Source organism: Desulforhabdus sp. TSK (assembly GCF_022836495.1).
Classification (GTDB): Bacteria; Desulfobacterota; Syntrophobacteria; order Syntrophobacterales; family Syntrophobacteraceae; genus Desulforhabdus.
This window is the reverse complement of record NZ_BQXM01000002.1, coordinates 113,679-171,349: the sequence shown is the minus strand read 5'-3', so window position 1 is coordinate 171,349 and position 57,671 is coordinate 113,679. Positions and strand designations below refer to the sequence as shown.

Sequence of the window (57,671 nt, the reverse complement as noted above, 5' to 3'; positions counted from 1 at the left end):
CCGGCCTGCGCGGCGGCAGGTGGGCACGGCTCCGGCCCCTGTGCGGCCATGACGAGACGGCCATCGGGGATGGCGGTCCTGTCGACGGGATTGCACTCCTCGACCGCCTCCTCGTGAAAATGCCGGGAACAACCGTTGGGCCGGGCACGGCGAAAGATCTCCCCGTGTGCAACTGCGACCGGCTCTTTGCAGCCCTCTACCTGAAATACTTCGGGGAGCAGGTGGAAGGCACGGACACCTGCCGCCAATGCGGGGCATCCTTCGAGGTGGCTTTTTCCCTGCAGGATTTACTGGCCGGCCTGGGAAAGGAGGAAGGACCGCATGCTTCCGGACCCGACGAAGACGGCGTCTACACCCTTACAGACGGCCGGCGGTTTCGCCTGCCGACGACAGTCGACCAACTGAGCGTGCTGGGAATGGATGCCAGGGAGGGAGCGGCAGCCCTCCTGAGGCGGTGCGTGGTGGAAGGCGATCCGGCGATCCACCCGGAGCTCCTGCAGGCAGGCATGGATGAGGTCGGGCCGCTGCTGGACCTGGATCTGGACGCAGCCTGCCCCGATTGCGGGGCGTCGCAGCGCGTGCGGTTCGACATCCAATCCTACCTGCTGCGGATGCTGACCCATGAAAAGCGTTTTCTTGTCCGCGAGATCCACCTCATCGCCGTGGCCTACGGGTGGAGGTACGAAGAGATTCTCAGCCTCACCCGGGAAGATCGGCGAGCTTTTGTAGGGCTGATCCAGTCAGAGCGTGAAGGACGAAGGAGGCTGCGCCCATGAGTGACTATCTGACCCGCCTGGCCACGCGAAACCGCGAGAGGGAGGATCTGCATCCGCTCCGTCCCTTCGTGCGCAGCACTTCCCCCATCGCCGAGCATGATCAGCGCGTCGGCATGACGGACACGGATGACCTGGAACGGGTGGGGGCCCCGCTCGACTCGGCAGTGCATGAAGGTCCGAGCCGGGCAGAGGGGGAGGTCACGAGTAGGAACCTCCCGGACATCACGCCCGCAGGGGGCAAAGGTGGAGAGACGATTCAGCGAAAAATGGCTGCCCCGGGGCAGCAGGAAGGCAGCACCCTTTCGATGGGTCCATCCGTCTCACCTGCAGACTCATCTTCCCTGCCTCAGGGGATCATGGGATCCATCATCCCTGCCATGCCCCTCGAAGCACCCATGGGAAAGTCGTCGATTCCGGTTGGAGCCGTGGAGCATCCAAGCTCCGTCGGGCCGCCTGAAACCCGCCGGGGCGTGACGCTTGCCCCGCCAGTCGCAGCCTCTCCCCACGAATCGTTGCCCCCCCCGGGGCTGCACCCCCCTCTGTCGAGGGGACAAATCTCGAGCTCCCTGGAGATGGCCGAGACCGGCAGCGAAGCATCCATTGCCCCGCAAATTCCGCCCCGAGGACCGACCGGGAAAGAGGGTTTAGAGACCGACCTTCGGACGACCCTCCACCAGCAGGGCCGGACGGGGCCCATCGCGGTGCGCACGAGATCCCTGCATCGTCCGGCGGAAGGGGATTTGCCACGCCTGGAGCCGTCGGCTCGGGCCATGGCCGACCGCATGGGATTCTCGCTGCCGGATGCTCCTCCGGCCTCCCCCCCTGGGGAGGGGAGCCCGCGCATCGTCATTGGCCGCATCAACGTTGAAGTCGTGCCGCCTCCGGTGCAACAGGCGTCGAATGCACCGCGCCCCGGCCCGATGACAGCGGCATCCGCCTCCGTCATCGGGCCCCTCGGCGGCAGTGTCCGCCCCAACGTTCGTCTTAGCCTGAGGTACAGATAGCCATGGCGCTGATTAACCTCTTTAAGGTGACCAAAACGCTGACGGATTTGCTGACGCAGAACATCACACAGCACATCGATCCGTCCCTGGTCGGACTGCTGGACGTGACGGCCATTCCGCCGGAAAAGGTGGAAAATCCTCAGAACACGTTGAGTCTTCACCTGTACCACGTCGCCGAAGACCCCTATTACAAAAACGCTCTCGGCCCCGGCAGCGGTACGCCCAACGTCGCCCGCACACCCATGGCCCTCAGCCTGTACTACATTCTCACGGCGCACCACGTGACGGACTCGACCTTCGACGCCGAAACCCAACAGAAGCTGATGGGCTATGCCCTGAAAACGTTCCACGATTTTCCCGTCATTACGGATCGGACGAGCGTCAACGGAACGTCCATCCTCGATCCGGACCTGCGCGGCCGGGACAATACCCTCCAGGTCATCCTGCGGCCGGTCTCCCCTGAAGATGCCATCGCCTTCTGGAGCTCCGAAGAACAGGTCACGGCGCGACTCTCGGCCTACTACGAAGTGCGCGTCGTGCTCCTCGAGCCCGAAGAGCCCAGGACCATGCCCGGCATTGTGCTGAACCTCGGCGCATTCGTCGTTCAGATGGCCACACCGCACCTCGACGGAAGCCAAAGCCTCGTGCAGTTCACACTCCCCGCCCTAAACGGCGGCGCGACGCACCAGGTGGAAGCTTCCCCTGCGCGCGTGACCCTGAACAGCTCAGCCCTCCCTCCCGAAGCTCACAACCGCCTGTCGCTGCTCGGGGCCAACCTCACGGCAGGAAAAACGCGTGCACTATACCTGAAAAACGGCATTTGGAGTAAGCTGCCTGCTCCGGGACCCGTAGAGCAGACCGTCGTCGACCTCAGCCTGAACCCCACCTGGAGGGTCGAGCTCCAGGCGGATCGCGTCCAGGTGCAACTGGCGCCGACTCTGATCCACAGGAGAGAGGACGGAACCCTCGTTAACCTTGCCGTCCTGCCCGGGTTTTACAGCGCCTTCGTGCGCAGTGTGATGGAAGAAAAGATCATCAGCAACGAGCTCAAGCAGGTTGCCGCCTCCAGCAATGAGATCGGCTTTGCCGTGGCCCCGCGCATCACGGGTCACGGGGCGCCGGACCTCAACGGCAACATCCAGGTGAACGTCGGCCCCGAGCTCGATCTCCTGGACGCGAATCTCCCGCAGGATGCCATTCAGGTGATCGTTGGGAGTGAAGTCTACAGCCGCGCCGTGGCCGATCCTCCCACTCAGGCCGGTGAATTTTTCGTTGGCGGCAGCCCTGCCAACCTGATTCGCATCCGGCCTCATTTTGCAGTGACCGTGACCGAGCCGCAAGCCCACCCGTTTCGACTGGTCGTCAACGGCGCCGAGTCCGCGCCATTTTGGATCGAGCTGAGCCCATGAGCCCCGGGGTGAACCAGGCCAATCGATTTCATAGCGATCCTGCTGCCGAAGCGGCAGGCCGCATGAGCAGCACCTCCGCGGTGGAGCTGGTGTTGAAGCGGGTACGACTGCGGGCGCGCCGGCGGGCTGCATGGCTGGCCTATCTTCAGAACGGCGACGGGACGAGTGGAGAGGCGGTGTGGGGCGCCAGTCTCGAAGCGTGCCTTGACGATCGGGACACCATGGAGAGGGAAGCCGCCTGGTACGGCGGCACCGAGGCCCTGCAGCCCCTGAACGAAGAGCTGGCGCAGGTGGAATTGGCGCTGGCGGGCAGTGCGGGGGCCGGACTGCACCAGTTGGGCAGCCTGTTTCGCTTGAGTGAGTCCGAAATGGACCTGCTCCAGGCGTGCCTGGCCCTCGGCGTCGATCCTGCACTCGCGACGGTGTATGGCTATCTGCAGCACAGCCCGGCACGAGGCTACGCCACGGAATCGCTCGCCGCGCGTCTCTTCGGCCATGGGCGACGGTCCCTGTGGAACCCCGGCGGGCCGCTCGCTCTGTGGAAGCTCGTCGTCCCAGGCGAAGCCCCGCCGGGGGAGCCCTGTCCCCTGACCATGGACCCTCTCGTGACGGATTGGCTCCACGGAGAGCTGCGTATGGACCCGGCACTGGTGGGCCTGCTGCATTTTGTCGAACCGCGGCAACCCCTCGAGGGATGGCCCGTGGACGCGGCCGTACATTCCATTCAACGCGTCCTCGAGCATGGGTCTTCAGTTCGAGTCCTTCTCACAGGCGCCCCCTGGAGCGGCCGACGGACCTTTGCAGCAACCGTCGCCGCGCGCTTCCGGATCCAGACCCTGAGCATCGACACCAGTGAAGTGCAGGACGCCGACTGGCCTGACATGTACATGCGCGGCCAGCGCACGGCGGTGCTGGGGGGCACGGCCCTCGTCTGGCACGGGAGCCGGCTGGACCGTCCCTGGTCGGGGACAGTGGCTCCGGCGCCCATCCAGTTCGTGGCCTGCGACCTGGACCAGGTGGTCACACCCTGTGACCATGTCATCGACCACCACATGGAAATGCCGGCCTTGACGCTGGACGAACGGCGGGGGCTCTGGAGATCGGCACTCCCCGAATCCGCGGCATGGTCCGCCAACGAGCTCGAAAACCTCGTGACGCGCTATCGGCTCAATACGGGCGACATTTTGTCAGTGGGACGGCGCGCGCCGGCAAGCGCCAGGGAGGCTGCGGATTTTGCACGCGAGCTCACCCGGCAAAGGCTCGGTGAATTGGGACGGCTGCTCGACTGCCCCTTTACGTGGGAAGACCTGGTGGTACCGGACAGGTTGCGGGAAGGGCTGGAAGACTTCGCCTTTGAAGCGCGCGACCGCGTCGCCTTCTGGGAATCCCCCGGGGCACGGCGCTTGTTTCCGAGGGGAAGAGGACTCGTGGGCCTTTTCGGCGGCCCCCCGGGAACCGGCAAGACCATGGCCGCTCAGATCATCGCTGCTGACCTCGCACTGGATCTTTTTCGTGTCGACCTTGCCGGCGTGGTGAGCAAATACATCGGAGAAACGGCCAAGCACCTGAACCGGATCTTCACATGCGCCGCCCGGATGAACGCCGTGCTCCTCTTCGATGAGGCTGACGCCCTCTTTACCAGGCGTACCGAGGTGAAGGATTCCCACGACCGCTACGCCAACGCGGACACCAGCTACCTCCTGCAGCTCCTGGAAGAATACCGGGGCATCGTCATCCTCGCCAGCAACAAGAAACAAAACATCGACCCGGCCTTTACCCGCCGAGTGCGCTACGTTTTCGATTTCCCCCGCCCGGACATGGCCGAGCGGCGAAGGATCTGGCACCGAATCGTCGGGGAGTTGTGCGGCGCCGAGAGTCTGAAACGCCTGGAGGCAACCATCGAGGCCCTGGCGGGGACAGTCGAAACCTCGGGGGCTCAAATCAAGAACGCTGTGCTGGCATCCATCTTCGTTTCCCGCCGCAGCCGCGAGCCACTGGCCATGGAGCATCTCCTGCGGGGCATGGAGCGGGAGCTGGCCAAGGAAGGGCGATCCTTGGGACCCCGGGAGCGGGAGCGGCTGATGGGGCGGGGGTGAGGAGATCAATGGGGAGAGTCGAAAGGTTACGAGGTCAAAGTGTCCAAAGGGGATGATTTCGGATGGAATCGACACTGCATATTGGGCAATTGAATCTGCGCGTTCCCGGAAAGAGCGCCGACACGGGTCACAAGGTAGCAGACGGCGTTGCTGAGAAGCTGGTCCAGAAAGTCCCTCCCGGTATGCGATGCCAAGTCGGTGCATTGAGTGTTCGCGTGCAGGTGGCCGCCAGCGCGAGTGAGGTGGAGATGAGCGACGCCATTTCGGAAGCGATTGTGAAGGCAATACACAGCGGCAGTGAGGCTGCGAGCGGCAGGCAACGCTGAATGGAGTGTTGGGCGGAGAGGGGTCATGGGCTTTTTACTGACGGCAAGTGCCAAACATGCAGGGTCGATTACATCGATGCCTCTGCCCAAAGGGAAATCTGCTTGTGGGCAGCATGCCGCTGGTGCTCGACTTGAGCCCAAGAGGTTCGCATTGCGGCTGCATGCCGCTCAATTGCCGATGGAATATCCGGTCCAGCCCAAGCTCAGAATCGGTGAACCGAAGGACAAGTTCGAACAGGAGGCAGACCGGATAGCCGATAGGGTCATGACGATGCCTGAAGCGCTGCCACATCGAATCGTTCGTAGCACTCTCGGGAGTGAAACCACCACGCATTTGGTTCAGCGTGAACCTGGAGACGGCCACAACCCAAACGATAAGACTCCTCCGAAGGAAGAATACAATAAGGCAGAACTGGAATTCCATAGCGCCTTACATTTCAATCGTACCTTTTCAGGGTTTAACCCCACAAGCGAGCCCAAGGAGGGTGAATATTCCATAATTTGGTGGAGCGTATGGAATACCGGCTGGAAAACCGCTCCAGAACATACAAACAGATTAACGATCTACAATGCGGACCTTTGCTCGGGATGCAGGTATGAGAAGGACGAGATCTTCCGCAGCGAAATTAGAGCTCCGTCCATCGTTGCCAGCAACCAACCGGGTAAATCTGACTATGAAAATGCGGTTCTGATCGGGATGCCTTTATCAGCTGGGCATTACGAAGCTTATGTTGAGCTCGATGTTCACAACGAAGTGGAAGAAATCAACGAGGATAATAATACCGCCTTCATGGTCTTTGTTGTCAGAGCCGGCGGTCAAGCTGGATCGGCTGTCGAGGAAGCAGAGGGAACTATCCAAAAAAAGCAGGATGCGGGTCCCACTCCAGACGTTGAGCCGAACCTGGAGTCGCCGATCGGTTTGCTCAGAGGTGGAGGCCGGCCTCTTCCACTGCCCCTCCGTGACTTTTTTGAGCCACGCCTTGGCTACGACCTCAGCCAGGTGCGCATCCATTCAGACGCCTGTGCCGCCGAAGAAGCGAGAAGTTTGCGGGCGAAAGCCTTCACTACCGGTGGAGACATTGTCTTCGGCGAAGGCGAATACGCACCGGAAAAGCCGGCGGGACGGCGACTCCTGGCCCATGAACTGACCCATGTGATTCAGCAAACAGGAAGTAGCCATCCGGTCGTTCAACGTAAACCCGACGATACGTGTCCTAAACTGATTTCCTTCACTGCGAGCGGAAAAGACCCTGCTTTGACCGATAAGTGCCGGGGTGGCAAATGTCGTTTTGGATTGGGGTGTTGCGAGACGAAACGAGGCGAATGTGGGAGCGGCGATGCGTCGGGTATGGTTTTCAAGGCGGTCGTGAAGGCTGGAAAGAATTGCAAAGGGCAACTCGCATTCATGCAGAATCTCCTTTCAAGCGACCGAAAAGTCACCATGAGCGATGGCACCGGGGAGTGCTTGAAAATCAATAAACCCCACAGAGACGGCGGGATCCCATGGAAAGGGTGTGAGGTCTCGGTCGACGTTCCGGGAGAATTCACCATAATATCCGATGATTGCCCCCATCGGATGCTGACCGATAATCCCACCGAAGTCAGCATAACCGACTCGTTCAAAACGTTTCTCCTATGGAAGGCCGAGGGAGAAAAAGACCGGCACCCCATTGCGAATTTGACTTGGGGTTGGAGTGGAAAGATCACCAAAGCAAAGGGCAAGGAGTGCGGCTCTCAATATAAGATTGTCTCCGCTTCGCATACCGACGGCGAGGGGAATGCATCGATGGACAAACCGGTAACGACTCCGGAAGTAAAGGATGTGAAGCCGGGTCCCTGCAAGTGAATATTGAGAAGGGCGGCTTGTGCAATGGCCTCTGTCGCTGACGCCATTCTGACTGTACTTATGAAGCGACGCAGGCCGAAACACTGAAAATTTGCCAGCAGTGGAGTACTTTTATGGCCTTCACACTAATGTCAAAATCTCGGAATAAGGCACCTGCTTCGAAGGCTCAATCGCCTAAACGAAGATCCGTGGGTAGACAATGGGCTGGTGACTTTCAGCAGGGATTTGAAGGAACTCTCTCCTGCCCCTATGCTACAGCGCTTCCGAACGCGTCGTCTGTGCAAGCCAAGCTGAAAATCGGCGAGCCGAACGACAGATTCGAACGAGAAGCTGACCGGGTCGCCGATGAAGTGGTGCGTATGCCGGAGAGTAGGTCTGTGAAAACCGGCTTTCCTAGGATTCCAGGCTCAGAAGCACGGATGGCCGGTGGTTCCTCATTAGTACAAAAGACGTGTTCGAAGTGCAAGGAGGACTTGCAGGCACAGCCGAAGAGTGAGAAGGAAGAAGAGGAATTACTCCAAAGAAAACCGGCGGCGGACTCTCCACAGCAGTTCACATCAAAGGTCGAATCCAATATCCAGGCCGGCAGGAATGGAGGCCAGCCTTTGTCCAAATCCACACGGGCCTTCTTCGAGCCACGTTTTGGTCAGCACTTTGATCAGGTCCGAATACACACGGATTCGAGAGCGGCGGAATCGGCTCGATCGATCAACGCAAGAGCTTTCACGACTGGGCAACACATCATATTCGATGAAGGCCAGTATGCACCCCAGACGGCAACGGGCAGGAAACTCCTAGCTCACGAATTGACTCACACAGTTCAACAAACGAGCCCGGGGGGAGTGTCGTCCGCAAAGGTACAGCGCACCATTGGAGACGGTCATGACTTGGTGGCTGCGCGGTTCTCGGGGGTGGTCGAGTTGGAAGCTGCCTTCGATGATGAGCGGTTAGTTCGAATACCAAACCGGGGCAATTACGTGAGGCTCATCCAGCAATCGCTGCTGGATATGGGATACACGCTGCCGGAAGCCGGGGCCGACGGTATCTTCGGTCCTGAGACCAAAGCTGCGGTAGAACGATTCCAGACGGATGCCGGTGCGGTTTTGATCGACGGCATCGTCGGACCGGAAACCATGGGTCTCCTCGACCAGCGCGATGTGACCAACCTGACGGGGCTTGGCCCCCCGGCTGTTACAGGTCCCGTCCCCAGCCCTCGTCCCACGGTTGGCGGCGGTTGCGCCCAACATTTTTCAGGTGTCACATTCACTCTGGCAAACCAGGTAGCTGCGGGGGTAGCCCCTGCAGCACGCATTGCAATTGACCACATAGGCGGTAGAGATGCTCTGGTGCTGGAAGGCACCGTCCCTGCGAACTACCATCCGGATGTTACGATCAATGCTCCCAGTAACGCCCGGGCTGCTGAATTCGAGGTTGGACTGATTCAGAATGCCCTGGCACTTAGAAGAGATTTTACCTTCAATACCGGCGCCACGATCCGAAACACGATTCCCACCCCGATCAAGGATGGAGCGCCGCTGTCCAGTGGTCTGTACCATCCTATCTTTGCTGAAAACGGCGGCGGACATCCTGGGATTCTGGAGCAGTTTACAGCCACCGGCGCCACCATAAACCTCAACTTACCTGATACACCAAGTGATTTCGCATTTGTGAATTTACTGGATAACGCCCAATGTGGGGCCCCACTGGCCGCCGCGACCATGACAAGAGGAGCCATCACAGACGAATTTCGAACCTGGGTCGCGGTTCGGCATAGGCCGAGCGGTTGTGTGCGGGCACTCCATCATATCGATTGGAACCTTGACTGGTCGGCTACAGTGAATGGTGCGGTAGCGCCCCCAACTCGTGCTGTGACCAGTAATGCCATCAATGTCACCGTAACAAATGGGAATGGCAGTCCCAGCTTTATCCAGGGAGGCCAAGTACCGGCTGACTTTTTTGCCGCACATACAGACAGGGTATGCAGTTGATGTTCATATTCCTTCCTGGAAATGGCATTTCAAAATCGATCCTATTGCTGGAACTGGAAGAGACAAACGATGCCAGCGGGGATGCGTTTTCCCTAATCAAGGACCATGAAGTGCGAGGAATGATTGCAGACTGATCCAACACAAACCGATCTCGATATCTCTCGCCTATTGCAGTATAGCGGACCGAGCTTTCGGCAGCAGGATCCCATTATGGAGGGTGTCGGTTTGTTGGATTATCGCAACACAGATGATAACGAACGGAAGATTTGCATTCTACTCTCTTCTCAGAGCATTCCGTTTCATATTGAACGTCCAAAATTTGGATGGTCAGGATCCAAGATCCGCATGATCGTTACTGTACCCTGGAACCAATGTACACGAGCAGAGTCCATCTTGGCTGCCGCTGCCAAGGCATCCGTACTTGAAGCAGTCAAGGGGGCTGAGGGTCTATCTTCTACCTGAATAATCCCTTGGCTGAGTTCGGAGGAATCTCAGCGGAAGGCTTTGGCCTTCACAATCACAACGGAGAGCATCTCATACCGACTCTTTTAACGAGCGAAGGCACAGCATATAGCACTGCAAGGGGAAATCACCATGCCTGACACCGGACTAAAACGCAGCCCCAAATTTCAAAAAGGCGCCCTCGTCCAGTTGGTGAAGGACATTGTGGGGGTGGTGCCCAATGTCATTCCTTTCCAGTACAACCCGGAAAAGCTGTCGCACTCCCTCACACCCTGGAACCCGTTTGAGGTCGATCAGAGACAGCGTGGCTCGCAGGCCCCCACGGTGCAGCCGTTCGACCCCAAGGAGAGCTTCAACCTGACACTGGAGCTCGACGCAACGGATGACCTGGAGGACGGCAACCCCGTGACAGTGGCCACCGGCATTGCCGATCGGCTGGCGGCCCTCAAGAAGCTCACACTGCCGACGCAGGGGCCGATCGGCGACCTGGTGGCCAGCGCACGGGCGCTGGCGGGCAAGGCCAGTGAACAAGCTATGCGGCCGACGGTGCCAGTGGTACTGTTCGTCTGGGGTCCAAGCCGCATCCTCCCGGTGCGAGTCACCAGCTTTTCAGTCGACGAGACGCTGTTCTCGCCCACACTGCATCCCATACAGGCTACTGTCACCCTCGGACTCGAGGTGCTGACACCGGACGCATTCAAATGCCAGAGCGAGCTCACCGCCGATCTTGCCATCGCCGCATACAATTTCACCAAACTTCAGGAAGATGCGCTGGCGGTGGCTCATATTGCCAAGAACGTGGATGCGATTCGGGGGTTGTTACCCTTTTAAACTTTTGGGCCTTTCAACCAGGAGTTTCAGATCCATGGCCATCTTCGATGCAAAAAGCCGTTATCCCAGGAACGCTTCCATCTATGAGGCAACGGATCGCCGCGGCCGCAAGGTTGCGGCCCTAACGGCAGCTAACAAGCCGGTTCAGACGCTGCTGGGGGAGCACCTGCGCCGGGAAGGCCAGCGACTGGACCACCTGGCCAATTTCTATCTGAGGGACCCCAACGGATTCTGGCGCCTCGCCGAACTGAACGATGCGATGCTCCCGGATGCACTGGCAGAGACCGATACTCTGAAAATCCCAACGGTCCTGTGATTCGAACATCTTCGAACTCTCTGACTTTTCGACCTTTAAACTTTTAGACCCTATGTTCCAGCAACCCTGTATCACTTGGACTCTTTGACTTTTCGACTCTTTGACTTTGCAACATTTTGACTTTTCGACCCTTGAACCTTCGGACTTGTGACCATGGGCTTTGGCGCAATCCTCGCCTCGGGCGAGAACAACAATCTGCTCAGTGACAGCGTTCTCGGCTGCATTACGGAAGTCAGAGTAGAGCAGTCCCTGGATGATCCCACTCGCTTCGCCATTCGATTCCAGGAGGATCTCAGCGACGGTCAGCCGCGGATCAGGAGGACTCCTGAGCTGCAGTGCCAGCAGGTGATCACCGTCGCCGTGCAGGTGGGAGACACCATAAAATGCCTCGTGCGCGGTCCCATCACCAATGTCAGGTCTTCCGTCACCCTGGGCGGGCCCGGGTCCTGGTACGAAGTGCGCGGCCAGGACCGGCGCGTCGAAATGGACCGCCAGGCGGTCCGCCGCGCCTGGACCGGCCGCGCTTCCGAAGCCGCGACAACGATATTGTCCCCACGGTTCGATGAGGTAGACGTCGATGAAACACGGATCGTTTACGGGGGCCAGCAGGTGCGGGGACAGCCGTCGACATCGACACTCAATCAGCGCGCCACGGATGCCGCGTTCATCCGCCAGATCGCGCGGCAGAACAACCTGCATTTCTGGATCGAGTACGAATGCCGGCCCAACGGATTGAACCCCGGCGGCCAGTCTTTGAGGGTGCTGGAAAAGGCTAACCTGAAGGCCTCTCCGCCGCGACCGAGGGATGCTCCGGCCGGACCCGTACCTCTGGATCAGATTGCTCTTGTACCCAACGTTTCCGTGACCCTCCGCGTCAATGTGGAAAAGGAGCAATGCCAGAACGTGACCGCATTCGAACTGACGACAGACCCGGAGCGGCCCAACCAGTTTTCCGGCTCCGCCGTCGACGACCGCGATCTCAGTGAACCCGATACTTCGGTCACCGACCCTCAACCTCCCATTCGAAGGGGCGGCCATAGATTCGGCGGATGCCAGGAGCCGCGTGACGTCTCCATCACGACGGCGGGCAACCAGGACGAGCTCAATGCCAGGGCCGAATCGGCCCTGACGGAGTCGGGCTGGTTTGTAGAAGCGACAGCCAGTACCACGGCCTATATGCTGGGCGGCGTCCTCCTGCCGCACGATGTGGTCGAAGTGGAGGGGCTCGGACCGGTGGACAGCGGCCCGTATCAGGTCAAGACGGTCACTCACGTGATCAATGCCTCGGACCACTTCATGGACATGGAACTGCGGCGCAACGCCGTCGGAGAGGGCTAAACCATGGAAGAGCAACGCGGCGCTCTGACGGACATGATGGATGTCATGGAAGGCCGCTTTTTCGGCAAGTACCGCGGCATCGTCTCGGACAACGACGACCCCACGGGACGGGGAAGGCTCCTGGTGCGGGTCCCCACGGTCATGGGGGCTGAGGCTGTCTGGGCTATGCCGTGCGTGCCCTACGCGGGAAACAACATGGGCCTTTACACCATGCCGGAGCCGGGCACGGGTGTGTGGGTGGAGTTCGAAGCCGGCGACCCCTCCTACCCCATCTGGGTGGGCTGCTTTTGGGGCGACGGCGAAGCACCCAAAACCGAGCGAGGCGCCGACGCGGCCCCGCCCCTCAAGATCCTGCGCAGCCGCCAGGGGCTCCTGGTGACACTGGATGACCAGGGACAGGTGATCACCCTGAGCGATAAAGACGGGAACAACCTGATCACTTTGGATGTTCAACAGGGCAAGGTGACGGTAAAGGGGACTGCCAAAGTCGTCATCGAAGCCCCCCGGATCGAGCTGGTTGAAAACGCCACTCACCCGTTGGTCTTTGGTGATCTGCTGCTCCAATATCTCAACCAGCTGGTGCAGCTGTACCAGGTGCACACCCACCCCGGGGAAACGGTCCTCGGCATTCCCGTCACCCCGGCGCCGCCCGTGCCGCCCTTCGTGCCGGCGACCCCGAGCCTCATTTCCACCCGGGTCAAAACGGGCTGATCAGGAGGAAACCGCATATGGCTTTGAAACCCGGCACCATCGAAGACGTCGCCGGAAGTATGGCCGAGGAAATGGAGCAGGTTTTCCGCGAGACCCTGCCATCCGTGGTTCCCGGCGCGGACCCGGGGAGGGGCGAGGCGGAACGCCGACTCCTCTTCGTTGCCGTTGCACAAGGCGTAGTGAGGCATCTGGCGGCGAATCCCGATGCATTCAAAGTGGGGGTCTCTCTCACCGAAGGAACGGGAGAGGTCACTGAGATCCAGGCAAGTTGATCCTTTGATCTTTCGACTTTGCCACTCTTCGGCTTTGCACCCCCTGGAGGTGTCCCATGTCAACCACGATCACCGCTGTCCGCTTTCCTTTCGCGATCGACGACCGTCTGGGACGTCTCGCGCAGGAAAATGACTATGAGCAGTACATTCGGCAGCTCATTCGCCAGGTGTTGTTTACGGCTCAGGGGGAACGGATCAATCGTCCCGACTTCGGGGCTGGTGTGAAGCGGCTCGTGTTTGCACCCAACAGCCCGGCGACGGCGTCCCTTGCCCAGACCTTGATTTACCAGGCACTCACCACATGGCTGGGAACGCTCATCCGCACCGACGACGTGCGCGCCGAAGCCAATGAAGAGAAGCTGAACATCACCATCGCTTACACGATTCTGGCGAAGCAGGAACGCCGGTTTCTCAACGTGGAGGTCACCATCTGATGGCCAGTGAAGACAGGTTGACCGCCTTACTGGAGCAGACTGTCAAGCGTGTCACGGGGATCGACTTTGTGCAGGTCGTAGACCCCGCCGACCAGACGGTGCTGCATGTGTATTTCCTCCTGAACCCTGACGAACTGGACGATCCCATCGTCAGCACGGGACTCCTCCCCGTGGATGTCACGACAGAGTCGGTGCGCATTGTCAGCACTTCCGGCGGGGAACAGTTCGCCGAAGTGCCTGTGGTACGCGCCACCTACCGGCAGGTGAGCCTGGACGGCGAGGCGCGGACGGTGCTCGAAGTGCAGACAGCCCACCCGGGAGACTTCTCCATTTACAGGCTGACCCTCATCGATGAACCCAAGCGACGCATCGACCACTTTTTCAATGGGGTCACCTTCAGCTTCAAGCAGGGATGCCCCAGTGATCTCGACTGTGAGCCCTCGGAAGCACTCTGTCCTCCGGAGGACTTCGTCGACTTTCCCGTCGATTACCTGGCCCGAGATTTCACCAGTTTTCGCAACGCCCTGCTGGACTATGCCGCTCAACGCTATCCCCAATGGACCGAGCGCATCGAGGCCGACGCCGGTGTCATGCTGGCGGAAATCATGGCGGCGCTGGGGGACGAGCTGTCTTACATCCAGGACCGCTACGCCCGTGAAGCCTACCTGGAAACAGCGGGTCAGCGGCGGTCGCTCCGCCTGCATACGCGTTTGGTGGACTATCATGTCCATGACGGGCGGAGCGCCTCCACGCAGCTGGACCTGACGGTCAAACAGGCTGTCGGCGGGGTTTTTGTGCCTGCCGGCGGCCGAGTCTGGGCTCCCGGCCAGGGCATTCCGCCCATCCCCTTTGAACTGGGCGAGGGGCTCGCAGACACGACGGCCGACGGAGGCGCTCCCCGAACATTCTGGGTGCACGCCGCATGGAATGAAATGCCCGTCCACATTCCCGACATCAGCCGACCCTGCCTGCCGGTGGGCTCCACGGAGCTTTTTTTGCTCGGGCACTTTCCCAACGTGAGCCAGGTACCGACCGGCGAAGATCCTCTGAAGTTCTGGCTGGGCAAACGCCTGCTCATAAAGAGTGATCCCAAAGACCCTTCGGTGCCTGCACGACGTCACATGCTCCCGATCGTTAATCTAGAGCACCTCACCGATCCATTGTTTCTGGATGAAAACGGGGACCCCATCGCCATCACCCGCCTCCGATGGGATGACGCCCAGGCGCTCCCCTACGAGGTGTGCCTCGAAAACGCGGTGGTGCACGGCAACCTGGTGGAAGCCACGGCCGGAGAAACCATCACGGAATTCTTCAGCATTCGCGGCAACGCGAACATCCCCCCGAACAGGACCGTGGCGAAGGCCGTCGAGCGCCAGGGCCCTCTCGATGCCATGACGGGCCGGCGCAGTGTCACGTTCCTCCACTCTCTCGCTCGAACAGAAAGCGACGGCATGGGGCGGCTGGGGGAGATTCCCGACACACGCCCCGAAATCGAGGTACAGGAAGTGAACCCCGCCGACCTTCAGCCCCTCGGTACACCCCAGGTCTGGGAATGGCAGCACACCCTGCTCGACGCGCGGGGCTTCGATGATGCCTTCACCCTCGATGACGGAGCATGGCGCCGCGTGATCGGATTTCGTCGCATAGGTGAAGTCATTGAGCACAGGGACTATGCAAGCGGGTCCGGATTTACGATTCGCTTTGGCGACGGTGAGTTTGGGAAGACCCCGCCGGACGAAACGGTTTTTCGGGTGCGCTATCGCACCGGGCCGGGCTCGAGAGCCAACCTGGCAGCCGACACCGTCGTGTATCTCAGAAACCCTCTGGACGCGGCGCAAGCCGACCTGGCAGCCCTGCTGGACGGGGTCACCAATCCACTGCCCATTACAAACGGTGTGGATCCGGAGGATCCCGAGGTCGTCAAGCAGGTGGCTCCTGAAGCCTTCCGAGCCGTCACATTCCGTGCCGTTCGCTCGGAGGACTACGCCGAGATGGCCGAGCGACTCCCGTGGGTGGAGCGGGCCAACACTCGCTTTCGATGGACCGGAAGCTGGCTCAGCACCTTTGTGACGCCCGACCCGCAGGGATCCTTCGAGCTCAGCCCGGAGAGGCGAACTGAGCTGGAAAACCAGATGGAATGCGTGCGCCAGGCCGGTCGTGAAGTCTACGTGCGCAACCCGCGCTATGTGAACGTCGACCTGGAAATCACCCTCTGCGTCGAACCGTCCGCCTACCCCGGGCAGGTGCAGGAGCGCGTTTTGGAAGCATTGGTGGGGCGCAAAGGCGTGCTGCCCATCAAGGGATTCTTCGATCCGGACCATTTCACCTTCGGCACGCCCCTGCGCCGAGCGGCGCTGGAAGCGGCCATCCAGGAAGTTCCCGGCGTGCGCGGAGTTGTGGGCATGCGCATCCGGGCACGGGGGATCACCGATTGGCGTGACTTCAATGAGCTGATTTTCCCGGTTCAACACGACCAGGTGATCCGCCTGCAAAACGATCCCCTGTTCCCGGAGCGCGGATCAGTGCGCATCCTCACGGGGATCGAGGGGTAAAAGGCAAAAGGTCAAAGAGTCGAAGAGTCAAAAGATCTTGAGCAGGTCCATGTGGCTCCTTCGACATATGGACTCTTAACCTCCTGGATTATGACTTTGAGACCTTGGGCTTTGGACTTTTCGACGCTTCGACTTTTAGACTTTTCACTTTTCGACGCTTTCTCTCCAACCAGAGGATTTGTCCCATGAGCCTATGTTGCCCTTGTGACACATTGGAGCATCCGAAGAAGCCCGACATTCCGGCGGGTCTGGTTGCATTGCCCCGGCAGCCGGCCGGGTTTCCCGAATATCGACTGGCCATGCTCCGGGATATTCCCACCCATGCCCCCCTGGCGGGATGGCGGGCGCGAACGGGGGAAGACCTGGGGATCATGCTCCTGGAAATGTGGGCCTATGTCCTGGATGTCCTCGGCTTCTACGACGAACGCATCGCCAACGAAAGCTACCTGCGCACCGCGCAGCTACGCCCGTCCCTTCGCAAGCTCACGGAGCTCATCGGATATCTCCCCCGTCCCGCCCTGAGTGCGTCCGTCCGGTTGGCGGCCATTGCCGACGGCGTCAAGGCTGTCAAGCTTCCTCCGCGGACGGGCTTCCGCTCCGGCGCCTTCGACGGCGAGCCCCCCCAGGTTTTCGAGACCGAAGCCGAGTACACGATCCATCCCCTCACAAACCAGTGGCCCCTCGGTCCCGTGCGGGAACCGTTGCTCGGAAGCGAGCTGCTCCTTGAGGCCGGGGCTGAGGCTCCCGCCAAAGGTCAAATGGTGCTGTTCCGCTGGACCAGCGGGAGCGGCACCACACTTCAAGGGGGACGGGTCACAAACCTTCGCACGGTGACGGCCCTGGATGGCGCAAACTACATCAAGATGGAGGTGGAACCGGCTCCGAATGTGGACGCGACCATCGAACTGGCCGCTGTTTCGATCCTTTCTCCTTCATCGAGTGCCCATCCCAACCTGTTCACGGCAAGTCCGCTTTCGGGTCGGACGGGGATCATTCTCGATGCATTCTACCCCGGGCTCGCGGTGGGGGATCCTGTCCTCATCCAGCGGGACAATACACTGCATGCCACCTTTTTGACGGATGTCACACGAGTGGATGTGGTCGTCGGCGGCACCAACGGCGCTTCGGACAGCGCCCCTGCGCCGACCCTGCCGGTCAGCCGCATCACCATCGGCCCTGCCATGCCCGACGGCTGGGAGGACCACCCCGAACGTCTCGTCATCCATTTTGGGATGATGGAGAGCGGAAAACCGACTCGACCCGCCAAAACCCATTTGAACGCAGCAGACTTCGCAACACCCGGTATGCGCATCCAAGGGCTTGCTGAGCCGTTCCCTGATTCGGTCACCGAGCCAAGCGAGCTCCTGCTGTTGGATGCGGTCGACAATGGCGTTCCGGTCCAGGGCTCGGTCCCCATAGACGCAAACGGTGCAGGGAGTGTCCTGCTGGCCGCCGATACCAAACCTTTCACGCCGGAACTGCGCACACCGGTGACTGTTTTCGGCAACATTGTCAGAGCGACGCGGGGAGAAAGTGTCTACAACGAGGTCCTTGGCAGCGGGAATGCCGCTCAGGAGTTTCAGGCGTTTGCTCTTGCCAACAAGCCTCTCACCTACTTCAACGATCCTTCCGCCGCCGATGGCCGCCGCAATACCCTGGAAATTCGCGTCAACGGAATCCTCTGGAAGGAGGTGAGGAGCTTTTTCGGGACCGGCCCTCACGATGCCGTTTACATCGTCCGCCAGAACGATGCCCAGGAGAGTGCCGTCACGTTCGGCAATGGAATTACGGGAATGCGGCTTCCCTCGGGCATCGACAACGTCACGGCAACCTACCGGTTCGGCGCCGGGGCTGCCAAGCCCCCTGCCGGGGGAATCAGCCAGCTTGCCAAGCCTGTCCAGGGGTTGCGGCGCGTTGTGAACCCGGTGGCAGCCGGGGGCGGTGCCGACGCCGACCAACCCAGGGACATCGCCAGGAATGCACCCACCAGCGCCCTCACATTGGGCCGCGCCATATCCCTGGCGGACTTCGAGGCCCTGGCACGGGAATTCGGCGGAGTCATCAATGCCGGCGCCGAGTGGGCCTGGGACGAGGCCAGCCAGGGGGCAAAGGTGAAAGTCTGGTTCATTTCCAATGGCGGCGACATCGGCCCTGAGCTCAAGGCCTATCTCATCGGTCAGGCCGACCCGAACACCCCCCTTGTGACGGAAGAAGCCAAGGAGCAGCTGGATGCCCAGGGGCAGTCGTCCCAACTGGTCTTGGACCTGGAAATCGACGGACGGTACAATACGGACAGGGTGAGCGAACAGGTCAAACAGGTGCTGACCAATTCTGAAACCGGCATTCTGGCCCTTGAAAACATCTCCATCGGTAGCCCCATTTTCTGCAGCAGGATTTTCGAGGCGGCCCTGAGCGTCGAGGGCGTCCTGTCGGTGCGCGCCATCTCCGTGGACGGACAAACCGCAACTTCAACCATCAGCGTAAACGAAGGCTCTTATCGCAACTTTCTCGCCACTCTCGTGATCAACGCCACCCATGCTGAATCGCTTCAGCCAGCGGCTAACAGCTAACGCCTAACCGCACAAGGCGAAAAACCATGGCAACCGAAACCGACAGCAACGCATTGGCCCCTGCTCAGGACGAATTCGAGCGCTACTACACCGAGAAGATCTGGGACTGGATCCCGGCGGTCTTCAAGGAAGAGGACGGTCTGGCGGCAAGGCCCGACGTCCTGCGCTCCATCGTGGAGATCCTCGCGCGCCAGGCTGCGGTGGCTCGCCGCAGCATCGACCGGCTGTGGGAGGACCAGTTCATCGAGTTTTGTGACGACTGGGCCATACCCTACATCGGCGACCTGGTGGGCACCCGCCTGGTGCATGAGCTCAATCGCCGGGGCCGGCGCGTGGACGTGGCGCGCACGATCTTTTACCGAAGGCGCAAGGGAACGCCCCTCGTCATGGAATTGCTCATCCGGGACATCACCGGCTGGTCCGGTGTGGTCGTCGAGAGCTTCAAGCAACTGGCACGCGCGCGCCACGGACTCGACCCCGAGCCCGACGCCTTTGCCGGCCTCGTCACACAAGCTCCCCCCGGAGGCTGGGCCAGGCTCCCCAGCGCCCATGGGGCCGAGCTCGTGGACGGACCCTTCGATGAATTTGCCCACACGCCGGATTTCCGCCAACCTCGCGGTAAGTTAGGTCGTTATAATATCCCGAAGTTGAACTTTCACCTGTACCGCCTCTTACCGTTTGAGGTCAACTTCGCGACGGCGGCAAATTTTGGCGACAACCGGTTTACCTTTGATCCCTCGGGCCGCGATGTTCCGCTCTTCAGCCCCGACCAGCGGACCGACCCCGAGCGATGCCATGCCGTGCGTGAATGGGAGCTCCCCGCACCCATCCCCTGCCGACTGCTGGGAGCGGCAAGCTACGTCATCACCGATGCCCTCCTCGACGACCTGATGGAGGGTGGACTCCCGCAGGATGCCGCGGAGGAGCTTTCGCGCTACCTGGGCGTGGTGTTTCGGGACGAGGTACGGCTGAGAGTAACTCTTGAAAGCCTGACCCATTCCGCGGCAATCCTTGTGATGTTTGACAGGATACTCGCCGGGGCTATCACCGAGGATTCGCCCAAAGCCCATCTCATCCCCAGCACCATCCAGTCCGACCCCAGGGCCGTTGCCGTCGCCGTGGGTGCGGACAGGGACTCGATCCCTGTGGAGCACCAGAGGATTGCCGCCGGTAATCTCGAAGACTGGGGAACGAGCCTCGGGACGCTGCCGCCTGAAAAGACGCTGGTGATCGACCCCGAAAGAGGCAGATTCTGGTTTCCCTCGGATCCGGGCGGTCAGGTCTGGGTGCCTGCATATCACTATGGCTTCTCGGGAAATATTGGCGCGGGGCCCTATGACAAGCGGGATGCCCTCGTCAGTGGGACTGTAACGGATCTTCCCGACGGCGACCCGGGCGACCCCGGTCCGGTGGCTATGAGCCTCCCTGTCCCGCCCCTCACGGGAGTGTTTCAACTCGGGAACAGCAAGACCTACCGGCCGGACGGCGATATCAACGGCATCGACAAGCTGACCCTGCAGGCCGCCAATTTCGAGCGCCCTTACGTCGAGCGGCTCACACCCGCCGGCACGGAGTGGGTGTTCCGCGCCGAGCCCAAAGCGGCCGTACCGCCGGGCGAATCCGAGCCTGAAGAGAACCTGCGGCATCTGGCATTGACGGGCTTGTGGGTGGGCATCGAAGAAGATGGGGCCGCTCCGGGCCCCGAGCCCTGCCCCCCGATTGCCGCCGCACTGGTGCTCGAGGGCGTGTTCGACCGGGTCGTCATCAGTCATTGCACGCTGGATCCCGGAGGGGAGAAGGCCCGCACGGATCCCGGTCAGTGCCGGGCGATTCCGTATGTGCGGCTGCTTGTACGCGGCAATGTGGAGGAGCTCGTGATCGAGTCCTCCATTGTCGGCCCCATCCTTGAGGACGAGGCTGCGGGGAATCCCGGCGCGATTCAGAAGCTCTTCGTGCACGATTCCATCGTGCAAAGCATCGATGCCGCATGCCCTGCCATCGAAACCGACCTGGGCGAAGTCGAACTGGAGCGAGCGACCGTATTCGGAGACGTGGAAGTCAACCGGTTGTTTGCAAGCGAAGCCCTCATCCAGGGCGTAGTGAAGGTCACGGACAACCAGCACGGATGCTTCCGATTCAGCGCGACTCATGACGCTCCGGACAAGCGGTTGCCGCGGCAGTTTGAATCCCATCTCTTCGAACCGGGAATTCCGAATCACTGCTTCGTTTCACGACGCTTTGGGGATCCCGGGTATGGGCAGCTCAGCGAAACCGCTCCGGCAGAACTGGTTCGCGGAGCCGAAAATCGCTCGGAGATCGGAGCGTTCAACAGCCTGCTGAATCCGATCAAGTTGGACGATCTCAAGGCGAAGGTGAACGAGTTCATGCCTTTCGGGCTGATCGCGCAATACATCAACGAAACCTAAGGACAACGACTATGTCAGCAAAAGACATCTCCAGGTTCCTGTTTCAGCCACAGAAGCGGTATTCCAGTGTTCGGATGCAGCAGGGGCGCGTGATTCTGGATTCGGATTGGAATGAGTCCGAACGGATAGACGACGAGGAAGCGCGTCGCATCCAGGCGGAAGTCATCTGTTCCAGGGGGACGCCCAACGAAGGCTTTCTCGTGACCGGCATGACGGAAGCAACGGTAACCGAGCCGCCCGGGCCGGGGGAGGAATTCCCGACGACCAAGGCAACATACGACTTTGACTGGGGAGACGGAAGCTTTTATCTCTGCGGCCTGCGATTCGAAACGGATTCAACCTTTGCCGAGCGTTTCCTGAAGCAGGCGGACTGGCTGCAGCTGGATGCCGATCTCCAAGACCTCCCCTCTCGGCCGCAAGTAGCCGACCTGACCAATCCCAACGGGGTCAGCCGGGAACGGTATGACTTGGTCTACCTGCGCGCCTGGGAGCAGTGCGTTACGGCGGTTGAGGACAGCGAACTGCGCGAGCGGGCGCTGGGAGGCCCGGACACTTCGGTGCGCATACGGCGTACACGGCGCGTGGAGGTGCTTCCGGACACCCCGGAAGACTGCACCGAAGCCTTTGAAGCCCTCAAAATCCAGCTGACGGCAAACGGAGCCGGGACCTTCGACGAGGCGGGCTGTGAGCTGCTGTCCAGTGCAAGGCTCACGGTCACCTTTACAACGGACGGCAACAACAACCTGTGCAGGCCGAAAGTCGTATCCGGCTACCTGGGGGCGGAAAACCAGACGATTCGCGTCCAGCTCACGGCCCCTGAGCGCTTCATCTGGGGTTATGACAACGCCGCCCCCTTCTACCGGGTGCAGGTGCTGCCACAGGAGGGCTTTCTCGTCAAAATCAAGTTCCTGACCCTGCCCCGCGATCAGGTTGCCCAGCCCCTCAAGGGCCAGGCCGTGGAAATCCTCCCCTGGGAGGCGCTGCTGCCTAACCAGGAGAAAGTGGCCGAGCTCCGGGGGCATCTTGCCACCGTCGCCACCAGCTACGATCCGGACGACCAGACGCTCACCATCGCCACCCCTGTTCCCCAGGAATGGGTGAACTGGCTGGATGACCCGGCTCACGCCGATTATTTGAGCGACCGCGACCCGGAAGACAGGAAGAAGTATTTCTACCTTCGGCTCTGGACGGGCGGTTCAGGCGAATCGGCCCAACCGGACCATGGGTTCACACCCGGCTCTCCCGTCCAGCTCGCCGGCACCGGCTTGAACGTCACTTTTTCGACTCCGGGCCTGCCGGGAGACTACTGGATCATCGCCGCCCGCCCCAATACCCCCGATGAAGTGGTCCCGTGGGAGCTCAAGAAAGAAGCACCTCCCGCAGGCACGCGCTTTTTCTTTGCACCCCTGGCCCTGGTCCGATGGTCCGTGACGGGTACGGCGCCGAATGAGGCCGTGACCTCGAGCGTCCACGACTGCCGCCACAGGTTCCGGTCGCTCTGCGAGATGAGCGGATGCTGCACGATCATCGTAGGGGACGGCCACGAAAGCTTCGGGGACGTCAACTCGATCCAGCAGGCCATCCAGATGCTGCCGCCATCCGGGGGCGAAATCTGTATCCTGCCGGGCACCTACCAGGAGCGCGTGGTTCTGGAGCACTGCAAGGACATCACGATCCGCGGGTGCGGGTCGAGAACACGACTTCTGGAGCCGGAAGAGCCGACCGATCCGGTCATCGAAATGCGCGACTGCCAGAACATCGCCATACGCTCCCTGTCTGTTGTTGCCGCCTCGGTGCCCGGCATCCTGTTGCAGGGCGACCCCAAGCTTCCCGTCGAGCACATCGTCCTGGAGGAGCTTGAGCTCACCTGCCGTGACCGCAGTGCGGTCATCGGGCGCGGGGGCCGATTCATTTCGCTTCTGAACAACCGGGTGAACGTGATGCAGCTGGCTGAAGCCCTCGGCGATGATGCGACCGTGGGCCGCCAGGCTGCAATCTTCCTGACGGGAGAGGATTTGCTCATCGAAGAGAACCGCATCGTGGCGAGTCCTGGTAACGGGCGCATGCGGACACCGTTCGGAGGACTCCACATCGGCGGCGGTTCGAACCGGGTCGAGGTTCGCCGCAATCTCATCGAGGGAGGAAACGGGAACGGCATTACCCTGGGCAGCTTTCGCTTCGTTCCGGCCCGGCAGGTGGATGATTTCACGAATTTTATGGGGATCGACGCGAACCCCCTGTTCGGACTCACCCTCATCCTGGGGGAAAACGGCTGCATCCACGTCGACCCCAATCCACCGCCTCCCACAGGGGACGATGGAGAGCCCTTGGTTCCCGTGGCGGATGAAGGCCTCAGAGAGGTGCGCATCATCGACAACGACATCTCCCGCATGGGAGCCAGCGGCATCAGCGTCGCACGTTTCTTCGACCTTGCCGCTCAACCCGATTTCATCACGGTCGACCGCCTGACCATCGAGGAGAATCGCATCCGCGACTGCATGCGCCTGGAGCTGGTGGAGATCCCTCCCACGCTGCGGGAGTATTCGGGCTACGGAGGGATCGCCCTCGCCGACGGAGAGTACCTCGTCCTTCGCAGCAACAGCATCGAGGGAAACGGCTCGGAGCAGCTGAGCCCCATTTGCGGAGTGTTCATCCTGCATGGCGAAGGCATCGCTCTCGACGGCAATCGCATTCTCCACAATGGGCGTCCGGCCGATCCCGAAGTTTCCTCACTGCCGGGCCAGAGGGGTGGGGTGATCATCGGCCTGGCACGACCCCGCACCGTGCCGGTGGCTCCCTTCGGCAGCAGATTCAGTGGGTCCCGCCAGGACGGGGTTCCCGCCGTCCGCGTCCATGACAACATCGTGGTGTCTCCCGAGGGGCGGGCGCTCAAAATGTTCGTCGTCGGTCCCGTGTCTGTCGAAGGCAATCAGCTGACGGCCCACGGCAGCAACTCCCTGAAGCGGACACCGCTTCCCGGCGCCTCGTCGGGAGCGACCGGCTTTGACGTGACCAATGCCGCCAAAGTACCTTACTCCGTCCGATCGAGGACGACAAACCCTCTCGCCGCATTCCTCGACATCCTGGGCGGAGCGGTGGTTTCCATCGTCAACCTGGGGGTTTCCAACGAAATCTATCTGCAGCTCATCGGATTGAGCGGCCTGGGCCTGGTGGACCGGTTTTCCGATCCCACCGGGAAGGACGACGACGCACGGCTCTTCGCCAACGGCAACATCCTGTTCAACGACAACCAGGTGGTGCTCGACGCCTTCGGGCCCGTTGTGACCCTGAACCTCTGCTCTGTCCTGCTCTTGTCGCTGGATGATATCTCCATGAACGGCAACCAGTGCGACTGCGATCTCGCTCTGGACCTGGTGGGCACCAACGCCCTCGTCATGGGATGGTCCATACGAGTCGCCGACAATCGGTTCAAGGAAGGATTTTTCAATGCGTTTCTCTCCGCTTTCACCATTGGATTGATGAATTCCACGACCGATAACCAGGGAACACATTGCTTTGTGCGGGTAGGTGTTCCGATCCTGAGCGTCCTCGAGCCCAACCGCTCGCTGGTGGAGTATTTCAACAAGAGCGCCTGCGGACCTTTCGCGTCGGCCCACGCAAAGCTGATGCAAAGAACCGGCATGAAAGAATTGGAAAACCAATGACCTTCGAGAGAACTGAATCGATCCTCAGCATCAGGGAGAACACCTACCGTGGAAAAAAATCGTTGCATCAACGATGAGGAATTTGCACAGCAGGCGATCGATGTGCCTGCCGCGGCGGACCGGGTTCGTCTGGTCGCCCTGGATCATGCCGCGATGCTGGCTTTTGCCAAGGAGAGGAGTCTGCGCCGCGAGCTGGCCATCCAGAAGGCACGGCTGGGGAATGATGCGCCGCAGGTCAAGGACCTGGCGGAGCGGGTGAGGCTGCAGCAGGTCCTGCGGGTTCAGACCGCGGCGGAAATAGAGCGCGGGGAAACTGTCGCTCCGGAACGGCAGAGCGGCATCTTTATTCTGCACGGCCGCGTCGTAGACCGGCAGCACCTTGGTCAGGCGGGGCTCACGGTGAGTGCCGTTGATCGCTCCGGTCGGCCTCAGACCTACACATGCACCGACGCGCGGGGCTATTTCAAGATGGAAATAGCCGTTAAGGAGGCAGCGCCCCAGAGTGAGCTGTTTTTGCTCGTCTCCAAGGACGGAGCGGTGCTGTATCGGGGAACGGAAGCTCACTCCGTCGTGTCGGAAGGCATCGTCTACCGTGAGATCGTCCTGGGTGGAGAGGCGCCCGAGCAGCCCTGTCCACCGCCTCCGGAACCCCAGCCCGATAGAGTCAGGGTGCCTGACGTGGTGGGGCGGACCGAAGCCCAGGCCCAGGAGCTCATCAAAGCTGCCAAGCTCGGTATCGGTGAGCGAACGACAAGACCGGCCCCGAACCAGGTGGGGCTCGTACTTGCCCAGAGTCCCAAAGGCGGTGCACAAGTCCCCATCGGGACGGCCATCGATCTCACCATCGGCGTGGCCAGGATGGTAACGGTCCCCAATGTGATCGGCCTCAAAGTGGAGGCCGCCCGGGAAACGATTGCAAGAGCTGGGCTTGCGTTCGGGGTGGCCAGGGAGCGGGAGTCGGATCGACCGGGCTTGGTCCTGGAGCAGGACCGCGAAGGCAATAAAGAGGTGCCGGCCGGTACCCTCGTGAACGTTGTGGTGGGCAGGGCGAGGTGAGCTCCAGGAACATCCTCCTTCGGTCGGGAATAGAACGAGATATCATTATAAATCTCTAGAAAAAGGACGAGGTTGAATGGACCATGTGAATGGCGCATACAGGCTCCTGGTGGGCGGGGAATGGATCACGGACGATCAGACCATGCCGGTGATGGACAAATATTCCGGGGAGGTCATGGGCACCGTTCCCGTGGCCTCCCGGGAGACCGTGGACAAGGCGATGGATGCCGCCTGTGCGGCGTTCCCGGGCTACTCCGCGTTGCCCGCTCACGCCAGGTCGCGAATTCTGGAAAAGGCCGCCCGCCTCATGGAGCGCCATGCCGAGGAAATCGCCACCCTCATTTGCAGGGAAGTGGGAAAACCCTGGAAATACCCCATGGGAGAGGTCTCGCGAGGAATCGAGACCATGCGGTTCGCCGCCGAAGAGGCCAAGAGAATTCACGGCGAAACCATTCCCCTGGACGCCAGCCCCACGGGAGAAGGGCGAATTGGCTTTTACCTCCGAAAACCCGTGGGAGTCGTGGCAGCCATCACTCCCTTCAATTTCCCCCTGAACCTGGTCGTGCACAAAGTGGGGCCCGCCCTGGCCGCCGGCAACACGCTTGTGCTGAAACCGGCTTCCATGACCCCTCTCACAGCCCTGCGCCTTGGGGAAATCCTCCAGGAGGCAGAGCTCCCCCCAGGTGTTTTCAATGTCGTTGCAGGGTCGGGCGGCACCGTCGGCGACTGGCTCGTGACTCATCCCAGAACGGCCAAGGTTTCCTTCACGGGCAGCCCCCCGGTGGGGGAAGCTATCCTCCGGAAGGCGGGCCTCAAGAAGGTGACCCTGGAGCTGGGAAACAATTCGGGGACCATCATCGAGCCCGATGCAAACCTGGACGACGCCATTCCCCGCTGTGTCGTGAGTGCCTTTGCCAATTCAGGGCAGGTCTGCATCTCCCTGCAGCGTCTCTACGTGCACAAAGATATTGCGGCAGAATTTTCCCGGCGATTGGTGGAAGCCACGGAATGGCTGAAGGTGGGGAACCCCCTGGAAAAAGACTGTGACGTGGGTCCCATGATCGACGAAGGGGAGGCCGTCCGGGCGGAATCCTGGGTACAGGAGGCCGTCGCCCAAGGGGCCAAAGTGCTCGTGGGCAACCGGCGTGAAGGCCGCATCTTCTACCCCACGGTGCTCACTCACGTGAACCCTTCCATGAAGGTCATGTGCAACGAAGCCTTCGCGCCCGTCGTATCCATTTACGAATACGACAGCTTCGAAGACGCCGTGCGCATGGTGGACGAATCCCTCTATGGCCTGCAGGCGGGCATTTATACCAGGGACATCGCCAAAGCCTTCTACGCAGCCGAGCACATCGATGCCGGCGGCATCATGATCAACGACACGTCCCTCTTCCGAGTGGACCACATGCCTTACGGCGGCAACAAGATGAGCGGGCTCGGGCGGGAGGGGGTCCGATTCGCCATCGAAGAAATGACCAACATCAGGATGGTCGTCATCAAGCCGTGACCGGCGCACTCTTGGACCCATCATCGGCCCCTCGCCGCCGCCCTGGTATCCCGGATTCACAGGGGCCCCCCACTTGGCAAAGGCCGCAGGCATTGACGGCAAGGCCGTAATGCTTTTCGACGTAAGATCTCGACACCCGCCGGATGGATGGCCCCTTCCAACCAATTGCTACCTGCCATATCCCTTCCCCATGCGTCCTCTCCATTCTGTCTGGAGAAAAACCGGTACGTAGTTTCGCCGAACCCTTTCAACCTGTTTTTCATTGCTGATCATGTCCCTTGCAGGTATCATAATTTTAAGTATTTTCAAGAGGCTTGCTGCCAGTACATGGCAAGAGTCTCTTCCCAAGCCCAACCCCCCGGAAAGGTTTCCATGTACTGGTGGCTGATCGATATCCTGGTGGTATTCTTCCTCGTGGTCCTCAACGGCATATTTTCCATGGCGGAAATTGCCATTGTCTCGGCACGGAAGGCCAGGCTGGAACGTTGGGCGGAAGAAGAATTGAGGGCGATCCTCGAGGAGGCGGCCGAAGCAGGGGTCATCGAAGAAGGCGAGCAGGACATGGTGGAGCGCGTTTTCCGACTCGGCGATCGGCCTGTGGGAGTCCTGATGACGCCGCGACGAAAGATCGTGTGGCTCGATGTCAACGATTCCCCTAAGAAGATCCAGCATAAGATCCTGGAGCACTCCTTTTCCTATTTTCCCGTCTGCCAAGGCAGACTGGCCAACATCATCGGCATAGCCCGCACCCGGGATTTGCTCGTCCGCAGTCTCAAAGGACAGCCGTTGAATCTGAAGGAATGTGCCGAGCCTCCCCTATTCGTCTTCGAGGGAATGCCTGTCGTCAGGACCATGGAGCTCATGAAGGAGTCGAGCCGGAACACTGCCATCGTGGTCGATGAATATGGAGGGATCGAAGGCCTGGTTACAGTTGACGATATCATGAAATCGGTTTTCGGCGAAATTCCCTCCGGGCGAGACTCGCGAGAGGGGCGGATCATCCAGCGCCACGAGGGATCCTGGCTTGTGGATGGAATGATTCCCCTCGACGAGTTGAAAGATTTCCTCGACATCAAGTCCCTGCCGGGAGAAAAGGCTGGGCATTTCCAGACGCTGGGAGGCTTCATGATGTCGTCTCTCAAGCGGATCCCCACGACCGGAGACCATTTCCAATGCTGCGGAGTCAGCTTCGAAGTGGTGGACATGGATGGACACAGAGTCGATAAGGTCCTGATCGAGCGCTCCGAGCCGAACGGTTCGAAGGAGGGCGGGATTTAGACCGTTGCTCCCTGACGCAACCTTCCATATGTGATCTGATATTGCACTTGAGGTGAGATCACCTGAAAGGACCGTCAATATTCACCATATCGGGGCAAAAGTGCCTGACAGTCAATGGTTACCCCAACAGAAATCTTCGCTTATTCTGCTGGTGAAATATATAAGATTTTATATAATAATAAAATGAAGGTGAAGCCGCTAAAATTTATAGGATCAAGCTTGGATGATCTACGGAATTTCCCAGACGAAGCCCGCCGAGCAGCGGGTTTTGAACTTCGTGCGCTTCAAAACGGGCTTGACCCAAGTGACTGGAAGCCAATACAGGCCGTAGGTCCTGGAGCAAGAGAGATTCGTATCCATGAATTGGGTGAGTGGCGTGTCATCTATGTCGCTAAGTTGCACGATGCAGTCTACGTGCTTCATTCATTTCAGAAGACGAGCAGGAAAACGAGCAGACAAGATATCGAGTTGGCCCGCCAAAGATACAAACAGATTGGAGAGTAATCTATGGATGAGGAAATTTTTAGCTCTTCCGGGAATGTTTTTACGGATCTGGGGTTTTCACCGGATGAAGCCGCAATCCTTCAAATGCGTGCCGATCTTATGGCTGATCTTCGGAAGTTCATCAAGGCAAAAGAGCTCACTCAGGCCAAAGCAGCGGAAATCCTCGGTGTGAGCCAATCCAGAGTTTCCGACCTTATAAGAGGAAAATGGGAGAAATTTAGCCTCGAGATGCTCATTACTCTTGCCACAAGAGCCGGAATGCGGATCAGCCTCAGGACAGCAGCATGACCGATGGAAGAATAGAGACGCCCTTAACTTATTAATTTCACAAAGTGGTGGGGTGCCGCTCAGCCGCAGTGTTGCGCAAAGTATCAAACCAGATGGGAGGATTGGGATGCTATTGGAATACATACAGGCTGCGCTTCGCCGAGCGAAGTACGAGATTTTGCCAGACGACGGCAGCTACTATGGAGAGATCCCTGAGTGCGCCGGCGTCTACGCGAATGCAGAGACACTGGAAGAGTGCCGGGAAGAACTCCGGGAGGTGCTCGAAGAATGGGTTCTTTTTCGGGTTTACAAGAATCTCCCATTGCCGACAATTGATGGGATTGAGCTTCTTGTCAAGGAAGTCGCCTGATGCCACCCTTCGGGCCAATCAAGAGAAAAGATCTGGTCAGATATTTCGCGCAGTTGGGATTTGAGGGTCCTTACTCGGGTGGAAAACATCAGTTCATGGTCAAGGGCGACATCACCCTACGCATACCCAATCCCCATCATACCGACATCGGCAGGGAGCTCCTGCTCAGGATTCTACACCAAGCAGGAATCAGCAGGGATGCTTGGGAGAAACTATAGGCAGACCCTGCCCAACCCCTTCACGAATCTGAGGCTTCATGAAATCATCAAAGGGCCTCCGAAAGAAGCGTATTGGGGATATCGCCGCACCCTGACCTTTCGGGATAGTCTCATGAGTCATTTTCTGCACAACAAAAAGCGTTTTTTTCAAATCTTTTTTGTCGGCGGTCTTCTTCTCCTGTCCTGTCACTGTGCCCAAACGGGGCGCAAGGTCATTTCTTCGGGCCAGGAGGAAATTTCCGTCCAGTTCCAATACAGAAGCTCCGAGGCAAAAACGGTCTGCATTGCCGGCAGCTTCAACCAGTGGTCCGCCGAGGCAGACTGCATGCAGCGGGAAAACGACACATGGACTACCCGCCTTTCCCTTCCCAGGGGCAGGCATTCCTATGTTTTTGTTCTCGACGGAACGACTCGACAAGTCGATCCCGGCGCCGTTCTGGACGAGGACAACGGTTTTGGCGGCAAAAATTCCGTGTTGATTGTTGAATGATCTGTGACCTTGTTCGCCTCCGAGTTGTAAAAGGATTAAAATGGATTTCATCCTCAGAGGAAACAAGCCGCTTCATGGATCAGAGTGACGATCAACAGGTGATTGCCGCCGTTCTGGACGGAAATGCCGAGGCGTATGCCGTCCTGGTGGAAAGGTATCAGAAGCCGATTTTCAACCTCATGTACCGCATGACGCAATCACGTGCGGATGCGTTGGATCTTGCCCAGGACACGTTTATCAAGGCTTATGAGCAGCTGCATCGCTTCAAGGAAGGAAAGAAATTCTTCCCCTGGATTTACACCATCGGCGTCAATCGGTCGAAGAATTTTCTGAGGGAAAAGAAGCTCAAACAAACATGCTCCATGGAGGACTTCGAACCCGGCTCCGGTCTCGATTATCCGGCACAGCATGAAGAGGTGCTCTGCCAGCGGCTGGATTCGCAGCGCGTCGGTCGAGCGCTGCATCAACTTCCCATGGACTACCGGGAGGCCCTGATTTTGCGTTACCAGGAGGATTTTTCCATGGAGGAAATTGCATCGACCCTTGGACTCTCGGTGAGCGGAGCAAAGATGCGCGTGCATCGTGGTCTGGCCAGACTCAGGGAGGTTTTGCGGGGTATCGGTCATGAACAATGAACTGCAACAAGACGAGGTGTTGGCAAGGATCGAGCGCGGGATCCGAGAAGCCCCTTCTCTGGATCCTCCGGATTCGCTGCTGAGCTCTGTCATGGGAGCCGTGCGCACCCAAAAGAGGCCGTGGTGGTTTCGCGCTCTCCGTTGGGCCAGGTCGCCTCGATCCATTACCTTCACGCCGCTGCAATTGGTTCCTGCCGCTTCCATGCTCGTGGTGGCGTGCCTGGCTTCCGTCCTCTACCTTCGGGGCAGTGGGGATGCCCCCCAAGTGGTGACGCTCTCTCAGAACGAAGGCATTGCCGTGACGCTCTCGTTGAACCTGCCCGACGCACAACATGTCCGGGTGGTGGGATCCTTCAATGACTGGCATGCTCGGGGATACGAAATGCACAGAGAAGAAGGAACGGAGTCATGGACCTTAACCGTGCGCCTTCCCAAAGGACGATACGAATATGCTTTTGTGGTCGATGACGGCAAGATAATCCCTGATCCCTCGGCGGGGTTCTATCAGGATGACGGCTTTGGGCATCGAAATGCAGTTCTCATCGTAGGGAATCATGATGAAACGAACATTTAGCATACGGTTGTCTGCTCTGCTGCTGCTGCTCTCTGTGTGGACGGGTGTGTGCAGTGCTCTTGCCGGCGAAGGCCGCGGAAGCCTTGCTGATGCCGTCGCTGAAGCACAGCAGGCCGGGATACCTTCCGAGGATTTGAACCGGCTGTTGACCTTCGGGTATGAGAACCAGGTGGACCCGGAAGGGATGGCCCGCCTTGTAGGCATTCTGACAGAGGCTCATAAAGAAGACATTCCTTTGAAGCCTCTATGGAGCAAGATCCAGGAAGGACTGGCAAAACGCATCCCCATGCCTCGCCTGGAGGAGGTGGTGGCAAAAAAGGAGCAGGATTACCGCCTGGTCCAATCCTGGCTCGTTGAATACAACCGCACCCAGGCGAGTCACGTACGGGTACCCGAGGAAACGCTCATTCGGCTGACGGAGAGCCTCTACTGCGGGCTTTCAAAGGAGGAGCTGCGAGGGATGCTGGCACAGTTTCCAGGGGTCCCTCTCGGGACGATGACCCGCGGGGTGGAGGTCTTTGCTTCCCTCAGGCAGATGGCCTTTGACCCCAAGCTTTCCCGGGAGATTGTTTCCACGGGATTGAGCCGGAGCTTTTTTACTTCCAACGAAAGGGACTTCGTACGGTCCATAGACATCGCCAGGTCCAGAGGGCTGACGGACAAGGAAATAGCGGCGGCCGCCATGAGCGTTATGGAAATGCATGGCACGTACAGTGATTTTTCGGCCCGTGTGGGGGTTACGGAAAAAGACCTCGGGCAGTACGGGCCTCAGCTCGGAAAAGGAGACTCTTCCGGGAAGGCAGGTGGAGGGCATGGGCGGGGGGAGAGCGCCGGAGATCAGAGTGGAAAAGGAGGAGGCTTCGGCGGTGGCCCGGAAGGCTCCGGAGGTGGACCTGGTGGCTCGGGTGGGGGCTCTGGTGGAGGTGACGGCTCTGGTGGCTCTGGTGGCTCTGGTGGAGGCGGTGGCGGCTCCGGAGGTGGTGGCGGTGGCGGTGGAAGGTAGAGGCACTCCCCATCTTGATAGTGCATCGATTTTGACGGTTGCTCGGGGCGCCGTCTGAAATTGAATCAACACTCGCAGGAATAAACCTGGTTACTTGAGAGCAACAGACTGACATCCCCGCCAAATCCATCACCTGTCCCGAAGCTTTTGAAGTCGTCCTCTGAAGATGGAGGCAATAAAACGGCATCCATCATACAGGGTAGGGGTAGGTGCATTTCATGCACCATCCTTACTCCAAAATTCTTGTGTCACAATGGTGCGCAAAACGCACCCTACATTTACAAATGACGGATGAATAGGCAGGGTCAGCAGCTATTTCTTGCCTGGCCCATAAGTCAACAACATCACTGCCGTCCTTATCCGGCACGGTCCCATACGATAAAACCTTTCGCCGTGTACCAGCTGTTTTTCACCCTCATCGTTCTTCCCTTGCTTCTCCCTCAAAAAAAATTGTGACCATTTCCGAAGCCCGTTTGTATAGGGGGTAAGTAAGGGATGTTGGCAATCAAATAAGAACGAGAAAAGGAGAAACAATGAAGAAGGCTGTCAAATCGTGTTTGGTGCTGGCTATGGTTTTCGCTTTTGGTATTACATCGGTACAGGCTGCTGATAATATCCGGAATAGAGATAAGAAAAAAAATAGATCCTGCCAAAGCTACACGGCTCCCATCAAGGATGAAACCTTTTCACTGGCCGCCAAGAAACGCTCCAGAAGTGGAAACGGATCCGGTGCTCGTGACGGTTCTTGTCAAAGCTACACAGCTCCCATCAAGGATGAAGCCTTTTCACTGGCTGCCCAGAAGCGTTCCAGAAATGGAAACGGATCCGGCGCCCGTGACGGTTCTTGCCGCGGATAATCTAACCTAAACCAGTTAGCGCCAAAGATCGTAATTACACGGCCATTTCTTTGTAGGAGCGGCTTCCAGCCGTGACAGGAACGGATAACTGCAGCCCGTGTCGCGGCAGGATGCCGCTCCTACAAAAAGCAAAGAAAACATTGCTCCCTGCCCCCCACGGAGACAGGGAGCAATGGTAGCGCCATGGGAGGCGGAATTCTGGCGACAATTCCTGGTACTACAACAAGGGTTCTTCTGCAGAGAGGTTTTTTCACCACCATTTTTTGTGCCAGGAAAATGCGTGGTTGGGCAGATGCCCATCCTACGCTGGAGAGCAACATCTCGTTTTGATACCAGGTCATGGCTTTAACTGCGATGTAACTAAACCCGCCGGGCATCCAGCCCAAGAGCCCTGCGCTTGTCCTCGATATGCTGACGCAGGAAGACCGCCGCCTTTTCCGGGTCGGGCTCCACGGCAAAGGTGGCGCCCACCACGTCGTTGAGTCCGGACGTAAGCAGGTTAACGACGTTCATGCTGCCGGTGATGGGCGGCATGGGACCCAGGTGGGTGGTGACTCCCGATGCCACAAAGTAGACGGCGATGGTGACCGCCTTTTCCGAATACCACTCGGGCGCGGAACCCGCCACGGGAAGGTCGCTGATGTCCACCCCCAGGGCATCGGCAAGAGCCGACAGGAGCACCAGGATGCGCACGTTGTCCACGCAGCTTCCCAGGTGCAGCACCGGCGGGATTCCCAGGGCACGGCAGATCTCTTTGAGGCCCGGACCGGCCATTTCAGCGGCTTCAGGCATTTTGTAGCCTGCCTTCGCGTTGGCCACCGACACACACCCCGTATCCACCACCAGGATGTCGTTTTCCACGAGCCGCCGGGTGAGGGTCACATGCCCATAGTCGTGCTTGATCTTCGGGTTGTTGCAGCCGACGATGCCCACGGCGCCTCGAATCTTGCCTGCCTTGACGGCCTCCACCAGGGGCGCCGGTGTTCCTCCCAGCGCACCGAGAATGGCCTCCACGGAAAATCCCCCCATGGCCTCCCTCGGCTCCACGGGAATGAAAACCCGCCCACGGTTGACAAAATTTTCCACGGCCGTCCGCACCACCTGCATGGCTTTGGCCTCGGCATTGTCCGGGTGGAATTCATGGTGCTCCATGTGAGGAAACCGGGCTTTGTCGCTGGTGCTGATCATTTTCGTGTGGTAGCACGTGGCCGCCTGCCCCACCGAAGGCATGATGCACTGGTAATCGACGATCATCATATCCACGGCGCCGGTGGAGAGGATGAGCTCCGTCATGAGATGGTTGCCGGCCATGGCGATGCCCCGGCGCATGAGGAGCTCGTTTCCCGTGCAGCAGAGGCCCACCAGGTTGATGCCCTGGGCCCCCTTCTCTTTGGCCAGAGCCAGGAGCTCGGGAGCGGTACAGGCCTGGGAGACCATTTCCGACACGACGGGATTGTGGCCGTGGACGACAATGTTGACCTGGTCTTTCTTGAGCACACCGGCATTGACCGATGTGACTCTCGGTGTGGGCACGCCGAACAGGATGTCGGAAACTTCCGTGGCGATCATGGAGCCGCCCCAGCCGTCGGACAGGGCGTTGCGCATCCCCTGGAGGAGCAGGCTCTGCCAGTCGTTGTCCACCCCCATGTGCGTGCGGTGCATCATCTCGGAGGTTTCCCGGTCGATGCCCCGCGGCGTCAGACCGACACGATCCCACAGCTCCCGTCGCTTTTGGGGAGCGCGGGCCACCAGGTTGATGGCCCTGCGGCGCATGCCGTAGTCTTCCATCATGGCCTCAGCCAGCTCTCCAGCCAGGACGAGCACATCCTCCCCATCCGTAGTGATCCCGTATTCGGCGGCCAGCTTCTTCAGCTTGGCTTCATCCCGGATCTTGTAGCCCTTGGCCGTTCCATCGGCCACCCCGGCCAGGACTTCCACCAGGTCGCGGCCATGGTCCGAATGGGAGGCGGCTCCGGCGGCGATCATGCGGCACAGGTTGCGCGCCACGATGATGTCGGCGTCCGCACCGCAGACCCCTCTCTGCGGCCCTTCACCGAAGGGATCCACCCGGCACGGGCCCATGACGCAGATGCGGCAGCTCAACCCCATGTCACAAAAGCCACACTGAGGCTGCTGAGCAGTATGCCGCTCCCAGACAGTTTCGATTCCATCTTCTCGTGCCTTGGCGTACAGGCGGTCGGCATCTTGTGTCACAGACAGGCTGTGTTCAGGGTCAAACATGTTTCCCTCCTTCATGACCTTCATGGCTGGAATCAGCCCTTCAAGAGCTGCACTTGGGATTCTTTCATGGTCCGAAGCAGCCCCACACCCGGAGGCAGGACCGGTTCGCCGGCGCCCGAAGACATGCTGCGCGCCACGGCAAGGGTCTGGCGCTTCATGGCCGTGTCCCGCTCCTCGTAGGTGAGTGCCCCGACCTTGCAGGCTTCCACGCAGGCGGGGATTTGCCCCTCGGCCACCCGTGCGACGCAGTTGTCGCACTTGACCGCAACGGCACGGCCCGGCGGCCCCAGAGGATCCTCATGGAAGCGAATCACCCCGTAGGGGCAGGCCATGGCACAGGAAGCGCAGTTGATGCATCGGTCGGGATCGATCATCACCGTCTGGGTGCCTGCATGCCGGTAAATGGCTCCCGTCAGGCATGTCAGTTGGCAGGGCGCCGGATCACAGTGGCGGCAGCGATTGGGAAACCCTTCGTTGAAGCGCCCCGCTCCCACATGGACTCTCGGCTTGGGCTGGGGCGTTTCCAGCACGGCGCTGACCAGATGCCGAGTCCGCGAATGGGCCGTGGCGCACGCCGGCATGCACTGCATACAGCCCACGCATCTTTTGGGGTGGACAATCACTTCTTTCATGAACCCTCCTTATGCTTCAGGTTTGGAGACTTCCTCAAAAGCTCACGGGGAGACCGATGTTGCAGCGAAGATGCACCGATGCCTGGAATTTTGAGTCCGGCACTCAGGGTAAAAGGCAGGCGAAATTGAAATCGGGAGCCATGAGCCTGGATGTGGAGAGGCGGAGCGGAACCCGGTTTTCCATGAGGGCACACAGCACTCCCCCCTGCTCCACCTGGTTGACGAGCACCGCCCCCACCAGGATGTCGTCCTTCAGGACCAGGCTGCGATACCGCCCCTTGCCGGGGCCGCCGGACCACACGATGCGACACCCCTCTTCGGGGCCGGGATTGGCGTGCCCCAGGGTCAGGACATCCAGGTCATAAACCCTCAGAACATTCCGGCTCATGCTGCCGGGGTATACGACAGGGCGGCCGGCCATGTTCAGGCCGGCAATGCGCCCCTGTACCGCAGCTTCGGGCCAGAGGGCATTGACCCAGCGGCAGCCTCTCGAAATATCGACCGATTCGGCCACATCCCCTGCGGCATGGATTCCTGCGGCGCTGGTTTGGAGATGGTCGTCCACCACGACACCCAGATCCACATGGATGTGCTGCCGGGGGATGAAGTCCCGGCTGGGGAGCACACCCTTGGCGATGATGACCATGTCGCAGGGAAGCCGTGACCCGGTATCGGTGACGGCTGCCCGCACGACCCCGTTGCCCTCGAAGGCCCGCACGCTCCTCCCCACCAGGACCTTGAGTCCTCGGCGCAGGAGCTCGTCCAGGACCATCTTGCCCGCAATTTCGTCCACCTGCAGGGAAAGAGGGTAGCCGGAGGTAATGAGCAGGGTCACTTCCAGGCCCCGTTTGAGCAGTGCATAAGCCGCTTTGAGGCCCACCAGCCCCCCGCCCAGCACAAGGGCTCGGCGGGCGGTGGACAGTGCGGCCACTTGCTGACGCACATGGCTTTCGGTGCGCAGGTAGAAGATCCCGCCGAGATCCATGTGGGCAGCCCGCAGGGGACGAGGGTCCGCACCCGTTGCAATGAGCAGGCGGTCATAATCGATGCAGGTGGAATCGGCCAGCTGCACCCGTCGGTTCTCCACGTCAAGGCTCACCGCCCGTTGCCCCAGAACAGGCTTGATTTTCATGGATTCATAAAAGTCGGCGGGCCGTATGGGCAGCTTGTCGTGAGGTTCAGAGCCATCCAGCACATAGCTGATCATGGGGCGACTGTAGGGAAGGAAGGTCTCATCTCCCACCATCACGATCTCCCCCTCGAGGTCCAGCGTGCGAATGGCTTCGGCAGCACAGACACCGGCAATACCGTTACCCAGGATAACGTATTTCATCCTCCTCCCCCTTCCGATGATAAGTGATTGTAAGGATAAAAGAATGCCGGACCATTTACCAGAAAGATCTGTTGAAAATGCAGGTCACACCGGTGTTTGAATGACTGAATGAGAGGCAACAAAACCCTTGACCATTCATGCTGAATACGGATATCGTATTTCATACACCATACGATGAATGTTCTGCGACCGAAAGGCCCGGAAGTATCCGAGCATTCCCCATGATGGAACCAACCAGAGCAGGGGCGGCCATGGAATCCACCTGGCAAGAAGAAAGAAGAAATTCCAAAGATCGGCGGTCGAAGCCCACTTCACCCTTCAGCCTTGCGAGCCTGAGGGGGCGTCGGAAGCAGGCGCGAAGGGCCGAAGATGCGGCGGTGCACCGTTACGTGGACCTCTATGACGGGAGCAGCGTCTCGTGGACGTTCCTGACGCTCCTCCTCTCCCTCACGGATGCGTTCCTGACCCTGGAAATCACCGCACGGGGCGGCACGGAAGTCAATCCCTTCATGGATTTCTTCCTGGACCTTGGCCCGGTCCCCTTTATCCTGAGCAAGTACATCCTCACAGCCCTAGGGCTCCTCTGGCTGCTCATCCACAAAAACTTCGGCATTTTCACCGAGAGTCTCTCCGTACACTCTCTCCTCAGGATCTTTCCAGTCCTTTACGGCTGCCTCATCGTCTATGAACTGATCCTGATGTATTGGCCAGCAGAGGTCACTCCAGCGTCGGGATTGTGATAGGCCACCATCCAATTTCCACCATCACGCCGTTTTTTCCACCCGAACAGCGCAAACCTTGAACTCGGGGATTTTGGCAATGGGGTCCAACGCCGTCACGGTGAGGACGTTGGCTGCGGCCTCGGCAAAGTGAAACGGCATGAAAACCACGCCGGGACCCACCCGATCCGTGACCTTCACCTGCACGACGATACTTCCCCGGCGGGTGGTGAGCCGGGCAAGCTCCCTGTTGGCGATGCTCAACGCCTGCGCATCGGCCGGATTCAGCTCCACCCGGGCCTGAGATGCCAGGTCGTTGAGGCCTGAACATCGTCCCGTCATGGTGCGTGTATGATACTGGTAGAGGATCCGCCCTGTGGTGAGGATCAATGGATAGTCCCCCTCGGGCAGCTCATAGGGTTCCTCGTGCTCAACGGGGAAGAACAGCCCCCGGCCGCGGGCGAACCGTTCCTTGTGCAGGAAGGGGGTACCGGGATGCTCGGCATGGGTGCAGGGCCACTGGAGGGATTCTTTTTGGAGGCGATCATAAGTGATGCCGGCATAGCTCGGCGTACAGGCCGCGATCTCCCGGAAAATGGCCTCGGGCCCGTCGTACTGCCACCCAAGCCCCATGCGCCCGGCCAGATCGGTGAGAATTTCCCAGTCGGCACGCGCCTTCCCGGGTGGGTCCACCGCCTTGCGCACCCGCTGCACCCGGCGTTCCGTGTTGGTGAAGGTGCCGTCTTTTTCGGCAAAGCAGGCTGCGGGGAGCACCACGTCAGCCAGCCTGGCCGTTTCCGTGAGAAAAATGTCCTGGACCACGAGGAAATCCAGGCTCTCCAGGGCCTTCTTCACATGCGCGGAATCCGCATCCGACACCGCCGGATTTTCTCCGAGGATGAAAAGTCCCTTTATTTTTCCTTCCATAGCGCCGGGAAGCATCTCTGTCAGCGTCAGCCCCACCTGGGGGGACAGAGGCATCTTCCAGAGGGCTTCAAATTTCTCCCGGACCGCAGCATCGATCACCACTTGATAACCGGGAAGGACATTGGGAAGAGCGCCCATATCGCAACCTCCCTGGACATTGTTCTGCCCGCGCAGGGGGTTGACGCCGGCCGCTCTCCGTCCGACCTGCCCTGTCAGCATGGCCAGATTAGCCAGGGCTTTCACGTTGTCCGTGCCGTTGGTGTGCTGGGTGATCCCCATGGTGTACAGAATCATGGCGCTGCCCGCCTTGCCGTAGAGGAGCGCGGCCTTGACGAGGTCTTCCGCGGCGACGCAGGAGATGGCTTCCACCTTTTCGGGTGTGTAGGACGCTAGAATGGCTCGCAATGCTTCGAAGTTTTCACAGCGCTCCTGGATGAAGGCTTCATAGGCCAGGTTTTCCCGGAGGATGACATGCATGAGTCCGTTGATGACGGCAAGATCGGTCCCGGGACGCTGGCGCAGCCAGACGGCTGCATGCTCCACCAAGGGGATCCTGCGGGGATCGATGACGACGAGGTCGGCCCCCCTGCGAGCCACGGCCCGTTTCACGAAGGTCGAGATCACCGGATGCGTCTCGCTGGTATTTGAGCCGATGACGATGAAAGCATCGGCCTCTTCCATTTCGGCGATGGAATTGGTCATGGCTCCGGAACCGAAAGCAGCGGCCAGACCGGCCACCGTGGAAGAGTGTCAGAGGCGGGCGCAGTGGTCGATATTGTTCGTACCGAAGCCGGCTCGCACCAGTTTCTGCATGAGGTAGTTTTCTTCGTTGGTCACACGAGCGGAAGATAGACCTCCCAGGCAGTCTCCCCCATGGGCTTCCCGCAGCCGGAGGAAGCGTTCCGCGACCAGCTCCAGGGCTTCCTCCCAGCCGGCTTCCCGCAGCACGCCGTTTTCCCGAACGAGGGGCACGGTGAGGCGGTCCGGAGCATGGATGAAATCATAGCCAAAACGCCCTTTGACACAGAGGCGCCCTTCATTGGGAACAGCTCCTTCGACTCCCGTGACCTTGAGCACGCGTCCATCCTTGACGTGGAGCCACATCTGGCACCCGACCCCACAGTAGGGGCAGGTCGTGCGTATGCGATCCCCCTCACCGGGTCCGATCAGCCCGAACGCTTTCTTCTCGAATAATGCCCCTACGGGACAAGCCTGCACACACTCACCACAGTGAACACACCGCTCGTAGTCTGCCAGGGGAAACCAGCCTCGCGGCAGTGGCTTGTCTTCACGACGACCGAAAGGTTGGGGAATGGCCTCATTCACCTGCACCACATTGCAGGCCGCCACGCAGCGACCGCAAAGGATGCAACGACTGAAATCCCGCACCATGAGGGGAGTGTCGTCATCCAGGGGGAAATCCATATCCTGTGGAACCAGGTGCTCCGTATCCACACCGTATTCGACAATCAATTCCTGGAGCCGGCACTCGCCGTCGGCCGGGCAGTTCCTGTCGTGCCAGGGCCGCTGGGCCGATCGCCTGTGCGCCTCGGACCAGGTTTCCCGGGGGCGGTTCCAGGCAAAACAGGTGTGCTGACCACTCGCCACCAGCATTTCGAGAACCGTTTTACGCGCCTCCCTCACACGGAGGGTATCTGTGTGGATTTCCATTCCTTCGTTGGCCGGAGTGGCGCAGGCCGGCAGCAATCGATCGCTCCCCGCCACCTCCACGACGCAGATGCGACACACTTGCGCGTGATCTGCATCCTGAAGGTGGCATAGAGTCGGAATCTCCACACTATGCTCCGTGGCCACCTGCAGGATGGTGCGCCCGGCCTCAAACGATATTTCCCGCCCGTTCATCGAAAACTTAGACATGGCTCCCTCTCAAGCACCAGGCTTAAACCGCAGCCAGGGCGATGCGAAAACAGCGCAGGCATCGGGCTGCCTCTTTCACTGCCTGGGCCGGCTTGACTCCGGCTTCCACCTCCTCGAAATTCTTGATGCGCTCCTCGGGAGGCAGAACAGACCGATGCAGTTTCATAGTGGTATCCTGGAAGGGCATTTTTTCCTTGAAATAGAAGATGCCCAGTTTGGCAATGAGCTTTTCCAGCCAGTCGCCGTCACTGGGGGCACACGCCCCCGTTTCCAGGTACTGGGCTATGAAGCGCGCCGCATTCTTGCCGGCAGCCAGAGCTCCGATGAGTGTCGCCGGTCCCGTGACGCAGTCTCCCCCGGCAAAAATCCAGGGCTGCCGAGTCTGCCCCGTGATCTCATCCACCACCAGGGTCTTCCACCGTGAAATATCCACTTCCTCGGACGGAAGCACGCAGTCTACGACACAGGTCTGACCGATGGCGGGCACGATGGCGTCGCAGGGAATGACAAAATTGGAGCCTTTCACGGGAACCGGCTGTCTACGCCCGGAAGCGTCGGGGGCACCGAGCTCCATCTTTTCACACTCGAGTCCCGTCACTTTTCCTTCGGACGCAATGATTTTCACGGGCGCCACCAGGTAGTGGAACTTGACCCCTTCCTGCTGGGCTTCACGAATCTCCTGAGGATCCGCGGGCATTTCCGCCTGGGTACGCCGGTAAATGAGGTTGACGTCTTCAAAGCCCATGCGCAGGGCCGACCGCACGCAGTCCATGGCCACATTGCCGCCGCCGATCACCAGCAGCTTTTTGCCCTCCATGGGACGCTCGTTCCGGGACACCCGACGCAGGAATTCGATGCCCGTCATAAAACACTGATACCCGGCATCCTCCCCTTCACAGCGCATCTTGGCCGACTCCGTCGCCCCCACCCCCACAAAAACGGCAGCGTAGCCCTCCCGGATCAAGTCGTCCACCGTGATATCGACTCCCACCCGGACACCATAGCGGATTTCGGCTCCCAGCTTTTCCGCATGAGACGCCTCGCCCCTCAGGATGAAACGCGGGAGCCTGTAATGGGGAATCCCCACGGCGGCCATGCCGCCCGGCTCGTCCAGGGCTTCGAAGAGGGTGGAGCGGTAGCCGGCCAGTCCCAGGTGATAGGCACACGCAAGACCGGCGGGACCGGCGCCGACAATGGCCACCTTCCGATCCTTGGCCGGCCCTGCCTGCAGGGGCGGCTCCGCATGCGTCTCCAATTCCCTGTCTGCCGCATAGCGCTTGAGGGCGCGGATGGCGATCCCCACATCCACCCGCTGGCGCCTGCAGTTGAATTCGCAGGGCCTGGTGCAGACCCGCCCGATGACTCCCGGGAGGCAGCAGTCCCGACGGATGGTGACCAAGGCGTCGTCCCACCGTCCGAAGCGGATCTTTTCCACGTAATCCGGAATGTTCAAATGAGAAGGACAGGCGTTGGTGCAGGGAGCCGTTACCTTCATGACGTAGTTTCCCCGGGGAATCGGCTCCCCCTTTTCCATGACCTCCAGCAAGGCCTCCCTGCGGTGAGCCAGGATGTCCAGTAGCGGCCTGGGGGTTGTCTGCCCGATGTCGCAGCGGGCCATGTTCATCATGGTTCGTGCCAGGGCTTCCATGCGATGGAGATCCTCCGGATCGCCTCCACCCGCACCAATCTTCTCCAGGATGCCACAGATTTTTTCCGTACCGAGACGGCAGGGAAAGCACTGTCCGCAGGATTCCTTCCGCGCCTGTTCCATATATGCTGACACCATGGCCACCAGGTTCGCAGATTCGTCATGGACGAAAAGTCCGTCCCATCCCATGAAGGCTTTGAGGGGACGCCCCGGAGAGAATTCCACGGGCAGGGTGTCCGGTGGAACCTGCCCGCGCCCCGGCACCCAGCTTCCCCATGTGGAAAAGGTCTGGTTGGTCATCAGGATTCCTTTATCCGTCCGAGTTTGAAACAGCTATGAAATGTGCTATGTATCTGCGGAAAAGTAGGCCCTCGGGGTTGATCTGCCGATGCCGAGGGTTTAAATGTTCAAAATGATTCACAGGATTTCCCTGCAGGGAGAAGAACATCCCGCCGATGCGGCATCCATGGACGGCGTGGCAATGGGTCCAACGATCCTCCGAGGTTTGGAAGTGGAACATAAAAAGCATGAGATCCGGGCGCTCTGCATTCTCACCATAACCCTCCTCGTCTTCTTCAGCCTGATTTCCTATCATACCTCAGACCTGACCTTTTTCAATGCTTCCGAGACGCACCGCCCCCCCAGCAATTGGGTGGGGACCCTGGGGGCCAACATCTCCTGGATCTTTTTCTTTTTCTTCGGTCTGGGCGCCTTTGCCTTTACGGCTCTGGGATTCTGGTACAGTTGCTCCCTGTTCCGGGGTGAGGTCCATCTGCCCTACGGCCGCATCCAGGTGACGGGATGGGTGCTCCTCTTCTTCAGTTCCATCAGCTTGGCGGCACTCCATCAGCCCAAGATACATTTCTTCGGCCAGCAGATCCTGACGGGCGGTGAAATCGGAGTGCTCCTGGCTCAATTCCTGTCACGAAAGCTGAACTTTTTGGGGACCCATATCCTGCTGGTGGGAACCACCCTGATCGCTCTCCTGCTTTCGACTCCCTTGACCCTGGAATCCGCCTGGGAATGGATGTGCCGGCGGGCCTCCTCGGGAGGAAGAAGCGCTTTCACCGGGATCGTGCGCCTGTGTCAAAGAATGCATTTCCCTCGCTTGGAAGCACAGGAGTCCATCCCCGTCGCCGTCCCCAGGGCGCGTCAACCGAAGTTTTCCCCTCCCTCCACGGAGGCGATTCCCGCTGCAGTAGCAGTAGACCCACCGAGTGCGCCTCCGGCTCCGACAGCGGCCTTGCCCGTACCTGCGGGGAAAAAGGTGGTGAAGGACACGCCGTCCCCAAAGCCCCCGCCTTCCTCCAGCGGCGAATTTACCCTTCCCCCCCTGGATCTATTGGAAATTTACGAAACAGGACAGTACAAACCGGATCCCAGGAAATTGGAGGCCAATGCCGCCGTGTTGCAGGAAAAGCTCGCCGATTTCGGCGTTCACGGGCAGGTGAAGGGAATCTCTCCCGGGCCGGTCATCACTATGTACGAATATGCGCCTGCACCGGGGATCAAGATCAGCCGAATCGTCGGCCTTTCGGATGACCTGGCCATGGCCCTCAAAGCCGTCAGTATCCGCGTGGTGGCCCCCATCCCCGGCAAGGCCGCCATTGGGATCGAAATCCCCAATGAGCGTCGCGAGCTTGTTTCCATCCGCACCGTCATCGAATCCCAGGCCTTTGCCGCTTCCCTTTCTCCACTGACCATCGCCCTGGGTAAGGACATCACGGGGCAGCCGGTGGTGGCCAACCTTGCCAAAATGCCCCATCTCCTCATCGCCGGAGCCACGGGCACGGGTAAGAGCGTCTGCATCAACGCCGTTCTCAGCAGCCTGCTATTCCGCAACACGCCTGACGACATGCGCCTGCTCCTCATTGATCCCAAGCGCATCGAGCTCAGCTCCTACGAAGGCATCCCCCAACTGGTCCACCCCGTGGTGACGGACGCGAAAATGGCGACGCGAGCCCTCAAGTGGGCGGTACAGGAAATGGAATTGCGCTACAAGCTCCTGGCCGACAAGAATGTACGCAACATCGAGGGCTACAACCGGGCCCTGGCCCGTGAGCAGGCGGCCGCCCAACCGGATTCCACGGCGCCGGAAGAGACGGGGCTCAGGCACCACCATTTGCCGTACATCGTCATCATCATCGATGAACTGGCTGACCTCATGATGGTCGCCTCCCGCGAGGTGGAAGAATCCATCACCCGGCTCGCTCAAATGGCCCGGGCCTGCGGAATCCATCTCATCCTGGCCACTCAGCGACCTTCGGTGGATGTTCTCACGGGCATCATCAAAGCCAACATCCCCACCCGCATTTCCTTCCAGGTCTCTTCGCGCATCGATTCGCGCACCATTCTGGACGGCTCAGGCGCCGAGAGCCTGCTGGGATCGGGGGACATGCTCTTTCTGCCTCCGGGGACAGCCAAGGTGCAGCGCATCCACGGCGCCTTCATTTCCGATGGCGAAGTGCTGCAACTCACCCAGTTCTGGCAAGGGCAGCAGCCGGCCGAAGACCCGCTGGGCGAGCGGGTGAACTTCCAGGAGCAGACCTTATCCGACGGGACTCAGGAAGAAGAGCTGGACGAGAAGTACGAGGAAGCCATCGAGCTCGTGCTGGAAACCCGGCAGGCATCGATTTCCATGTTGCAAAGAAGGCTTAGGGTAGGATACAACCGTGCAGCCCGGATGATCGAAATGATGGAGCAGCAGGGCATCGTGGGTGCATCCGATGGAGTCAAACCACGGGAGGTCCTTGGTAGAAGTGCCTCATGACGGGAAAACCGTAGAGCAAGAGAGTCAAAGCGAGAAATTGATGAAAAAAGGAAACCTGAAAAGGTTGGTTTTGTATTGGGCAGGTGTCGTATGCCTGGGAGGCATATTCATCGTGTGCACGGCCCACGCCGCAGATCGGCTGGTGCTGGGCGATATCCTGAAAAAGACGGAATCCTATTACAAGGGCATCAACGCCTTTACGGCGCATTTTCGACAGACGACGGCTTCGGCTGCCGCCGGGGCCATGAAGACGGAGGCCTCGGGAGTGCTTTACTACGAGAAGCCCCGCCAGATGCGCTGGGAATATACGGAGCCCGAAGCGCAGGTCTTCGTTGCCAATCATGAATTGGCGTGGCTCTACGTCCCTTCGGAGAAGCAGTTTTCCCTGTTCGACGCAGGGACTTTCTTTTCATCTCCCCTGGCGCAGACGTTTTTCGACGGGATGGTGGAACTGAGGAAAAACTTCGAAGTCAACCTCGATTCCAAGCAGACCACTCAGGATGCAGCCGTGCTCCGGCTCATCCCCCGCCAGGAGGACCCCAACATCCAGTCCCTGCTCCTGTGGGTGGATCTGGCCACCTATCGGATTCTCAGCATCGAAAGCCGTGATGCCCTGGGGAACACCAATCGCATCGTCCTCGACACTCAGAAGCCCGAAGCCAGTTTGGACCATAAACTGTTCGAACTGGATATTCCACCCGCCGCGGTGGTGGTCGACAGTGAAGGACGTGAATTGAATCCTTCAGAGATCCAGAAGCTCAAAGCAAAGCTCCCATCGAAATAGGACCCCTCATGAACCAAGAAGACCTGATCCAGAGCATTCTGCGTTTGAAGCAGCAAAAGAACGCCGTCATCCTGGCCCACAATTATCAGCCCCCAGCCATCCAGGATATTGCCGATATGACCGGGGATTCTCTCGAGCTCAGCCGGAAGGCGGCATCCACCACCGCAGACGTCATCGTTTTTTGCGGAGTCGCCTTCATGGCTGAAACGGCCGCCATCCTCAATCCCGGTAAAACCGTCCTCCTGCCGCGACTGGATGCGGGCTGCCCCATGGCGGACATGATCACCCCGGACGATGTGCGAGCCGTGCGCGCGAAGCATCCGGGAATCCCCATCGTCACCTATGTGAATTCCACAGCCGCCGTCAAAGCCGAAAGTACGGTGTGCTGCACCTCCGCCAATTCCATTCACGTGGTGGAATCCTTCACGGAGCACGATGCGGTCTACATGGCTCCCGATCAGAACCTCGCCAAATACACCGCGCGGCACACTCGAAAAAAGGTCTATCACTGGAATGGGTACTGCCCCATCCACCACAACCTGACAGTAGAAGCCGTCCAGAAAAAGAAGAAGGAGCATCCCGACGCTCTCTTCCTGGCGCACCCCGAGTGTCCTCCGGAAATCCTGGATCTTGCGGACATGGTCCAGAGCACGTCGGGAATGCTCCGCTTTGTGGCAGAAAGCCCCCACAAGGCCTTCATCATCGGGACGGAAGAAGGGATTCTCCATCCCATGCGGAAGAAGAATCCTGAAAAACTCTTCTACTCCGTTTCCGGTACGATGGTCTGTCCGGACATGAAAAAGACGTCGTTGGAGGATGTCCTCCTCGCCATGGAAACGCTGCAACCACGGGTCAGTGTCCCTGAAGGAATTCGCATCAGGGCGCTGGATGCTGTCGAAAGAATGTTGAATATCGGATAACCGCCGTTTTTGAACTCACCTTTAGGACTTTCAAGAAAGGATACACATGCGCCGCAAGAAAAGATTGAGAAAGAAGCTTCGCGTAGGAGAATTCAAAGAGCTCGGTTTCTTGGTTCGGTTCGAATTCGCCCAAGACCTTCCGGCCGAGAAGTGCAATGAACTGCTGGACGACTTCCTCTCCAAAGCCATTGAAGCCAACGGGCTCTTGTTCGGGGGCGGTGGATACGGAGATTCCTGGGAAGGACTGGTGATTCTCGATGCCACGCGCGGGTCTGTCACGGAAGAAGACCGGGAAAAGGTCAACGGATGGTTCCAGGCCCAAACCCAGGTGAAAAGCTTTGATGTGGGTCCCCTCATCGATGCATGGTACGGCAGTTGATCTTGAAGGTTTTATAACGAGCATCCTTTTCCGGTGAATATTAAGGGACGCTGATGGACCCTGGCTAACGCGCGCTGAAGACGGTGATAAACTCTGATGTTGTGGTTTTTATCATCGTCTATCGGCCGGCCTCCGCCTGGATGGTCGTCCCATTTTCCATCGACACTTTTCAAGACACTGCAGCGAGGAATGCCCAATGCCACCAGGCATGCCCTTGAGGCCACGCCTTGCCGTCACCCTGGGAGACCCCTGCGGGGTTGGACCTGAGATCATCGTCAAGGCTCTTGCCAAGCTGAAAGACAATTCCGAAGCTTTACCATTGGTCATTGGCGACAGGCTGGCTGTACAAAGGGCCATCGACCTGGTGGGTGCTCCTTTGAGAATTCAAACGGTGGAGGATCCTTCGGAGGCTCCCGCATTCTCCGAGGAGGGGACCCTCTATGTCAAAACACCGAGCTCCCTGGGCCTCGATGACATCGACTACGGACGTCCGACACCGACGGCCTGCCATTCCATCGTCCAAAGCATCCGCATTGCCGTTTCCTGGGCCATGGAGGGCAAGATCGACGCCATGGTGACCTGCCCCATCCACAAGGCCAACCTGCACCTGAACGGCTTTGCTTTTCCCGGCCATACGGAATTTCTCCAGGAACTGACCCATACCCCTCACGTGGTGATGATGCTGGCAGGGCCGCGCCTTCGGGTAGCCCTCGCCACCATCCATCATGCCCTTGCCCATGTCCCCCGCCTGCTGACCCCCGAAACGCTGCGCCAAACCATAGAGATCACGGCACATGCCCTGCACAGGGATTTTGGACTGTCCGTTCCCCGCCTGGCGGTCGCTGCACTCAATCCTCATGCGGGAGAAGCGGGACGCTTCGGCAACGAAGAAAACGACATCATCGAGCCCGTCATCCGCTCATTCAGCGATTCCTTTTGCCGGGTGAGCGGCCCCTATTCGCCCGATACGCTCTTTCACCGTGCCTATGAAGGCGAATTCGATGCCGTCATCGCCATGTATCACGACCAGGGGCTGATCCCCGTCAAGCTCGTCCATTTCTACGATGCGGTGAACGTGACCTTGGGGCTCCCCATCGTACGCACTTCCGTCGATCACGGAACCGCCTATGATATCGCAGGGACGGGAAAGGCTCAGCCTCACAGCCTCTTAGCTGCAATCCAGCTCGCTGCGACCATCGCTCAAAACCGCAGGAATCTCCCGGGCCGGCCATGAAGGGCGGTCCTGCAGTGCACTGTCAGAACTCCAGCCCATGGACCAGGATCCCTCCATCGTCATCGTCGGCGCACGCCAGCACAACCTGAAAGGCGTTAACCTGACCCTCCCCCGGAACCGGCTCATCGTCATCACGGGGGTCAGTGGGTCAGGAAAGTCCTCCCTGGCTTTCAACACGTTGTATGCCGAAGGGCAGCGCCGTTACATCGAAGCCCTTTCCACGTCCGCCAGGCACTTTCTCCACCAGCTCGACGCCCCCAAAGTCGATGAAATCAGGGGATTGAGCCCTTCCATCGCCATCGAGCAGAAGGGGCTTCCCAGAAATCCACGATCCACTGTGGGGACCTTGACGGAAATTCACGACCACCTCCGCCTCCTCTATACTCACCTGGGAACGCCCTACTGTCCCCAATGCGACATTCCCATAAAGGCCTACACCGTGCCTCAGATGGGCCAGGAGGTCCTTCACGGCTGGCCTGAAGGAACCCGTTTGCTGATCGTCGCTCCCCTTGAGAATGCTCCCGAGAAGGAGCTTCCCAGGATCCTTGCCGGGCTCCGGAAGGACGGCTTCGCACGCATCCGCTTCGAAGGGCAGGTCTACGACCTGGAGCCTTTGCCGCGACTGCCACGCCGGCCTTCTTACACTTTGGAAGTCGTCGTCGATCGCGTCATCCTGAGGAGAGAGCAACAGGGACGTCTCCTGGAGTCTCTGGAGCTTGCATCCAGGAAGGGACGCGGTGTGGTGAGGGTTGTGGGCATGGAGTCAGGCGAAAGGCTTTTCAGCGAATCGCATCATTGCCTCTCATGCGGTTTCACTGCTCCGGAATTGTCTCCCGCCCTCTTTTCCTTTCACCATCCATTGGGGGCTTGCCCCAGATGCAATGGGCTTGGGTACATTCCCCTGGAAGAAACCGGTTCGCGCAAGCGCGGTAAGCATGGCGTATCCATGCCACCTCAGGGAGGTTCTTCAGACGATTCTCGCCACGAAGGGGACATGGATGATGAAAGCCCCGAGGAGGGCCGATGGATTTGCACGGCCTGCATGGGCAGCCGCTTCGGTCAGGTCACTCGCTTCGTGCGCCTGGGAGGGTTGGGGATTCATGAGGTGTCTCAGCGTTCCATCCCGCAGCTTCACCGCTGGCTGGCGGATTTATCCCTTACGGAGGCTGAAGCGCAGATTGCAGAACGGCTGCGGCGGGAAATCCTCTTCCGTCTCAAAAGCCTTGAAGAGCTGGGGCTTTCCTATCTCACCCTGGATCGATCCGCCAATACCCTTTCAGGGGGCGAGGCTCAGCGCATCCGCCTCGCACACCAGGTCAGCGCACCTCTCTCGGGCATTCTCTATGTTCTGGACGAGCCCAGCATCGGCCTGCACCCCCGTGACCACGACCGCCTCATTCGAATCCTCCTGCGTCTTCGGGATGCCGGCAACACCATGGTGGTGGTGGAGCACGACCGGGAAACGATTCTTCAGGCCGACTACCTGGTGGATATGGGCCCCGGTGCCGGAATCCAAGGGGGAGAGGTGCTCTTTGCCGGACCCCCCGATTCCCTGCAGGGAAATTCCCGGTCCCTGACCGCACAGTATCTTACAGGCCGGCGATCCATCGCCGTTTCGCCCCGCCGGAAGCCTTTCGCCGACGGGACATTGACCCTTGCAGGAGCGCGCGGGCATAACCTCAAGAACATCACCGTACATATTCCCCTGAAGCGCCTCGTTTGCGTCACCGGCGTGTCGGGATCGGGCAAGAGCACGCTGGTGCTGCAGACCCTTCACCGGGCTCTCGCTCAAAGACTGTACGGCAGCAAGGCCAGGCCGGAGCCTTTCGATCACCTGGAGAACGCCGACGGAATCGAGAAGGTTGTTCTCATCGATCAGTCGCCCCTGGGGCGGACACCCCGCTCCACCCCTGCGACCTATTCCGGGGTATTCGACCTCATTCGCCAGATTTATTCCAGGCACCCTGAATCTAGGGCCCTGGGCTACGGTCCCGGGCGGTTCTCGTTCAATGCCAAGGGAGGCCGATGTGAGAGCTGCAAAGGCGACGGACTGCAGCGCATCGAAATGTTTTTTCTGCCCGACGTTTACGTCACGTGCCCCTTCTGCGGCGGAAGCCGCTATAACGCAGAGACCTTGAAGATACAGATCAAGGGCAAATCCATGGCCGACATCCTGGAAATGACGCTCATGGAGGCTGCCGCATTTTTCGAGAATTTTCCCGCCATTCGCCATAAGCTCCAGGCGTTTCTGGAAGTGGGGCTGGGCTATGTTCGCCTGGGCCAGCCCGCCACGACACTTTCGGGCGGTGAAGCTCAGCGCATCAAGCTTGCCACGGAGCTCAGCCGAAAAACGGGAGGAAAAACGCTCTACATCCTCGACGAACCGACAACAGGCCTGCATTTCGAGGACATACGCCGACTCCTCCAGATCCTTCAACGACTGGTAGACCTTGGAAATACGGTCATCTTGATCGAGCACCACCTGGATGTCGTCAAAACGGCGGACTATGTCATCGACCTGGGACCCGAAGGGGGGGAAGGGGGCGGGACCATCGTGGCTGCAGGGAGCCCTGAAGAGGTGGCGCAAGCCGGGGGCTCCCATACCGGGCACTATTTGAGCCGCATCTTGTCATAATGGAGGGGCATTCCGCATGACACCGCAGTGCACCCCAACAGCCGGAATGCATCAAACGCCGCTGGACAGATGATAGGCAATGGAATCCAGCTTGATGGTAAAGTCGACATTTTCCACGTGGCAGCAGTCAGGGACCTGGATCTGCACGGGTGCGAAGTTCAGGATGCCGTTGATCCCCGCCAGGACCAGCTGATTGGCAATGCTCTGGGCTTCGCTGGCAGGAGTCGTAATGAGCCCCACGTGCACGTCACGCTCTTTGATGAGCTCTTCCAACTCATCCACGTGATTGATGATGAGCCCCGTGGGCAGGCGTTTTCCCACCTTTTGGGGATCCACATCGAAGGCTGCAGTGAAAACGTAGCCGTGCTTCACGAAGTTAGCATGGCGGATGAGGGCGGAACCGAGGTTTCCCAGCCCGATCATGGCGAGATTCCACGGCCGCTGCAGCCCCAGAATCTCCTTGATCTGGTTGACCAGATCATTGACACGATAACCGACTCCCCGCACGCCGAACTCGCCGAAATAGGCCAGGTCTTTGCGGATCTGGGCCGGATTGACCCCACACTGCTTGGCCAGTCGTTCGGAAGAAATGACATCCACATCCTCATCCAGCAGATCCTGAAGAGTCCGCATGTATATCGAAAGTCGGTTGATGGTAGCCATGGGGATCTTGGCAAATTTCATTCTTAGACCTCAATATCTTGGGACAACGACGTTCAACAGGAGAGTCGACCCATGCATTTTTGCCTTTAGGGCATCGCTAATGTGAGATTATTCACATTAATGAGCCAAAAAATAGGCCCGGTGCAGGAACTTCGAGGACAAACGGTGATGCAGGGGTAAGATCGAGCCTTACCCCTGCATGCACAGAACCATTCGCTTGCTCAAAGCCCCTTAATTATTTCACCAGACCTACAAAACCTTGAATCAGCTTGGAGACAGGGTTTGCGTAGATGAGGATCAGGGCAACGACGAGAGCGTAAATGGAGAGAGACTCGATCATGGCAAGACCGATCAGCATGGTCACGGTTACTTTACCGGAAGAGTCGGGGTTGCGAGCGATACCTTCAACTGCGCCCTTCACTGCCATGCCCTGGCCGATACCGCAGCCGAAAGCTGCGATAGCGATACCGAAACCGGCCGCGACTGCGGAATACACGAAGAAACTGATGCCTGCAGCCTTCTCGCCGCCACCAGCAGCTGCGTCAGCAGCCAATGCCATCGTAGCCAATCCAAGTACCAACAACGTCGTGAGCAATGCAACTTTCTTAGACATGAAATAACCTCCTGCTTTGGTTGAATGAAATGTGGATAAAACCTTCACTATACACACGGCCTTCCCGTAACCGCCAAATCAGTGGGCATGTTCCAGAGCACCTGCAAAGTACATCATGGAGAGCAGGCAGAAAATGAATGCCTGGATGAAGCCCGTGAACAACCCCAGAAACATCATGGGCAGGGGCGCCAGATAAAGCCCTGCAAGGAAGAAGAGGATCCCGAGCACCAGCTCTTCGCCGAACACGTTACCGAAAAGACGAATGGAGAGGCTGAGTACGCGGGCGATGTGACCGATGAGCTCGATGGGCATGATGAGGGGGACCAGCCACCAGACAGGACCCATAAAATGCTTGATGTACTTGGCTCCGTGAGCCCGAATGCCGATGACATGCGTGAAAACCACCACGATGAGGGCGCATGCCGCCGTCGTGTTGATGTTCGCAGTGGGCGCGAAGAAGCCCGGGATCATCCCCAGATAGTTGCTGAGGAGGATAAAGAAGCCCAGGGTGGCGATGAGGGGAAACACGAATCTACCATGCTCGCCCGTAATCCCGATCATGAAGTCCTCGATCCCGGAGATGACGACCTCGAACACATTCTGACCACCCGCTGGAACCATTTCCAGGCGGCTCACCGCAAGCTTGCCGATAACCAGAAGGACCAGCATCACCAGCCACGTATACGTCACGTGCGGCTGAAGCACTTGCTCCAAAAGGGTATGAGCCTCTTCCGCTCCCACCACGGGCAGGCCCAACTTTCCAAACAGGATATTCAGGAAAAGAATTGGGTGTTCCATACGCTAACTGTCCCCCCTTTTTGATAACATCACCAAATACTCCAGTCCTCCAACCATAACGATACTCAATATGACCACCGACAAGCCCACCACAAACGCGATAGGATTGGCCCAACCGTAGTACATGACAACAAACACCAGAAAGAGGGTCCCCAAAAACCGAGCGTAATAACTGGCGAAGAGCCCGCCCTTCCGAGGGATTTTTCCGGGGGTTTGAAAAGCTTTTCTCAGTTGCCACTTGAGCACTTGAAAGCTCGAGGTTGCAATGGCTCCCCCCAGGAATACTCCGACAGCCATCTGCAACGAGAAAAAAATCCACGCCCCTGCCGTCATCACCACCAGAAGAAGGCCACCCACCCACTCGATACGCCACAAAAGCTTTTCGCTGGGAAGGATATCCCTCACTTCTTGCTCAGGTCCTGTTCATCTTCTTTTTGCTGCTTGACGGCGAAGCGGTAATAGTTGAGAAACCCCGCAGCAATTCCGAAGACCATGAAGATCAGAGCCAGCCATGGAAAAGTTCCGAATCGATTGTCCAGCCAAACGCCGATCCCCAGGCCGATAAAAATGGAGAAAGCCACCTGGAAGCCGACGGTGCTGGCGTTTGCCATCTGGCGCAAGTATTTTTTATTCTCTTCTTTCATGGCCCACTTCGTGTAAATGTTCACACAGGTACCTAGCATAGGTCCAGGTGTCAGTCAATGTTTTTTTCGGAAAAGCTCACGCTAATAAAGTTCTTCTTTGACACGCCGTAAAGCACGGGCTGCAGCGTCCACCGTTCGATCCAGATGGCTTTTCTCATGGGCCAGGCTCACGAAGAACGCCTCGAATTGCGAGGGAGCCAGGTAAACGCCTTCCTTCAACATTTCCTGGAAGAAAACAGCGTAGGCCCGTGTGTTCGACTTCAGGGCGCTCTCGAAATCCACAACAGGTTCGTTCGTGAAAAAGCCGCACCCCAGGGAGCCCACGCGGTGCATCACCATCGGCACTTCAGCCGCTTTGGCGGCTCCGGACAACCCCTCTGCCAGGTAACGCCCCTTCTCTTCCAGGGCATCGTACACGCCCCCCTGGCTGAGAAGCTCGAGCGTCGCCAGTCCGGCGCTCATGGCCAGTGGATTCCCTGAAAGAGTCCCGGCCTGATAGACATCGCCCGCAGGAGCCATCTTCAGCATGATCTCGCGCTTCCCGCCGTAGGCGCCCACGGGAAGCCCCCCGCCGATGATTTTTCCCAGGCACGTCACATCCGGCAGCACGCCGAACCGCTCCTGCGCCCCTCCCGCCGCCAGGCGAAATCCCGTGATGACTTCATCGAAAATCAGCACGGCCCCGTGTGCGTCGCAGAGCTGTCTCAGCCCTTCCAGGAAGCCCGGCCGGGGAGGCACGACTCCCATGTTGGCTGCTACCGGTTCCACGATAATGGCGGCGACTTCACTGCCCAGGCGCTCCATGACGTCCCGGACCCCATCCAGGTGATTGTAAGGGAGGGACAAAGTGTGCCGGACGATTTCCTCCGGAATGCCCGGACTCCCTGGAATGCCCAGGGTCGCCACACCCGATCCCGACTGCACCAGGAGGCAATCCCCATGGCCATGGTAGCACCCGTTGAACTTGATGATCTTCTTTCGCCCCGTGTAGCCCCGGGCCAGCCGGATGGCGCTCATGGTCGCCTCCGTTCCCGAGCTCACCATCCGTACCATCTCCATGGAAGGCACCATCTCCACGACCTTTTGGGCCATGGAGGTTTCCAACCGCGTGGGAATGCCGTAGGATGTCCCACGCTCGGCAGCCTTGCGCACCGCCTCGACGACGCAGGGATGTGAATGGCCGACAATGAGAGGCCCCCAGGAACCCACATAATCGATGTACGTGTTGCCGTCTTCATCAACCAGGCGGCAACCGCCGGCTTCTTTGATGAAAATAGGATGCATCCCCACAGCGCGAGCCGATCGCACGGGGCTGTTGACTCCACCCGGGATCCATCGGCACGCCTCCTCGTAAAGCTGTTTGGAATTTTCCCACTCCATGACTTCTCCCCTTTTGCTCAACGCTGTGCAGATTCCCCCATGGCAGGGGATGAACGCGGGCACGCTGCCCTTTAACCTTCACCCTGCAGATCCAGGACCGTGATTTCAAATTGATCCAGGTGAAAAGCAGAATCCCCCTTCACGACAATGCAGGAATGCAGCCGCTCTTCAACCTTTTCCAGATGCACCCGCTCCTCATCGTAAAAACAGGCCGCCACCTCAGGATGCATGGTCACGTTGATGTTCTGCCCAAAGAGATCCTTCCGGTCCCTTTCCAGCTCCCTCAGAATTTCGTAGCAAACCGTTTGCTTGGACTTGAGGTATCCCTCACCGTCACAATAAAAGCACGGCTCACACAGCACCTGCCCGATGCTTTCCTTCGTGCGCTTGCGTGTCATTTCGATGAGGCCCAGCTCTGACATGTTCAGGATGTTGGTCTTGCTCTTGTCCTTGCGCATGGCCTCCTTCAAGGCATTGCAGACCTTTTCCCGGCTGCTTTCCTTTTCCATGTCGATGAAATCGATGATGATGATCCCGCCGATGTTGCGCAGCCGCAGCTGGTAGGCAATTTCCTTCACGGCCTCGAGATTGGTTTTGAGGATCGTTTCTTCCAGGTTGCGCTTCCCCACGTACCGCCCCGTGTTGACATCGATGGCCGTGAGGGCTTCCGTGCGCTCGATGACGATGTAGCCGCCCGACTTGAGCCAGATCTTCCTGCTCAAGGCCCTCTGCACTTCCATCTCGATCCCGTAGGCATCGAAAATCGGCTCTTCGCCCTGGTACAGCTCGACGGCGCTCTTCAGGGAGGGCATGAAAGTTTCCGTGAAAGTGAGGATATTCCGATATTCGCTCTCGGAATCGATGATGAGGCGGTCGATCTCCTTGGTGAAAAGGTCCCGAACAGCCCTCAGTGTGACGTTCAGCTCCTGGTAGATCAGGGAGGGAACCGGGGCCTGCTCCGCCCGGCGCTGAATGTTCTCCCAGAGCTTCATGAGAAAATTCATTTCCGCTTCGAGCTTTTCCGGCTCCACCCCGTCGGCTGCGGTGCGCACGATGAATCCGCAGCGCGGCGGCTTGATGGCGCACATGATCTCCCGGAGGCGCTTCCGTTCCTTTTCGTTTTCAATGCGGCGGGACACCCCCACATGGTCCATGGTGGGCATGAAAACCAGGTGGCGCCCCGGCAGGGTAATATGCGTGGTGATGCGCGCCCCTTTGTTTCCAATGGGCTCCTTGGCCACCTGTACCAGGATTTCCTGCCCCTCCTGCAGACGATCTTCAATGGGAATGTCGACCAGGTGCTTCTGCAGATAGCAAACGTCGTTGAATTCCTGTTCGGACGGCTCGGCCGGTTCTTCGGACGGCTCGCTCTCACCGCTCCCTTCACAGGAATTGAGGAGGAGCTGTTCGATTTCCCCCATGGGGTGATGTATGTCACTGACATACAGGAACGCAGCCTTTTCCAGGTTGATGTCCACAAAAGCGGCCTGCATCCCGGGAAGCACGCGCACCACTCGGCCCTTGTAAATGTTGCCGCCTATACCGAGGTCCGAGCTCCGCTCAATATAAAATTCCGCGACCTGCCCGTTTTCCACGAGGGCCACACGGGTTTCAAAGAAATCACCATTGATGATGAGCTCTGCCGACATCTTCTTTTTCCTCCGCTCCCGCCAGGCGGGATACCGCTGT

General features: G+C 59.2%; 49 protein-coding genes (2 of these 49 cut by a window edge). 36 read left to right on the top strand and 13 right to left on the bottom strand.

The genetic code is table 11. The features are described from left to right. The 29 genes from MWC30_RS02135 to MWC30_RS02000 form a co-directional block, all read left to right on the top strand. Window positions 1-776, top strand: the 3' portion of a protein-coding gene (locus tag MWC30_RS02135) for a hypothetical protein (RefSeq protein WP_244082502.1). The gene continues 22 nt to the left of window position 1, outside the view; the window shows 776 of its 798 coding nt (coding positions 23-798); its start codon lies beyond the left edge, outside the window; its stop codon occupies window positions 774-776. After that, window positions 773-1,780, top strand: a complete 1,008-nt coding sequence (locus MWC30_RS02130; protein WP_244082501.1) for a hypothetical protein — start codon at window positions 773-775, stop codon at window positions 1,778-1,780. Before MWC30_RS02135 ends, MWC30_RS02130 begins: the two co-directional genes overlap by 4 nt. 2 nt (window positions 1,781-1,782) lie before the next feature. Then, complete coding sequence (locus tag MWC30_RS02125; RefSeq protein WP_244082500.1) at window positions 1,783-3,189, top strand: DUF4255 domain-containing protein; 1,407 nt, start codon at window positions 1,783-1,785, stop codon at window positions 3,187-3,189. After that, window positions 3,186-5,285, top strand: coding sequence for an ATP-binding protein (locus MWC30_RS02120; protein ID WP_244082499.1), 2,100 nt, complete (start codon window positions 3,186-3,188; stop codon window positions 5,283-5,285). The genes MWC30_RS02125 and MWC30_RS02120 overlap by 4 nt, the downstream gene beginning before the upstream one ends. A 62-nt stretch (window positions 5,286-5,347) precedes the next feature. Then, window positions 5,348-5,611 (top strand): hypothetical protein, encoded by a 264-nt coding sequence (locus tag MWC30_RS02115; RefSeq protein ID WP_244082498.1) that lies wholly within the window; start codon window positions 5,348-5,350, stop codon window positions 5,609-5,611. Between the two features lie 25 nt (window positions 5,612-5,636). Continuing rightward, window positions 5,637-7,457, top strand: coding sequence for a DUF4157 domain-containing protein (locus tag MWC30_RS02110; protein WP_244082497.1), 1,821 nt, complete (start codon window positions 5,637-5,639; stop codon window positions 7,455-7,457). A gap of 278 nt (window positions 7,458-7,735) precedes the next feature. Then, a complete protein-coding gene (locus tag MWC30_RS02105; protein WP_244082496.1) occupies window positions 7,736-9,445 on the top strand; it encodes a DUF4157 domain-containing protein in 1,710 nt (569 codons plus the stop codon). Window positions 9,446-10,039: 594 nt separating this feature from the next. Next, the gene (locus MWC30_RS02100) at window positions 10,040-10,738 is read left to right on the top strand and encodes a hypothetical protein (RefSeq protein WP_244082495.1); all 699 of its coding nucleotides are present in this window, start codon (window positions 10,040-10,042) and stop codon (window positions 10,736-10,738) included. A 34-nt stretch (window positions 10,739-10,772) separates the two neighbouring features. After that, a complete protein-coding gene (locus MWC30_RS02095) occupies window positions 10,773-11,054 on the top strand; it encodes a hypothetical protein (protein WP_244082494.1) in 282 nt (93 codons plus the stop codon). Window positions 11,055-11,207: 153 nt separating this feature from the next. Beyond that, the gene (locus tag MWC30_RS02090; protein ID WP_244082493.1) at window positions 11,208-12,392 is read left to right on the top strand and encodes a hypothetical protein; all 1,185 of its coding nucleotides are present in this window, start codon (window positions 11,208-11,210) and stop codon (window positions 12,390-12,392) included. Window positions 12,393-12,395: 3 nt separating this feature from the next. Continuing rightward, a complete protein-coding gene (locus tag MWC30_RS02085) occupies window positions 12,396-13,103 on the top strand; it encodes a phage baseplate assembly protein V (protein ID WP_244082492.1) in 708 nt (235 codons plus the stop codon). A 17-nt stretch (window positions 13,104-13,120) separates the two neighbouring features. Beyond that, window positions 13,121-13,375: a C2H2-type zinc finger protein gene (locus MWC30_RS02080; RefSeq protein ID WP_244082491.1), complete on the top strand. Its 255-nt coding sequence runs from the start codon at window positions 13,121-13,123 to the stop codon at window positions 13,373-13,375. Between the two features lie 56 nt (window positions 13,376-13,431). Next, entirely contained in the window at window positions 13,432-13,809 is a 378-nt protein-coding gene (locus MWC30_RS02075) for a GPW/gp25 family protein (RefSeq protein WP_244082490.1), read from the top strand. Beyond that, the gene (locus MWC30_RS02070) at window positions 13,809-16,361 is read left to right on the top strand and encodes a hypothetical protein (protein ID WP_244082489.1); all 2,553 of its coding nucleotides are present in this window, start codon (window positions 13,809-13,811) and stop codon (window positions 16,359-16,361) included. The genes MWC30_RS02075 and MWC30_RS02070 overlap by 1 nt, the downstream gene beginning before the upstream one ends. A gap of 185 nt (window positions 16,362-16,546) precedes the next feature. After that, window positions 16,547-18,931 carry a hypothetical protein gene (locus MWC30_RS02065; RefSeq protein WP_244082488.1) on the top strand — a complete coding sequence of 795 codons (2,385 nt, stop codon included), beginning with the start codon at window positions 16,547-16,549 and terminating at the stop codon, window positions 18,929-18,931. Window positions 18,932-18,957: 26 nt separating this feature from the next. Next, window positions 18,958-21,357: a hypothetical protein gene (locus MWC30_RS02060; protein ID WP_244082487.1), complete on the top strand. Its 2,400-nt coding sequence runs from the start codon at window positions 18,958-18,960 to the stop codon at window positions 21,355-21,357. 11 nt (window positions 21,358-21,368) lie between these two features. Then, the gene (locus tag MWC30_RS02055) at window positions 21,369-25,022 is read left to right on the top strand and encodes a DUF6519 domain-containing protein (protein WP_244082486.1); all 3,654 of its coding nucleotides are present in this window, start codon (window positions 21,369-21,371) and stop codon (window positions 25,020-25,022) included. Window positions 25,023-25,070: 48 nt separating this feature from the next. Further along, window positions 25,071-26,078, top strand: coding sequence for a PASTA domain-containing protein (locus tag MWC30_RS02050; RefSeq protein WP_244082485.1), 1,008 nt, complete (start codon window positions 25,071-25,073; stop codon window positions 26,076-26,078). A 76-nt stretch (window positions 26,079-26,154) separates the two neighbouring features. Further along, the gene (locus MWC30_RS02045) at window positions 26,155-27,588 is read left to right on the top strand and encodes an aldehyde dehydrogenase family protein (protein ID WP_244082484.1); all 1,434 of its coding nucleotides are present in this window, start codon (window positions 26,155-26,157) and stop codon (window positions 27,586-27,588) included. Between the two features lie 372 nt (window positions 27,589-27,960). Beyond that, a complete protein-coding gene (locus MWC30_RS02040; protein WP_244082483.1) occupies window positions 27,961-28,866 on the top strand; it encodes a hemolysin family protein in 906 nt (301 codons plus the stop codon). Between the two features lie 183 nt (window positions 28,867-29,049). Then, entirely contained in the window at window positions 29,050-29,370 is a 321-nt protein-coding gene (locus MWC30_RS02035; RefSeq protein ID WP_368860784.1) for a type II toxin-antitoxin system RelE/ParE family toxin, read from the top strand. Between the two features lie 3 nt (window positions 29,371-29,373). Next, the gene (locus MWC30_RS02030) at window positions 29,374-29,658 is read left to right on the top strand and encodes a helix-turn-helix domain-containing protein (protein WP_244082481.1); all 285 of its coding nucleotides are present in this window, start codon (window positions 29,374-29,376) and stop codon (window positions 29,656-29,658) included. A 106-nt stretch (window positions 29,659-29,764) separates the two neighbouring features. Continuing rightward, window positions 29,765-30,007 (top strand): type II toxin-antitoxin system HicB family antitoxin, encoded by a 243-nt coding sequence (locus MWC30_RS02025; RefSeq protein ID WP_368860780.1) that lies wholly within the window; start codon window positions 29,765-29,767, stop codon window positions 30,005-30,007. After that, window positions 30,007-30,225, top strand: a complete 219-nt coding sequence (locus MWC30_RS22820) for a type II toxin-antitoxin system HicA family toxin (protein WP_368860779.1) — start codon at window positions 30,007-30,009, stop codon at window positions 30,223-30,225. Before MWC30_RS02025 ends, MWC30_RS22820 begins: the two co-directional genes overlap by 1 nt. After that, the gene (locus MWC30_RS02020; protein WP_244082479.1) at window positions 30,206-30,715 is read left to right on the top strand and encodes a hypothetical protein; all 510 of its coding nucleotides are present in this window, start codon (window positions 30,206-30,208) and stop codon (window positions 30,713-30,715) included. Before MWC30_RS22820 ends, MWC30_RS02020 begins: the two co-directional genes overlap by 20 nt. A gap of 74 nt (window positions 30,716-30,789) precedes the next feature. Beyond that, on the top strand, window positions 30,790-31,350 hold the full coding sequence (locus MWC30_RS02015; protein ID WP_244082478.1) for an RNA polymerase sigma factor: 561 nt from the start codon (window positions 30,790-30,792) through the stop codon (window positions 31,348-31,350). Further along, window positions 31,340-31,924, top strand: a complete 585-nt coding sequence (locus MWC30_RS02010; RefSeq protein ID WP_244082477.1) for a glycogen-binding domain-containing protein — start codon at window positions 31,340-31,342, stop codon at window positions 31,922-31,924. The genes MWC30_RS02015 and MWC30_RS02010 overlap by 11 nt, the downstream gene beginning before the upstream one ends. After that, window positions 31,908-32,927 carry a hypothetical protein gene (locus MWC30_RS02005; protein WP_244082476.1) on the top strand — a complete coding sequence of 340 codons (1,020 nt, stop codon included), beginning with the start codon at window positions 31,908-31,910 and terminating at the stop codon, window positions 32,925-32,927. The genes MWC30_RS02010 and MWC30_RS02005 overlap by 17 nt, the downstream gene beginning before the upstream one ends. Before the next feature lie 533 nt (window positions 32,928-33,460). Beyond that, window positions 33,461-33,784, top strand: coding sequence for a hypothetical protein (locus MWC30_RS02000; protein WP_244082475.1), 324 nt, complete (start codon window positions 33,461-33,463; stop codon window positions 33,782-33,784). A 360-nt stretch (window positions 33,785-34,144) separates the two neighbouring features. Here the strand turns inward: MWC30_RS02000 and cooS are convergent, their stop codons facing one another. The 3 genes from cooS to MWC30_RS01985 all read right to left on the bottom strand — a co-directional run bounded on the left by cooS (window position 34,145) and on the right by MWC30_RS01985 (window position 37,990). Continuing rightward, complete coding sequence (gene cooS, locus MWC30_RS01995; protein ID WP_244082474.1) at window positions 34,145-36,025, bottom strand: anaerobic carbon-monoxide dehydrogenase catalytic subunit; 1,881 nt, start codon at window positions 36,023-36,025, stop codon at window positions 34,145-34,147. 32 nt (window positions 36,026-36,057) lie between these two features. Next, window positions 36,058-36,657 (bottom strand): 4Fe-4S dicluster domain-containing protein, encoded by a 600-nt coding sequence (locus MWC30_RS01990; RefSeq protein WP_244082473.1) that lies wholly within the window; start codon window positions 36,655-36,657, stop codon window positions 36,058-36,060. Between the two features lie 103 nt (window positions 36,658-36,760). Then, window positions 36,761-37,990 carry an NAD(P)/FAD-dependent oxidoreductase gene (locus MWC30_RS01985; protein ID WP_244082472.1) on the bottom strand — a complete coding sequence of 410 codons (1,230 nt, stop codon included), beginning with the start codon at window positions 37,988-37,990 and terminating at the stop codon, window positions 36,761-36,763. 221 nt (window positions 37,991-38,211) lie between these two features. Between MWC30_RS01985 and MWC30_RS01980 the strand changes: the two genes are divergently transcribed. Further along, a complete protein-coding gene (locus MWC30_RS01980) occupies window positions 38,212-38,730 on the top strand; it encodes a DUF5658 family protein (protein WP_244082471.1) in 519 nt (172 codons plus the stop codon). Window positions 38,731-38,754: 24 nt separating this feature from the next. On the opposite strand, the gene fdhF is transcribed toward MWC30_RS01980, so the two are convergent. Both fdhF and MWC30_RS01970 read right to left on the bottom strand, forming a co-directional pair. Further along, the gene (gene fdhF / locus MWC30_RS01975; protein WP_254006155.1) at window positions 38,755-41,514 is read right to left on the bottom strand and encodes a formate dehydrogenase subunit alpha; all 2,760 of its coding nucleotides are present in this window, start codon (window positions 41,512-41,514) and stop codon (window positions 38,755-38,757) included. Between the two features lie 22 nt (window positions 41,515-41,536). Beyond that, the gene (locus MWC30_RS01970) at window positions 41,537-43,462 is read right to left on the bottom strand and encodes an FAD-dependent oxidoreductase (RefSeq protein WP_244082470.1); all 1,926 of its coding nucleotides are present in this window, start codon (window positions 43,460-43,462) and stop codon (window positions 41,537-41,539) included. Window positions 43,463-43,565: 103 nt separating this feature from the next. Here MWC30_RS01970 and MWC30_RS01965 point away from each other — a divergent pair, with 103 nt between their 5' ends. The 6 genes from MWC30_RS01965 (at window position 43,566) to uvrA (ending at window position 51,884) form a co-directional block, all read left to right on the top strand. Beyond that, window positions 43,566-45,932 (top strand): DNA translocase FtsK, encoded by a 2,367-nt coding sequence (locus MWC30_RS01965; RefSeq protein WP_244082469.1) that lies wholly within the window; start codon window positions 43,566-43,568, stop codon window positions 45,930-45,932. Between the two features lie 40 nt (window positions 45,933-45,972). Beyond that, on the top strand, window positions 45,973-46,716 hold the full coding sequence (locus MWC30_RS01960; RefSeq protein ID WP_244082468.1) for an outer membrane lipoprotein carrier protein LolA: 744 nt from the start codon (window positions 45,973-45,975) through the stop codon (window positions 46,714-46,716). 8 nt (window positions 46,717-46,724) lie between these two features. Further along, window positions 46,725-47,636 (top strand): quinolinate synthase NadA, encoded by a 912-nt coding sequence (gene nadA / locus MWC30_RS01955; protein ID WP_244082467.1) that lies wholly within the window; start codon window positions 46,725-46,727, stop codon window positions 47,634-47,636. A 46-nt stretch (window positions 47,637-47,682) separates the two neighbouring features. Continuing rightward, complete coding sequence (locus tag MWC30_RS01950; RefSeq protein WP_244082466.1) at window positions 47,683-48,015, top strand: 50S ribosome-binding protein YggL; 333 nt, start codon at window positions 47,683-47,685, stop codon at window positions 48,013-48,015. Between the two features lie 196 nt (window positions 48,016-48,211). Beyond that, a complete protein-coding gene (gene pdxA / locus MWC30_RS01945; protein WP_244082465.1) occupies window positions 48,212-49,249 on the top strand; it encodes a 4-hydroxythreonine-4-phosphate dehydrogenase PdxA in 1,038 nt (345 codons plus the stop codon). Window positions 49,250-49,286: 37 nt separating this feature from the next. Further along, window positions 49,287-51,884, top strand: coding sequence for an excinuclease ABC subunit UvrA (gene uvrA, locus MWC30_RS01940; RefSeq protein WP_244082464.1), 2,598 nt, complete (start codon window positions 49,287-49,289; stop codon window positions 51,882-51,884). A 51-nt stretch (window positions 51,885-51,935) separates the two neighbouring features. Here uvrA and MWC30_RS01935 read toward each other — a convergent pair whose 3' ends face one another. The 8 genes from MWC30_RS01935 to MWC30_RS01900 all read right to left on the bottom strand — a co-directional run. Beyond that, entirely contained in the window at window positions 51,936-52,568 is a 633-nt protein-coding gene (locus MWC30_RS01935) for a redox-sensing transcriptional repressor Rex (protein ID WP_244082463.1), read from the bottom strand. A 214-nt stretch (window positions 52,569-52,782) separates the two neighbouring features. Continuing rightward, complete coding sequence (gene atpE / locus MWC30_RS01930) at window positions 52,783-53,160, bottom strand: ATP synthase F0 subunit C (RefSeq protein WP_244082462.1); 378 nt, start codon at window positions 53,158-53,160, stop codon at window positions 52,783-52,785. Window positions 53,161-53,238: 78 nt separating this feature from the next. Beyond that, window positions 53,239-53,958: a F0F1 ATP synthase subunit A gene (gene atpB, locus MWC30_RS01925; protein WP_244082461.1), complete on the bottom strand. Its 720-nt coding sequence runs from the start codon at window positions 53,956-53,958 to the stop codon at window positions 53,239-53,241. Window positions 53,959-53,961: 3 nt separating this feature from the next. Continuing rightward, window positions 53,962-54,363, bottom strand: a complete 402-nt coding sequence (locus MWC30_RS01920) for an ATP synthase subunit I (RefSeq protein WP_244082460.1) — start codon at window positions 54,361-54,363, stop codon at window positions 53,962-53,964. After that, the gene (locus MWC30_RS01915) at window positions 54,360-54,602 is read right to left on the bottom strand and encodes an AtpZ/AtpI family protein (RefSeq protein ID WP_244082459.1); all 243 of its coding nucleotides are present in this window, start codon (window positions 54,600-54,602) and stop codon (window positions 54,360-54,362) included. The genes MWC30_RS01920 and MWC30_RS01915 overlap by 4 nt, the downstream gene beginning before the upstream one ends. An 81-nt stretch (window positions 54,603-54,683) precedes the next feature. After that, complete coding sequence (gene hemL / locus MWC30_RS01910; protein ID WP_244082458.1) at window positions 54,684-55,982, bottom strand: glutamate-1-semialdehyde 2,1-aminomutase; 1,299 nt, start codon at window positions 55,980-55,982, stop codon at window positions 54,684-54,686. A 71-nt stretch (window positions 55,983-56,053) separates the two neighbouring features. Then, the gene (locus tag MWC30_RS01905; protein ID WP_244082457.1) at window positions 56,054-57,631 is read right to left on the bottom strand and encodes an Rne/Rng family ribonuclease; all 1,578 of its coding nucleotides are present in this window, start codon (window positions 57,629-57,631) and stop codon (window positions 56,054-56,056) included. Then, window positions 57,603-57,671 carry the end of a TIGR03960 family B12-binding radical SAM protein gene (locus tag MWC30_RS01900; protein ID WP_244082456.1) on the bottom strand. Its footprint extends 2,478 nt past the window's final position, so only the last 69 of its 2,547 coding nucleotides appear in the window; the start codon falls outside the window, past its right edge — the gene reads right to left on this strand; its stop codon occupies window positions 57,603-57,605. Before MWC30_RS01900 ends, MWC30_RS01905 begins: the two co-directional genes overlap by 29 nt.

Bases quoted from the DNA above. Each gene is read 5' to 3' on its own strand.
- cooS (WP_244082474.1), bottom strand. From the start codon at position 36,025: ATGTTTGACCCTGAACACAGCCTGTCTGTGACACAAGATGCCGACCGC.
- MWC30_RS02085 (WP_244082492.1), top strand. From the start codon at position 12,396: ATGGAAGAGCAACGCGGCGCTCTGACGGACATGATGGATGTCATGGAA.
- MWC30_RS01965 (WP_244082469.1), top strand. From the start codon at position 43,566: ATGTTCAAAATGATTCACAGGATTTCCCTGCAGGGAGAAGAACATCCC.
- MWC30_RS02120 (WP_244082499.1), top strand. From the start codon at position 3,186: ATGAGCCCCGGGGTGAACCAGGCCAATCGATTTCATAGCGATCCTGCT.
- MWC30_RS02065 (WP_244082488.1), top strand. From the start codon at position 16,547: ATGAGCCTATGTTGCCCTTGTGACACATTGGAGCATCCGAAGAAGCCC.
- MWC30_RS02075 (WP_244082490.1), top strand. From the start codon at position 13,432: ATGTCAACCACGATCACCGCTGTCCGCTTTCCTTTCGCGATCGACGAC.
- MWC30_RS02055 (WP_244082486.1), top strand. From the start codon at position 21,369: ATGTCAGCAAAAGACATCTCCAGGTTCCTGTTTCAGCCACAGAAGCGG.
- MWC30_RS01990 (WP_244082473.1), bottom strand. From the start codon at position 36,657: ATGAAAGAAGTGATTGTCCACCCCAAAAGATGCGTGGGCTGTATGCAG.
- uvrA (WP_244082464.1), top strand. From the start codon at position 49,287: ATGGACCAGGATCCCTCCATCGTCATCGTCGGCGCACGCCAGCACAAC.
- MWC30_RS22820 (WP_368860779.1), top strand. From the start codon at position 30,007: ATGCCACCCTTCGGGCCAATCAAGAGAAAAGATCTGGTCAGATATTTC.
- MWC30_RS02030 (WP_244082481.1), top strand. From the start codon at position 29,374: ATGGATGAGGAAATTTTTAGCTCTTCCGGGAATGTTTTTACGGATCTG.
- MWC30_RS02100 (WP_244082495.1), top strand. From the start codon at position 10,040: ATGCCTGACACCGGACTAAAACGCAGCCCCAAATTTCAAAAAGGCGCC.
- MWC30_RS01915 (WP_244082459.1), bottom strand. From the start codon at position 54,602: ATGAAAGAAGAGAATAAAAAATACTTGCGCCAGATGGCAAACGCCAGC.
- nadA (WP_244082467.1), top strand. From the start codon at position 46,725: ATGAACCAAGAAGACCTGATCCAGAGCATTCTGCGTTTGAAGCAGCAA.
- MWC30_RS02045 (WP_244082484.1), top strand. From the start codon at position 26,155: ATGGACCATGTGAATGGCGCATACAGGCTCCTGGTGGGCGGGGAATGG.
- MWC30_RS02070 (WP_244082489.1), top strand. From the start codon at position 13,809: ATGGCCAGTGAAGACAGGTTGACCGCCTTACTGGAGCAGACTGTCAAG.
- MWC30_RS02090 (WP_244082493.1), top strand. From the start codon at position 11,208: ATGGGCTTTGGCGCAATCCTCGCCTCGGGCGAGAACAACAATCTGCTC.
- MWC30_RS02125 (WP_244082500.1), top strand. From the start codon at position 1,783: ATGGCGCTGATTAACCTCTTTAAGGTGACCAAAACGCTGACGGATTTG.
- MWC30_RS02115 (WP_244082498.1), top strand. From the start codon at position 5,348: ATGGAATCGACACTGCATATTGGGCAATTGAATCTGCGCGTTCCCGGA.
- pdxA (WP_244082465.1), top strand. From the start codon at position 48,212: ATGCCACCAGGCATGCCCTTGAGGCCACGCCTTGCCGTCACCCTGGGA.
- MWC30_RS02000 (WP_244082475.1), top strand. From the start codon at position 33,461: ATGAAGAAGGCTGTCAAATCGTGTTTGGTGCTGGCTATGGTTTTCGCT.
- MWC30_RS01980 (WP_244082471.1), top strand. From the start codon at position 38,212: ATGATGGAACCAACCAGAGCAGGGGCGGCCATGGAATCCACCTGGCAA.
- MWC30_RS02020 (WP_244082479.1), top strand. From the start codon at position 30,206: ATGCTTGGGAGAAACTATAGGCAGACCCTGCCCAACCCCTTCACGAAT.
- MWC30_RS01950 (WP_244082466.1), top strand. From the start codon at position 47,683: ATGCGCCGCAAGAAAAGATTGAGAAAGAAGCTTCGCGTAGGAGAATTC.
- MWC30_RS02130 (WP_244082501.1), top strand. From the start codon at position 773: ATGAGTGACTATCTGACCCGCCTGGCCACGCGAAACCGCGAGAGGGAG.
- MWC30_RS02110 (WP_244082497.1), top strand. From the start codon at position 5,637: ATGGGCTTTTTACTGACGGCAAGTGCCAAACATGCAGGGTCGATTACA.
- MWC30_RS02005 (WP_244082476.1), top strand. From the start codon at position 31,908: ATGAAACGAACATTTAGCATACGGTTGTCTGCTCTGCTGCTGCTGCTC.
- MWC30_RS01985 (WP_244082472.1), bottom strand. From the start codon at position 37,990: ATGAAATACGTTATCCTGGGTAACGGTATTGCCGGTGTCTGTGCTGCC.
- MWC30_RS01905 (WP_244082457.1), bottom strand. From the start codon at position 57,631: ATGTCGGCAGAGCTCATCATCAATGGTGATTTCTTTGAAACCCGTGTG.
- MWC30_RS01960 (WP_244082468.1), top strand. From the start codon at position 45,973: ATGAAAAAAGGAAACCTGAAAAGGTTGGTTTTGTATTGGGCAGGTGTC.
- MWC30_RS02080 (WP_244082491.1), top strand. From the start codon at position 13,121: ATGGCTTTGAAACCCGGCACCATCGAAGACGTCGCCGGAAGTATGGCC.
- atpB (WP_244082461.1), bottom strand. From the start codon at position 53,958: ATGGAACACCCAATTCTTTTCCTGAATATCCTGTTTGGAAAGTTGGGC.
- MWC30_RS01935 (WP_244082463.1), bottom strand. From the start codon at position 52,568: ATGAAATTTGCCAAGATCCCCATGGCTACCATCAACCGACTTTCGATA.
- MWC30_RS02040 (WP_244082483.1), top strand. From the start codon at position 27,961: ATGTACTGGTGGCTGATCGATATCCTGGTGGTATTCTTCCTCGTGGTC.
- atpE (WP_244082462.1), bottom strand. From the start codon at position 53,160: ATGTCTAAGAAAGTTGCATTGCTCACGACGTTGTTGGTACTTGGATTG.
- MWC30_RS02095 (WP_244082494.1), top strand. From the start codon at position 10,773: ATGGCCATCTTCGATGCAAAAAGCCGTTATCCCAGGAACGCTTCCATC.
- hemL (WP_244082458.1), bottom strand. From the start codon at position 55,982: ATGGAGTGGGAAAATTCCAAACAGCTTTACGAGGAGGCGTGCCGATGG.
- MWC30_RS02010 (WP_244082477.1), top strand. From the start codon at position 31,340: ATGAACAATGAACTGCAACAAGACGAGGTGTTGGCAAGGATCGAGCGC.
- MWC30_RS01970 (WP_244082470.1), bottom strand. From the start codon at position 43,462: ATGACCAACCAGACCTTTTCCACATGGGGAAGCTGGGTGCCGGGGCGC.
- MWC30_RS02060 (WP_244082487.1), top strand. From the start codon at position 18,958: ATGGCAACCGAAACCGACAGCAACGCATTGGCCCCTGCTCAGGACGAA.
- MWC30_RS02025 (WP_368860780.1), top strand. From the start codon at position 29,765: ATGCTATTGGAATACATACAGGCTGCGCTTCGCCGAGCGAAGTACGAG.
- MWC30_RS02015 (WP_244082478.1), top strand. From the start codon at position 30,790: ATGGATCAGAGTGACGATCAACAGGTGATTGCCGCCGTTCTGGACGGA.
- MWC30_RS02035 (WP_368860784.1), top strand. From the start codon at position 29,050: ATGAAGGTGAAGCCGCTAAAATTTATAGGATCAAGCTTGGATGATCTA.